General features: G+C 67.5%; 52 protein-coding genes, 1 tRNA gene, 1 other RNA gene and 2 pseudogenes. 29 read left to right on the top strand and 27 right to left on the bottom strand.

What is annotated here, in order from left to right; genetic code table 11:
• Positions 1-136 (top strand): annotated as a pseudogene (locus GS4_RS26100) (TetR/AcrR family transcriptional regulator); the annotation flags it as partial.
• Between the two features lie 125 nt (positions 137-261).
• On the opposite strand, the gene GS4_RS04755 reads toward GS4_RS26100, so the two are convergent.
• The 4 genes from GS4_RS04755 to GS4_RS04770 all read right to left on the bottom strand — a co-directional run bounded on the left by GS4_RS04755 (position 262) and on the right by GS4_RS04770 (position 3,463).
• Positions 262-1,182, bottom strand: a complete 921-nt coding sequence (locus GS4_RS04755; protein WP_169331474.1) for a DAPG hydrolase family protein — start codon at positions 1,180-1,182, stop codon at positions 262-264.
• 78 nt (positions 1,183-1,260) lie between these two features.
• The gene (locus tag GS4_RS04760; protein ID WP_007618059.1) at positions 1,261-2,352 is read right to left on the bottom strand and encodes an MAB_1171c family putative transporter; all 1,092 of its coding nucleotides are present in this window, start codon (positions 2,350-2,352) and stop codon (positions 1,261-1,263) included.
• A gap of 40 nt (positions 2,353-2,392) precedes the next feature.
• Entirely contained in the window at positions 2,393-2,911 is a 519-nt protein-coding gene (locus GS4_RS04765) for a hypothetical protein (RefSeq protein WP_007618060.1), read from the bottom strand.
• Between the two features lie 9 nt (positions 2,912-2,920).
• Entirely contained in the window at positions 2,921-3,463 is a 543-nt protein-coding gene (locus GS4_RS04770; RefSeq protein WP_007618062.1) for a helix-turn-helix domain-containing protein, read from the bottom strand.
• A gap of 271 nt (positions 3,464-3,734) precedes the next feature.
• On the opposite strand from GS4_RS04770, the gene GS4_RS24730 reads away from it, so the two are divergent.
• The 3 genes from GS4_RS24730 (at position 3,735) to GS4_RS04790 (ending at position 8,191) form a co-directional block, all read left to right on the top strand.
• Positions 3,735-4,949: a hypothetical protein gene (locus GS4_RS24730; protein ID WP_051989624.1), complete on the top strand. Its 1,215-nt coding sequence runs from the start codon at positions 3,735-3,737 to the stop codon at positions 4,947-4,949.
• A gap of 374 nt (positions 4,950-5,323) precedes the next feature.
• Positions 5,324-6,181 (top strand): PE-PPE domain-containing protein, encoded by an 858-nt coding sequence (locus GS4_RS04785; RefSeq protein WP_007618071.1) that lies wholly within the window; start codon positions 5,324-5,326, stop codon positions 6,179-6,181.
• Between the two features lie 42 nt (positions 6,182-6,223).
• Positions 6,224-8,191, top strand: coding sequence for a DUF6924 domain-containing protein (locus tag GS4_RS04790; RefSeq protein ID WP_245555570.1), 1,968 nt, complete (start codon positions 6,224-6,226; stop codon positions 8,189-8,191).
• 63 nt (positions 8,192-8,254) lie between these two features.
• Here the strand turns inward: GS4_RS04790 and GS4_RS04795 are convergent, their stop codons facing one another.
• Both GS4_RS04795 and GS4_RS04800 read right to left on the bottom strand, forming a co-directional pair.
• Positions 8,255-8,842 (bottom strand): hypothetical protein, encoded by a 588-nt coding sequence (locus GS4_RS04795; RefSeq protein ID WP_245555571.1) that lies wholly within the window; start codon positions 8,840-8,842, stop codon positions 8,255-8,257.
• Positions 8,843-8,954: 112 nt separating this feature from the next.
• Positions 8,955-9,461, bottom strand: a pseudogene (locus GS4_RS04800) (IS110 family transposase); the annotation flags it as partial.
• Between the two features lie 485 nt (positions 9,462-9,946).
• Here GS4_RS04800 and GS4_RS04805 point away from each other — a divergent pair.
• The 4 genes from GS4_RS04805 to GS4_RS04820 are packed head-to-tail and all read left to right on the top strand — an operon-like array spanning position 9,947 to position 13,685.
• The gene (locus tag GS4_RS04805; RefSeq protein WP_051989625.1) at positions 9,947-10,870 is read left to right on the top strand and encodes an amino acid ABC transporter permease; all 924 of its coding nucleotides are present in this window, start codon (positions 9,947-9,949) and stop codon (positions 10,868-10,870) included.
• On the top strand, positions 10,867-11,637 hold the full coding sequence (locus GS4_RS04810) for an amino acid ABC transporter ATP-binding protein (RefSeq protein WP_007618084.1): 771 nt from the start codon (positions 10,867-10,869) through the stop codon (positions 11,635-11,637). The genes GS4_RS04805 and GS4_RS04810 overlap by 4 nt, the downstream gene beginning before the upstream one ends.
• Before the next feature lie 47 nt (positions 11,638-11,684).
• The gene (locus GS4_RS04815; RefSeq protein ID WP_007618085.1) at positions 11,685-12,602 is read left to right on the top strand and encodes an ABC transporter substrate-binding protein; all 918 of its coding nucleotides are present in this window, start codon (positions 11,685-11,687) and stop codon (positions 12,600-12,602) included.
• Positions 12,603-12,605: 3 nt separating this feature from the next.
• Positions 12,606-13,685, top strand: a complete 1,080-nt coding sequence (locus tag GS4_RS04820; RefSeq protein WP_007618086.1) for an LLM class flavin-dependent oxidoreductase — start codon at positions 12,606-12,608, stop codon at positions 13,683-13,685.
• 196 nt (positions 13,686-13,881) lie between these two features.
• Here GS4_RS04820 and GS4_RS04825 read toward each other — a convergent pair.
• Positions 13,882-13,970: transfer RNA gene (locus GS4_RS04825), tRNA-Ser, on the bottom strand.
• A 323-nt stretch (positions 13,971-14,293) separates the two neighbouring features.
• Between GS4_RS04825 and ffs the strand changes: the two genes are divergently transcribed.
• From ffs to GS4_RS04840, 4 genes are all read left to right on the top strand, one after another.
• Positions 14,294-14,388: signal recognition particle sRNA small type (ffs, locus tag GS4_RS25095), an RNA gene on the top strand.
• 38 nt (positions 14,389-14,426) lie between these two features.
• Positions 14,427-15,707, top strand: a complete 1,281-nt coding sequence (locus GS4_RS04830) for an aspartate aminotransferase type Ic (protein WP_007618087.1) — start codon at positions 14,427-14,429, stop codon at positions 15,705-15,707.
• 39 nt (positions 15,708-15,746) lie between these two features.
• On the top strand, positions 15,747-17,096 hold the full coding sequence (locus GS4_RS04835) for a glycosyltransferase 87 family protein (RefSeq protein ID WP_007618088.1): 1,350 nt from the start codon (positions 15,747-15,749) through the stop codon (positions 17,094-17,096).
• A gap of 119 nt (positions 17,097-17,215) precedes the next feature.
• Positions 17,216-19,741, top strand: a complete 2,526-nt coding sequence (locus GS4_RS04840) for a DNA polymerase III subunit gamma and tau (protein ID WP_007618089.1) — start codon at positions 17,216-17,218, stop codon at positions 19,739-19,741.
• A gap of 500 nt (positions 19,742-20,241) precedes the next feature.
• Here the strand turns inward: GS4_RS04840 and GS4_RS04845 are convergent, their stop codons facing one another.
• Positions 20,242-21,567 (bottom strand): class I SAM-dependent methyltransferase, encoded by a 1,326-nt coding sequence (locus GS4_RS04845; RefSeq protein ID WP_007618091.1) that lies wholly within the window; start codon positions 21,565-21,567, stop codon positions 20,242-20,244.
• A complete protein-coding gene (locus tag GS4_RS04850; RefSeq protein ID WP_007618093.1) occupies positions 21,564-22,976 on the bottom strand; it encodes an FAD-binding oxidoreductase in 1,413 nt (470 codons plus the stop codon). The genes GS4_RS04845 and GS4_RS04850 overlap by 4 nt, the downstream gene beginning before the upstream one ends.
• Positions 22,977-23,058: 82 nt before the next feature.
• Here GS4_RS04850 and GS4_RS04855 point away from each other — a divergent pair, with 82 nt between their 5' ends.
• The 5 genes from GS4_RS04855 to recR all read left to right on the top strand — a co-directional run bounded on the left by GS4_RS04855 (position 23,059) and on the right by recR (position 25,946).
• Entirely contained in the window at positions 23,059-23,496 is a 438-nt protein-coding gene (locus tag GS4_RS04855) for an SRPBCC family protein (RefSeq protein ID WP_007618094.1), read from the top strand.
• Positions 23,497-23,561: 65 nt separating this feature from the next.
• Entirely contained in the window at positions 23,562-24,470 is a 909-nt protein-coding gene (locus tag GS4_RS04860; RefSeq protein WP_007618097.1) for a pseudouridine synthase, read from the top strand.
• Positions 24,471-24,524: 54 nt separating this feature from the next.
• Entirely contained in the window at positions 24,525-24,851 is a 327-nt protein-coding gene (locus GS4_RS04865; RefSeq protein WP_040509606.1) for a hypothetical protein, read from the top strand.
• Positions 24,829-25,245 carry a YbaB/EbfC family nucleoid-associated protein gene (locus GS4_RS04870; protein ID WP_439644601.1) on the top strand — a complete coding sequence of 139 codons (417 nt, stop codon included), beginning with the start codon at positions 24,829-24,831 and terminating at the stop codon, positions 25,243-25,245. Before GS4_RS04865 ends, GS4_RS04870 begins: the two co-directional genes overlap by 23 nt.
• Before the next feature lie 89 nt (positions 25,246-25,334).
• Positions 25,335-25,946, top strand: a complete 612-nt coding sequence (gene recR, locus GS4_RS04875) for a recombination mediator RecR (protein ID WP_007618101.1) — start codon at positions 25,335-25,337, stop codon at positions 25,944-25,946.
• Between the two features lie 37 nt (positions 25,947-25,983).
• On the opposite strand, the gene GS4_RS25540 is transcribed toward recR, so the two are convergent.
• Entirely contained in the window at positions 25,984-26,145 is a 162-nt protein-coding gene (locus tag GS4_RS25540) for a hypothetical protein (protein WP_157226505.1), read from the bottom strand.
• Positions 26,146-26,219: 74 nt separating this feature from the next.
• Between GS4_RS25540 and GS4_RS04885 the strand changes: the two genes are divergently transcribed.
• From GS4_RS04885 to GS4_RS04895, 3 genes are all read left to right on the top strand, one after another.
• Complete coding sequence (locus tag GS4_RS04885; RefSeq protein ID WP_007618102.1) at positions 26,220-27,809, top strand: alpha/beta fold hydrolase; 1,590 nt, start codon at positions 26,220-26,222, stop codon at positions 27,807-27,809.
• Positions 27,806-28,381, top strand: a complete 576-nt coding sequence (locus GS4_RS04890) for a uridine kinase family protein (RefSeq protein ID WP_007618103.1) — start codon at positions 27,806-27,808, stop codon at positions 28,379-28,381. Before GS4_RS04885 ends, GS4_RS04890 begins: the two co-directional genes overlap by 4 nt.
• Before the next feature lie 107 nt (positions 28,382-28,488).
• Positions 28,489-29,226: a uracil-DNA glycosylase gene (locus tag GS4_RS04895; RefSeq protein ID WP_007618105.1), complete on the top strand. Its 738-nt coding sequence runs from the start codon at positions 28,489-28,491 to the stop codon at positions 29,224-29,226.
• Positions 29,227-29,266: 40 nt separating this feature from the next.
• Here GS4_RS04895 and GS4_RS04900 read toward each other — a convergent pair whose 3' ends face one another.
• Together GS4_RS04900 and GS4_RS04905 are read right to left on the bottom strand one after the other, a co-directional pair.
• Complete coding sequence (locus GS4_RS04900; protein WP_007618107.1) at positions 29,267-29,983, bottom strand: type 1 glutamine amidotransferase; 717 nt, start codon at positions 29,981-29,983, stop codon at positions 29,267-29,269.
• Between the two features lie 20 nt (positions 29,984-30,003).
• On the bottom strand, positions 30,004-31,296 hold the full coding sequence (locus GS4_RS04905) for a Mur ligase family protein (protein WP_007618108.1): 1,293 nt from the start codon (positions 31,294-31,296) through the stop codon (positions 30,004-30,006).
• 108 nt (positions 31,297-31,404) lie between these two features.
• Here GS4_RS04905 and GS4_RS04910 point away from each other — a divergent pair, with 108 nt between their 5' ends.
• A complete protein-coding gene (locus GS4_RS04910; protein WP_040509608.1) occupies positions 31,405-32,463 on the top strand; it encodes an alpha/beta hydrolase in 1,059 nt (352 codons plus the stop codon).
• A gap of 11 nt (positions 32,464-32,474) precedes the next feature.
• Here the strand turns inward: GS4_RS04910 and GS4_RS04915 are convergent, their stop codons facing one another.
• Complete coding sequence (locus GS4_RS04915) at positions 32,475-33,455, bottom strand: EamA family transporter (RefSeq protein WP_007618111.1); 981 nt, start codon at positions 33,453-33,455, stop codon at positions 32,475-32,477.
• Between the two features lie 173 nt (positions 33,456-33,628).
• Between GS4_RS04915 and GS4_RS04920 the strand changes: the two genes are divergently transcribed.
• Both GS4_RS04920 and GS4_RS04925 read left to right on the top strand, forming a co-directional pair.
• On the top strand, positions 33,629-34,384 hold the full coding sequence (locus GS4_RS04920; RefSeq protein ID WP_007618114.1) for a helix-turn-helix transcriptional regulator: 756 nt from the start codon (positions 33,629-33,631) through the stop codon (positions 34,382-34,384).
• Between the two features lie 47 nt (positions 34,385-34,431).
• On the top strand, positions 34,432-35,367 hold the full coding sequence (locus GS4_RS04925; RefSeq protein WP_007618116.1) for a sterol desaturase family protein: 936 nt from the start codon (positions 34,432-34,434) through the stop codon (positions 35,365-35,367).
• Between the two features lie 95 nt (positions 35,368-35,462).
• Here GS4_RS04925 and GS4_RS04930 read toward each other — a convergent pair whose 3' ends face one another.
• The 3 genes from GS4_RS04930 to GS4_RS04940 all read right to left on the bottom strand — a co-directional run bounded on the left by GS4_RS04930 (position 35,463) and on the right by GS4_RS04940 (position 39,185).
• Positions 35,463-36,482, bottom strand: coding sequence for an LLM class flavin-dependent oxidoreductase (locus tag GS4_RS04930; protein ID WP_007618119.1), 1,020 nt, complete (start codon positions 36,480-36,482; stop codon positions 35,463-35,465).
• Between the two features lie 149 nt (positions 36,483-36,631).
• The gene (locus GS4_RS04935; protein WP_007618121.1) at positions 36,632-38,038 is read right to left on the bottom strand and encodes a 4-hydroxyphenylacetate 3-hydroxylase N-terminal domain-containing protein; all 1,407 of its coding nucleotides are present in this window, start codon (positions 38,036-38,038) and stop codon (positions 36,632-36,634) included.
• A gap of 241 nt (positions 38,039-38,279) precedes the next feature.
• Complete coding sequence (locus GS4_RS04940) at positions 38,280-39,185, bottom strand: TetR-type transcription factor C-terminal domain-containing protein (RefSeq protein WP_007618122.1); 906 nt, start codon at positions 39,183-39,185, stop codon at positions 38,280-38,282.
• Positions 39,186-39,431: 246 nt separating this feature from the next.
• Here GS4_RS04940 and GS4_RS04950 point away from each other — a divergent pair, with 246 nt between their 5' ends.
• The 3 genes from GS4_RS04950 to GS4_RS04960 all read left to right on the top strand — a co-directional run bounded on the left by GS4_RS04950 (position 39,432) and on the right by GS4_RS04960 (position 42,823).
• Entirely contained in the window at positions 39,432-40,277 is an 846-nt protein-coding gene (locus tag GS4_RS04950) for an SDR family oxidoreductase (protein WP_007618123.1), read from the top strand.
• Position 40,278: 1 nt separating this feature from the next.
• On the top strand, positions 40,279-41,916 hold the full coding sequence (locus GS4_RS04955) for a fatty acyl-CoA synthetase (RefSeq protein ID WP_007618124.1): 1,638 nt from the start codon (positions 40,279-40,281) through the stop codon (positions 41,914-41,916).
• A 115-nt stretch (positions 41,917-42,031) separates the two neighbouring features.
• Positions 42,032-42,823, top strand: coding sequence for a helix-turn-helix transcriptional regulator (locus GS4_RS04960; protein WP_007618125.1), 792 nt, complete (start codon positions 42,032-42,034; stop codon positions 42,821-42,823).
• Between the two features lie 108 nt (positions 42,824-42,931).
• Here the strand turns inward: GS4_RS04960 and GS4_RS04965 are convergent, their stop codons facing one another.
• The 4 genes from GS4_RS04965 to GS4_RS04980 form a co-directional block, all read right to left on the bottom strand.
• Entirely contained in the window at positions 42,932-43,282 is a 351-nt protein-coding gene (locus GS4_RS04965; protein WP_007618126.1) for a hypothetical protein, read from the bottom strand.
• Complete coding sequence (locus GS4_RS04970) at positions 43,279-43,815, bottom strand: flavin reductase family protein (protein WP_007618127.1); 537 nt, start codon at positions 43,813-43,815, stop codon at positions 43,279-43,281. The genes GS4_RS04965 and GS4_RS04970 overlap by 4 nt, the downstream gene beginning before the upstream one ends.
• Before the next feature lie 62 nt (positions 43,816-43,877).
• Positions 43,878-44,294: an SRPBCC family protein gene (locus tag GS4_RS04975; RefSeq protein WP_007618128.1), complete on the bottom strand. Its 417-nt coding sequence runs from the start codon at positions 44,292-44,294 to the stop codon at positions 43,878-43,880.
• Positions 44,291-45,466 carry an LLM class flavin-dependent oxidoreductase gene (locus tag GS4_RS04980; RefSeq protein WP_007618129.1) on the bottom strand — a complete coding sequence of 392 codons (1,176 nt, stop codon included), beginning with the start codon at positions 45,464-45,466 and terminating at the stop codon, positions 44,291-44,293. Before GS4_RS04980 ends, GS4_RS04975 begins: the two co-directional genes overlap by 4 nt.
• A 165-nt stretch (positions 45,467-45,631) precedes the next feature.
• On the opposite strand from GS4_RS04980, the gene GS4_RS04985 reads away from it, so the two are divergent.
• A complete protein-coding gene (locus GS4_RS04985) occupies positions 45,632-46,531 on the top strand; it encodes a LysR family transcriptional regulator (protein ID WP_007618131.1) in 900 nt (299 codons plus the stop codon).
• A 2-nt stretch (positions 46,532-46,533) separates the two neighbouring features.
• Here the strand turns inward: GS4_RS04985 and GS4_RS04990 are convergent, their stop codons facing one another.
• From GS4_RS04990 to GS4_RS05000, 3 genes are all read right to left on the bottom strand, one after another.
• A complete protein-coding gene (locus GS4_RS04990; RefSeq protein WP_007618133.1) occupies positions 46,534-47,157 on the bottom strand; it encodes a trimeric intracellular cation channel family protein in 624 nt (207 codons plus the stop codon).
• A gap of 6 nt (positions 47,158-47,163) precedes the next feature.
• Positions 47,164-47,985 (bottom strand): aminoglycoside 3-N-acetyltransferase, encoded by an 822-nt coding sequence (aac(3), locus tag GS4_RS04995; protein ID WP_007618134.1) that lies wholly within the window; start codon positions 47,983-47,985, stop codon positions 47,164-47,166.
• Positions 47,986-48,053: 68 nt separating this feature from the next.
• On the bottom strand, positions 48,054-49,001 hold the full coding sequence (locus tag GS4_RS05000) for an AraC family transcriptional regulator (protein ID WP_007618135.1): 948 nt from the start codon (positions 48,999-49,001) through the stop codon (positions 48,054-48,056).
• Between the two features lie 82 nt (positions 49,002-49,083).
• Here GS4_RS05000 and GS4_RS05005 point away from each other — a divergent pair, with 82 nt between their 5' ends.
• Complete coding sequence (locus GS4_RS05005; protein WP_007618136.1) at positions 49,084-49,944, top strand: NAD(P)H-binding protein; 861 nt, start codon at positions 49,084-49,086, stop codon at positions 49,942-49,944.
• A 428-nt stretch (positions 49,945-50,372) separates the two neighbouring features.
• A complete protein-coding gene (locus tag GS4_RS05015) occupies positions 50,373-51,125 on the top strand; it encodes a 1-acyl-sn-glycerol-3-phosphate acyltransferase (protein ID WP_007618137.1) in 753 nt (250 codons plus the stop codon).
• A gap of 36 nt (positions 51,126-51,161) precedes the next feature.
• On the opposite strand, the gene GS4_RS05020 is transcribed toward GS4_RS05015, so the two are convergent.
• The 4 genes from GS4_RS05020 to trmB all read right to left on the bottom strand — a co-directional run bounded on the left by GS4_RS05020 (position 51,162) and on the right by trmB (position 57,203).
• Complete coding sequence (locus GS4_RS05020; RefSeq protein ID WP_007618138.1) at positions 51,162-52,130, bottom strand: NAD(P)H-dependent flavin oxidoreductase; 969 nt, start codon at positions 52,128-52,130, stop codon at positions 51,162-51,164.
• 7 nt (positions 52,131-52,137) lie between these two features.
• Complete coding sequence (locus GS4_RS05025) at positions 52,138-55,578, bottom strand: MMPL family transporter (RefSeq protein WP_007618139.1); 3,441 nt, start codon at positions 55,576-55,578, stop codon at positions 52,138-52,140.
• Between the two features lie 108 nt (positions 55,579-55,686).
• On the bottom strand, positions 55,687-56,298 hold the full coding sequence (locus GS4_RS05030) for an NYN domain-containing protein (RefSeq protein ID WP_157226512.1): 612 nt from the start codon (positions 56,296-56,298) through the stop codon (positions 55,687-55,689).
• Positions 56,299-56,378: 80 nt separating this feature from the next.
• Positions 56,379-57,203 (bottom strand): tRNA (guanosine(46)-N7)-methyltransferase TrmB, encoded by an 825-nt coding sequence (gene trmB / locus GS4_RS05035; protein WP_040509619.1) that lies wholly within the window; start codon positions 57,201-57,203, stop codon positions 56,379-56,381.
• Positions 57,204-57,274 lie beyond the last annotated feature (71 nt).

Consider the following 57,274-nt stretch of genomic DNA (forward strand, 5'->3'; position numbering starts at 1 on the left):
GGTCGCGGAGATGATGGTGCGGATCTCCGCGTCGTTCCTGACCATTCCGACGCACATCATCGACCTCGACGACGACGCCGAACTCGCCTCCGTCGCGCGGCGATTCCTGGTGCCGATGTTGCATCCGACGAACTGAGCCGCTCGTCCGCTGCTCGTCTGCCGTTCCCCTGCTCGGTTCTCGCTCCGAACGTGCTCGTGCGCACCCGCCAGCCGGCGGAATGGCGAGTTCAGGGGCGGAGGAATCGGTGGGACCGACTGTAGTCAGGAGAATTCGGCGTGCAGGCGGGGGAGGAACCCGGCGAGATGGTTCATCTCCTGGCCGCAGTGCAGCATGAGATCACGACCGAGGTCGATGCCGAGTTCGAGGTCGCGGGGATCGACGGCCGCGCCGCGAGCCACCGCGCAGGCCGCCTGCCCGACATCGGGGGTGTGCAGTCCGCGGAGGTTGAGGTGGAATCGGCTGCGCATCTCCACTCCGCGCGCCGTGGGGCGCACCTGATGTGCCAACCAACCGAGGTCCACCGGCGCGATGCTGCTGCCGACGCGTCCGAAGACGACCGTGTGTCCGTCGGGAACCCGGAAGCCGTGCGCCACCGGATCGCGGAAGTTGATCGCGAGCTGCTGGAGCTTGGGGCCGACGTACTCGTCCACGAACGTCGTGTTCCCCACGTACTTGGCTCGATCGGAGATGTCGGCCTTCGTCAGATCCTTTGCGAGAGAAGCGTACCGATGAGCATCGGGATGCCACAGCTTGTACCGTGCGGAGTCGATGGAGTGCCAGCCGAACCACCAGTCCCACATGTCGGCGGTGACACCGGGCATGTCGATGCGGGTCGCGGCCCAGGTGACGCCGTCCCGACGCTGCCCATAGCCGGTCTCCACCTTCGACAGTCCGGTCGGGGCCAGATCGTCGGTCAGCCGTTCGAACGGTGGGATGTCGACTGCCGGGGTCGGTGGGCCGGCGTGGGCCCGCAGCACATGCGCCGGCGCAGGCCGGGTGTGGTCGGCCATGTACTTCGCGAAGGGCTGCCTCCGATCGCGATCGCGATATCCGGCGTACCGCTCGGTGCACCGTTGTGTCTCTCCGTGTGCATCCGGCACCCGAAGCGCACCCCACGCCGCGCCTGCGGCCGCCAACCCGGCGCCCACCAACAGTCCCCGTCGCGATATCCCCCTCGCCATGGGGCGAGGGTAATCGGCGACGACGGTGTAAGCGAGAGATTCCGTCGGTCGGGCGATGGTTTGCGAGCGTCGGGGAGGTCAGCGCGCTCTGACCAGCTGTCGTGAGACGCGGATCAACGGGGCCACGTCGCCCTCGAGGCCTCGCCCCTCGTCCGGCAGGATCTCCCGGACGGTACCCGACACCTGCCCCTCGTCGCTGTAGCGGCGGGCCGCGGCGCGCAGCATCTCGGCACGCTGAGCGCTGTCGGCATCATCGAATCGGTCTGGCAGATAGGGACTCAACTGCGTGAGCGCGTCCCGTGTCTCGACCACCCGCCGGTGCAGCCGGACCGTTGCCGACGGTCGGCTACCGCGGGGCAGGACGACCTCGGGGACGGCCTCGGTGACCAGCGACCACAACGGGAACAGCTCGTGGTCGGCGCGACGGTACCTGCGCCGCAATCTCATCGAGTGCCAACGCGAGTGCGCCATCGGGTAGCTGATGCCCACCAAGAAGAACACCACACCGGCGATCGACAGCACGGTGGATGCGCCCAACAGTGCCGGCGCCCGGAACGCGCCGATCATCGACCCCAGCACGAATGCGATCTGCACCAGGGCCCCGATGGCCAGCAACGCCAGACCTGCGCTGAGGACGGTCAGCGACGTACGCAGGTAGCCCTCGGCCATCGTCAGGAACTTGCGGATGCTGCGGACGCACTCGGTGAAGCCGTAGGCGAGGTAGCCGCTGGCGATCAGGAAGAAGAGCGCGAAACCGACGTTGCGGACCGTCCACTCCGACACCTGCTGGGTACGGAGGTCGACGGGCGTGAGCAACATCGTGACCTGTAGTCCGATCAGGGCGACGATCAGCGGGAGCGCTTCGACGCCGGCACGGCGGGCACGACCGGTGGCGGTCGAGTTGAAGAAGAAGACCACGATGAGCGCCGCGACGCCGACGGCCAACAACCCGTAGAACAGCACGCGGGTCGCCCCGGTGAAGCTGTGCGAGTCGATCGCCGCGGCGACACCTTCGCCGGACACCACGAACGCGAGAGTCAACGCGGCGATCGAGATGGTCATCGCGAGCGGCTGGAGTCCACCGCCACGTCGACGGATCTGGTCCAACCGCCAGCACAGTGCACAGGTGAACAGGATCAGTGCCAGCGTGTTGACGATTCCGACTACCACGTCCACCACCTCGACAACAGTTCTCGCCCGCGTATCCGCATCACAGCCATCCCCGATGACCGCCCAGAGTCCGTTGCAGGCCGCGGAGGCCATCGTGACTCGGAGTGGTCCCGATCGTCCCGTTCGCATCGCCCGCCCAGCTCAGGATCAGCGAGGCGAGCATCTCCGCCTCCCATTCTCGCTGGTCCGAGTAGCACGTGCGCCGAAGGGCGTCGTCGGACTGCTCGCCGGTCACGCCGGCGAGAGCACTTGCATCGAGCTGTCCGAGCATCTGGTGGCCCGCGATCAGATGGCCGAACTCGTGGATGATGATCTGATCACGATGCAGCCGCGAGGTGTTCGCCTGGTAGAAGAAGTAGTCGGCGTCGGTCGCAGCGAGCCAGACCCCGTTGGGCATGCCGACCGGTAGAGGATGGGCGAGCAGCGTGATGGGTCGGCCCCGGCGCGCGCCGTACCGATCGCACAATTGCTCGACATCGAGCGGCAGATCGAGATCGAGACCCTGTAGGGCGTCCCGGCAGAGCGCGCGGAGTCGGCGTTCGGTGGACGTGAACAGCATGGGCGGAGATCAGCCGTTCTGCGGTCCGTCGCCCGCGACACCGGCGGCTTCGTCGCCGCCGAACTCGTCGGGTAGGCCCTGCTGCTGACGCAACACCCGGATCAACTCGTTGACCACGGTCGCCGACTCGGTCGAGAGGCCGGCGAGTCGGAAAGCCGCGAGTTGGACGTCGGTGTCGGCCTGGAGGCGCATGAGATCGATGTCGCCGCGGGTGGACGTGGCCTCCCGATCCTCCAGGAAGTAGTGGACGTCGACGTTGAACGCGGCAGCGATGCCCTCGACCGTGCGGAAGGACGGCGACTTGGCCTTTCCCGACCGCAACTGGCTGAGATACGACTCGCCCAGTCGGTATCCGCGCTCGGTTGACCGTGCCGCGATGGACTTGGCGCTGTAGGCGCGCCCGTTGGGGCCCGGGACCGAGCGGAACAGTTCCTCGAGTCGGCGAGCGAACAAACCGGCGTCGGGAGTCGACGCCTCGGTTCCGCCGGCGGACGGTGAATCTGTGTGCTCGCCCGCGTCGGATGCGGGCGCATCGGGATCTCGTGTGGTCATACTTCAGCCCCCCGGCCGTCAAACATTTGCTTGCAACCATTAAACACCCCTTGCAAAAGGTTTCCGGAAAGCGCGGTAGCATCCGAAGTCATCCGCCTGCGTTGTTCGTGCGTATCACCGGTGCGGACGTTCGGCCGCTGGCTCGCGTCCCGGGGTGGGGATGCATCGATCGCGAGCTCCGCCGGTAAGTGACCACGCGTCGTCGACAGTCGGCGCGAGACAGACGAGTCGGACAGCATGCGCCGCACGAGTGGCGCCGACGGGGGGCCTGATGACACATCGCATCGAGCCACGGCAACGCCGCAGGCGCGGCCCGCTGGCCGCGCTGCTCCTGGCTGTCCTGACCGTCGGTGCGCTGCTGGTCAGCGCGGGTATCGGTGCCGCGACACCGTCGGGTGGTTCGGATTCCGGTGGGTCGTCCTCGGAGGGTTCGCAGTCGGGAGGATCGGACTCGGACGGGGCGTCATCTGATGGTTCCTCATCGGGTGGCTCGGAGTCCGGTGGTTCGCAGTCGGACGGGTCGTCATCGGGTGGCTCGCAATCGGGCGACTCGGAGTCCGACGGGTCGTCCTCGGGTGATTCCGGTGGGTCGACGTCTGGCGGCACATCGTGGGGCGGAACGTCCGGCGATGACTCTTCTCACACCGGCCACAGCTGGGGTGGTGGCCACGGCTGGGGCGGTGGACATCACGGCGGTCATCACGGACATGATCATGACTCTGACGATCACGACTCCGGCGACCAGGATGGCACCGGAGAGCCGACCGGGGGCGTGACCGATCCCGTCGAACCCACCGGTCCTGCCACCAGCGATCCGGAGACGACCGAGCCGGGCGACACCGGCGACACCACGAGCGAGCCCGCCACCAGCGAGCCCACCACTCCGGAGACGTCGACCGAGACCTCCACCGAGACGACGACGACCACGTCCGGTGGCAACGGAGGCGGCGTTCTGCCACACGTACCGACCCTGAGCCCCTCCACCACGACCACCCTGCCGAGTGGTGGGTCCGGCGGTGGTGGCGGTTCCGGTGGTGGCGGTACGTCGGGTAACTCATCCGGTGGCTCGTCGCCGGGAGCGACCGGTTCAGGCCCCGTCCCGACCGTCGGCGCACCCCTTGCACCTCCTGTTGCGGCAGCACCTCCTGTTGCAGCGGCGCCTCCCGCTGCCGTCGCGGCTCCCGGTGCCGGCCCGGCGGGTCCCGCCGGTGGCGATGCGCCGGCCGGACCTCGCAGTCGGGGCCCGGCGAACCACGCTGCGGCGCCTGCAGTCGTGGCCGCCGAACCGAGCGTCGATGCCCCGGCATCGACCACCGACGGCACTCACTCGGTGCTCGCCGCGCCGATCCCTGGCGCCGACGCCGAGCTGTCGGGCTTCATGAAGACACTGGTCGGTCTCGGGCCGGGCGCGTTGCTGATCCTGGGTGCCGTGGCGCTGCTCGGCAGCGGATCGTTCCTGGAGGCTCTGCGCTCGATGCGCTTCTGACAGGTGTCGACTCGCGCTGAGAAGATTGGGGCGCGGCGGTCCAGCCGCGGACCGGGGGGATCACCTGCCAGCCGGGGCGCTGGACTTACGGGGGCAGGGCCGCCGCGCCGGTGCTGACGGTACACGATAATGCATTTACAATGCTGAATAGTGAATACCGTCACTGACGGGCGATTGCTCGGCCTCGTGCGCCGATGGATCACCGCACCCGGACTCGAGTGTCGAGTGGGTGTCGGAGGCTCTCGCGCCGTTGTGCGACATCGATTGTGGCGGAGATGGAACTGATCGCCGCGTGGGCAGGTCGCGATGTCTGGGTATCGAGGATCGCGAAACGGCACGTGGGCGACCCTGGGTGCCTATGGTGGTGACCATCGATGACGAACTCCGAGAGGGGTGAAGCCATGAGGGGTCAAGCGGCTGTGCTCTGTGCTCTCGTGCTGACCCTCGGGGCGATCGCTGTGCCCCCGACGACGGCGCGTGCTGCGCCCGCGCCGGGTGGTGCGACGGTCCTGACAGTCGCGCCGGCCTTCCGAGATCTGCCGACCGACTGGCTCAGGGGCGAGCTGTTCGCCGCGCCTAACCAGGTCGTCAAGGTGCCCTACAACAACTTCCCCGGAGCGACCAACACCCATCGCGGGCGCGACAAGCTCAACGAGATGCTGCATGCGATCCCAGGACGCAAGATCGTCGTCGGACACAGCCAGGGCGCGCAGGTCCAAGACGACTGGCTGCGCACGTACGGACCCACCAGTGACATCGATCCGTCATCGGTGACCTTCGTGCTGACCGGCGACCTCGAAGGCAAGTACAACGGATGTGCGAACCAGGGTGGCTGCAGCGCGGACTACGGCGGTAACAATTTCCCGGATGACACCAGGTACACCGTGAAAGTCGTTTCACGACAGTATGATTACTGGGCAGATGCGCCGAACAAGGCTCGGATCAACGACACTGCGAGGCGGAACCGCAGCGCAGCCAACACTGTCGCGGGCAGAGGCGAGCTCAATCCGGTGCACAACGACTACAGCATGATCGGTCTCGACGATCCCGCCAACAAGACCTTTCGGGACGGCAACGCGACGTACATCCTCGGCGCACCGGCGACCTATTTCTTGCCGCTCGTCACTGCGCAGTGGACCTCGAACAGCCAGAAGATCATTGACGACGCACGCCTGCGCCCGGAGGTCGAAAGGGCATATGCGCGCCCCATGGGGACACTGGCTGCGCCGTAGGTCAAGTGTGAGAGCAACCAGGACCGACCTGCGGATCGCCGCTTGGCCGTTGCGCATCATCGACCACCGGATTACGGACACGGCGAAGCCATCGTTTCTCGTGGATCTCAATGCGGGAACGCAAGGCAACGACATGCGGCGACAGCGTTCGCTGACAAGCGATCAGCGTCGGCGGATAAGTTGGTGGGCATGACGTCGTGGCCGCAGATTCGGGGGTTGTCCTACAGCACGGCGGGTCGAACGGCCCGTGGCACCGTGTATTCCAGTGACGGAACTGCCAGCTTCGTGTGGTTCGGTCCGCCCACGTCATGGCGCATGGAGAACTCGGATGGTTCACCCGTCTACATTGAGAACGCCACTGACGAGTACCGATTCGGCGAGGACGGTGTCGCTGTACACACCGCGAAGTACCCGAACCGCCTTGTCGCAGTAGCGGGTGTGTCGCCGATGGTGTTGTTCACCGCTTACCGCATGTGGGCACCAGCGGAGCTGACGGGACAACCGCCGCGGTTCGGTGAACCGAAGCACCTGGCCGAGACCGAGGTCCGAGGCCGGCAGGGCTGGGAGGTGGAGTTCGACGACTCCTACGGCGGTCCAACGGTCAGTATCGTTCTCGACGCCGAGTTGGGGATGACGCTCTCATGGAGTCAGGGCGAGCAGTGGGTGCAGATGGAATCGCCGGTACTGGACGAGGATTTCGACCCTGCGCTGTTCTCGTGGGAGGGCGTGACCCTCGAGTTCGAGGACCATCTCCAGTCTCCCGAGCAGCTCGAGTATGAACAAAGAATGCAGGAACTGACGGAGATGCCGCCGACCCGCGTCACGTGGGTGCCGACAGAGGTCACCGTCTCGCCGACCGAAGGTGACCCGATGTCGGGTGCCCTGGGTGTGACGGTGTCGGCAACGTCAACACAGTTCGGTGTCCGCCGCTGGCTGACCGCGCTCGGAGAGCCCGAAGTGGGGTTCTCGATGGAGCTGTACTCACCCCGAGCACGCACCCCGAACGGCCCGTGGACAGTCGAACTGCGTTCCTACAACGAGATATCCACCGAGGAAGCCGAACGCGTCCTCGCTGGAGTGGTACTGCCCGATCCGCCCGGGAACATCGGCGACATTCGGGACGCAACCACCGCGCGTCAACAGGCCGCGGATGAGGCTGAGATCGTCGCAACCCTCGGCACAGGCCGCAACCTCGACGACTACCTACACCCGCGTGGTAGCGGTGGCGCGTCGCTTCTCGTGCGCACAGACTTCAGCAACGATCAACGCTGGCGCGAAGTCGCGCTGGCGGCTCTAAAGCCTGTACACAGCGATTTCGACGACGATTCCACCTTCCAGGCCGGGCTCACCTGCATCGACCATCCCGATAACGACGGCCTGACTGTCGACGACCTGCTCAACCGCATCGGCGAGGAGAACCCGCCCTACTACGCGTTCATCGCCGACACGACCACCATGAGCGACCCCGAGATGGCCATCCTGGTAGTCGACTGCGGACGTACTGTCTTCGATCACGAACCCGGCCGAACGTTCCGTGTCGTGCCCGCACAGATGCAGTCGGTCGAAAACAATCTTTCGATTGCCAACATGGACTTTCGTGACTTCGCCGACGCCGTCGACGACGACGGAGTCTTTCGCGGCTTTCCGCCCTCTCCACCACACGTCGCGATCCTGCAGCGCGACGAACTCATCGCCCTCAGTGCCACCAATCAGTCGACCCCTGCGCTGGCCCGTTTCGCCGAGGAACTATCTGACCTAGACAACCCATCCTTGGTCCTCTACGAGTCGCCACGGGCCACGCTGCACGAATTCACTGAAGCGCTCGACCCAACCCCCAACGAACTACGCGTCGGAGTCGAGGACTACCTCGCCGCAACTTCCCGTGAAGGACTGTGCCAGTACGGACACGTCCAAATCCTCGGCGGACACTGGAATCTGGTGATCGACCCCCAGACCGGAACCCTCGAAGCAGCCATGCTCCGGCAACACCAACCATCCACGCCGTCCTGACCGCCCCGAAGGGAACTCGGCCCCACACCTCTGAGGCGAGAAGCAGTTCTGTCACAGCGGTCGCTACGGCCGCAATCCGATTCCACGGGCCACTGCGAACGCGGCGCTGAGGATCAGGATGACGAGGCCGGTGACGACAACCCATGTCGAGGTGACAGTGGAAAAGCCCAACATCCAAGCTGTACCTACTCCGACAGCGGTCGCGATCAGCACACCCAACGGCAACACGAGGGCGACGGCTCGGGCGGTCGACCGGGCTGCGTGATCGCCGACCATCCGCAACGCCACGGACACCGCTGCGATCGCGAGGCCGTAGCCGACTGCACCACAGACCGCATACAACCCCAGTGGGTGAAGCCAGTCGGGGAGGTCCGATACCGTGGCCGCCGCAACCATGACGGGTAGCACTACCACCGCGCAACCGGCAAGACCGACTGCCACGGTGAGCCCGACACGACGCTGTGGCTGCACTTGTGCACCGGTCAGGTGCAGCATCCCTGCACCGAGTGCACCCATGGCCGTGCCCACGACAGCGATCACCGCATACCGCGTCAGCTCTGAAACAGTGGTATCCGCTCCATTGAACGACCCGATGACGAGGTACTCGCCATCGCCCGGTCCCGTCAGTCCCTCAAACAGTGCTGCTGCCAACAGCCCGATGACACAACCCAGGAACATCAACCACAGACACATGCGACCCATGCAGGCATAGTGCCGCATGTATTTCCCCGACAGCAGACCGCAACTGCTCTAGGGCCTTATGCGGCGGCGACCGCCCCAGCAGCACCGCCGATTCTCGGTTCGGGACCTCGGTGATCTGTTCGTCCAGCTCGGCGATCTGGCGAGTCAGCACCATCAGCGAGGCCGCTGCCTGCTGCAGCAGCCGAGCCGTGGTCGCCTCGCCCGGCAGGGTGACGGTCTGCGCGGCCGCGGCGGCACGCGCCTCGGCGATCATCTTCGGAATGGTCGGCCGGCGAACACCATGACCGCGCAGATGGTCGTAGATCTCTTCGTCGGAGGCCGCAGCGATCACCATCACGTCGCGAGCGTCGGTCGTGCCCTCGCCGGCGAACGCGCCGGTCATGTTGTGCACAACGCGACCAGGGACATAGCGAACGTGTTGGCCGCGGCTGAACAGTGCCCCTCGGAGCAGGGCCGATTCCGGTGCGGTCATGTCGATCGCCCACACCACAGTGTCGGTCCCGGACACTCGGTCCACGATCGCTTCGTCGACCGCGGCGGCGTGGTGTGCGTGACGACCGACATCGATTCCAACCCGGACCGTTTCGACCGCGTGAACCTCCCAGCTTGGACGCGGTCACCTCGTCAGGGGTTGTTTCGCCGGCACACCTTCACTCCGAGAAGCTCGCGAACACATCTCAATCAGCAGCCGAAACGACCCGTCACGGTCCGGAGTGGCCTTCCCGCGCCAGGCCACCAAGGGCAACAGGCGATTGTCGAGCCACGCCCCGAACCGAGGACGAGCACCCGAAGCATCCACTTCGGACGTGCTCCACGGTAAAGGTGACTGTGGTCCCGACTAGGCGCTGAGCCGACGCTTCGCCGACCGGAACGGCCCACGACGGCAAGGACGTACGCCGCCGCCGGCGAACGTGCAGGAATCCGATTCACGGCGCGTGAAAACCTTCACCGCACCGTGGCGCGGGCCTACCGTCGCGGAACGTGGCGTCAACGATCTCCTCACCGACACGCGATACCGCTGCCGGGACACCCAGTGCCGCAAGCGCGACGGCGGTGGGTCACGTGCGCCTCGTCGCGCGGCGGCGTCCCGGGCGATGGGTGGCCGCCGCAGTCATCGCGGTGCTCACGGCCATGCTGGTGAACACCGTGCTGACCAATGAGCGATTCGAGTGGCCCACTGTGGGGCACTACTTCACGCAGGCGGCCGTTCTCAAAGGGCTATGGCTCACGGTGTGGCTCACAGTTGCCACCTTCGTGGTCGGGTTCGTCTTCGGGATCGCATTGGCCGCCATGCGGTTGTGGGCTGGGTCGCTGCTCAAGGCCGTCTCGTTCGGTTTCGTGTGGATTGTCCGGTCGGTGCCGCCGCTGGTACTGCTGCTCTTCTGGTACCAGTTGGCGTCGCTGTATCCGCAACTGTCGCTGGGCGTCCCATTCGGGTCGTCGTTCGCCACCTTCGACACCACGCATCTCATCGGGCCGTTGGTCGCAGCATTCATCGCCCTGACGCTCGACGTGGCGGCCTTCGCCGCCGAGATCGTGCGCGGCGGGTTGGTCTCGGTGGACGCAGGCCAGTCCGAAGCTGCGCGTTCACTGGGGCTGAGTCCACGGCGCATCTTCCGGCGCATCGTGCTTCCACAAGCGATGCCCGCGATCATCCCGGCCACCGGCAATCTGGTGATCGGTCTGCTGAAGTCCACCTCTCTGGTCAGTGTGATCGCGGTGACCGACCTGCTGTACTCGGTGCAACTGGTCTACAACCAGAACTTCAAGGTGATGCCGCTGCTCCTGGTGGCGAGCATCTGGTACATCGTGATCACCACGGTGCTCGCGGTGGGGCAATTCTTCATCGAGCGCCGGTTCAGCCGCGGTCGTGGCGACGTGCGGCCCTTCGTCGACGTCCTGCGTGAGGCGGCTCGCCTGCGGCCGAGGCCATTCACCTCCGATCGTCCGAAGGCGCCTGTGGCGGTGGGGCAGTGACGGCGATCGAGGTCCGCGGGCTGACCAAGTCCTACGGCGGTCGAGAGGTGTTGAGCGGGGTCGACCTGGACGTCGACACCGGGGACGTCGCGATCATCCTCGGTCCATCAGGCTCTGGGAAGTCCACCCTCCTGCGATGCATCAACCACCTGGAACAACCCGATGCGGGTTATGTGCGGGTGAACGGTGATCTCATCGGCTACCGCGAATCCGGTCGCCGAGGGGGTGACACCCTGCTGCGCGAACTGCATCCGCGCGACGTGGCCCGCCAGCGTCGGAACATCGGGATGGTCTTTCAGCAGTTCAATCTGTTCCCGCACTTCACCGTGTTGGGGAACCTCACCGAAGGTCCGCTCGCGACGGGCGTACCGCGTGACGCCGCTGTCGTGCGCGCCCGAGAACTACTCGCGCGCGTCGGTCTGTCCGGCCGCGAGGACTCGTACCCGTCACAGCTGTCCGGTGGTCAGCAGCAACGAGTCGCCATAGCGCGCACCCTCGCGATGAGCCCCGAAGTGGTGCTGTTCGACGAACCGACCTCGGCGCTCGACCCCGAACTCGTCGGCGAGGTGCTGGCGGTCATCCGAGATCTCGCCGAGTCCGGGCTCACCCTTGTGGTCGTCACCCACGAGATCGGATTCGCCCGCGACATCGCCGACGTCGTCTTCTTCATCGATGGCGGTCACGTGTTGGAAAGCGGTCGGCCCGAACAGATCTTCGCCGACGCGCGGCACAACCGCACGCGAGAGTTCCTCGCGGCCGTGCGCTGACCCCTATCGCCCAGCCCGACCGATTCCCACCAGCACAAGGAGAACCGATGCGCAGCCGCGCCATGCTTGCCCTACCACTCGTCGCGGTCACGGCGCTTCTCGGCGCGTGTGGCGACTCGTCTGGCCCGGCGGCGGACACCTCGTCGTATCCGATCCCCACTCAGGACGTGGTCTCGTCGATCGCGGTCGACCCCGCGGCGAGGGCACTGCTGCCGCCGGGCACCACCGACTTGACCCTGGGGGCCGTGCGCAATCCCGGTATCAACAACCTGCCGCACGGTGGTGAGGTGCCCGAGGGCAACCCCGTCGGCCTGGATGTCGACCTGCGCAATGCCGTGGCAAAAGCGCTGGGCGTGAAGTGGAAGCAGGAAACGGGCACGTTCTCGACGATCATCCCGGGCGTGCAGAACGGCCGCTATCAGGTGGGGCAGGGCAACTTCGGCGTGACCAAACAGCGGCTGGACGTCGTCGACTTCGCCACCTACCTCAACGACGGGCAATCCTTCGTCGGCTCATCCAGGTCGGGTCTCACGAAAGTCACGACCCTAGAGGACCTGTGCGGAAAGAAGATCGTCACGGGATCGGGAACCACATTCCAGCAGATCCTCGAGAAGGGAGTGGCTCGCTGCACGTCACAGGGTAAGCCGCCCTACACCGTGCAGTACCTCGATGAGCAGGGAGCCATCATCCTGAGTCTGCAGAACAATCGGGTGGACGCCTACTTCGGCCCAACGCTGTCATTGCGATACCTGGTGGACAAGGTGCCGGGCACCACGTTCCTCGGCGAATATTCCACCACCGTGGTCGGTCTCGTGACCGCCAAGGGATCGCCGATCGCGAAGGCGATCAGCCAGGCGATCAACACCCTGATCGCGCGCGGCGAATATCAGAAGCTGTTCGAGAAGTGGAAGGTCTCTTCGTCCGCGCTGCCGAGATCGGAGATCAACCCGACGGCGAACTTCTGACCCGTGGCCATCGATTCGATCGCTTTCCTCACACCTGGCAACTATCCCGACGCCGATCCGTCGGCGGGGTTGGACGACACTCTCCGCCTGATCGAATTCGGTGAACGGCTGGGGTATCGGGGGGCGTGGGTGCGGCAGCGCCACCTGGAACACGGGATCTCGTCGGCAGCGGTGTTCCTGGGTGCGGCGTCCCAACGGACGTCGACGATCGAGTTGGGCACCGCTGTGATCCCGATCGGTTACGAGAACCCATTCCGTCTCGCCGAGGATCTCTCACTCGCCGATGCGCTGGCGCGTGGTCGCATCCAGGCCGGCTTCTCCACGGGCATGCCCCATGCGGATCTCCTCGCCGACCTGGTGTTCGACGGCGACTGGCGCACATATGACCTCGGTTACGAGCGGGTGGCGCGAACTGTTTCTCACCTGCGCGGCGACTATCTGGGTGACGTGGACACGACGATCGAGTCGCCGGGCAACATCCAGCGGCCACGACTGCAGCCACACACCCCGGGCCTCGCCGCGCGGTCGTGGTACGGAGTGACGAGTCTGCGTTCCGCGCAGTGGACAGGGTCGGCCGGTCTGCATCTGCTCACCGGCAACATCGTGTCCGCCGCCGGGCTCGGCGACGAACCGTCCGGCGATCGCGGCACAGAAGGCGGTGTCCCGAGTTTCTCCACCGTGCAGGCGGCACTCATCGACGCGTTCCGTGTCGCCGGTGGTGCGGACAAAAGGGCAGCCGTCGGTCGCGTCATCGTGCCGACCGACGGTGCCGACCGGGCGACCGTGAAGCGCTACCGCGCCTACGAGCGCTCGAGATATGAACGCACCCGCACTGTGCACGGCGAACGCCGCGTCCTGTTCGCCGAGGATCTCGTGGGGCCGATCGATGAGATCGCGGAGCGACTTGCTGCCGACCCGGCGTTCACCCCTCATTCCGGGCCGGTCACCGAACTCCGTCTGGAACTGCCCTACGAATTCGACGTCCGAGACTACGAGCAGATCCTCGCCGACGCGGTCCGGTTGGTCGGCAACGGAGGGCGAACCGCTGCAACCGTGTCATCCGTCGACAATCCGGTGGCGTGACGGACAGCTCGCGCGGGTGGCCTCGACTGATCGTGTGACGCCACCGGCGGCCGGAGACGTCGGACGACGACAACTGCCGACCGCAGGTGACGGCGTCGATGTCGGGTCGTGGCCTCTCCAAAATCAGGGCCGGGCGGGCACTGCGTTGTCCGAACCCGGCGCATCCAACGTGCGCCGGGTTCAAACAACGACCATCTGGCGGAGGATAGGGGATTCGAACCCCTGAGGGCTGTTAACCCAACCCGCGTTCCAGGCGAGCGCCATAGGCCACTAGGCGAATCCTCCGACGCGATGATAACCGTGGACCCCGGTCGCGCCCAAAATGCGGGTCGGTGCGCACGTCGCGACTCGGTCGTCGCCCTTGCCACGAGTCGTCGCCCCGCCGCGTGTCGCAGCCCTGCCGCGTGCGATCCCCGTTCCCCGCGTCGAAAAGCCGTGACCAAAATCTGTACACCCGAGGCCGACAGACGACCATATGTCGATGGCGGCACTCCCACGTACAGATTTTGTGTCCGCTGGCAGGCCCCAACCCGACATCTCCGACGTCGGTGTTTGCCGGACTGCAGGCCCGGTTTTCTCCCAGACCGGGGCTGACCGTTACACTCGACAACGGATCCCGCGCGGCGTGCATCCTGTGAACTCCCCCAGGGCCGGAAGGCAGCAAGGGTCAACGGGCTCTCTCGGGTGCGCGGGGTCCCCTACCAACACCGCATCTCCGGGGTCATTGCGAGAGGTCTCCAGTTGAATTTCCATTCGATGAGTGCTGACCAACTCCAGGCCACCCAGCAGGACCTGCGCAAGCTATACGACGAATTGCGTTCGGCCGGGCTGAGCCTCGATCTGACCCGCGGCAAGCCTGCGCCCGAGCAACTCGACCTCTCCAACGGTCTCCTGAGCCTGCCGGGCGCCGACGACTTCCGCGACGCCGCGGGCACCGACACCCGCAACTACGGCGGCATCACCGGCCTGCCGGAGATCCGCGCCATCTTCGGCGAACTCCTCGGGGTCGATCCGGCCAACCTCATCGCAGCCGGCAACTCGAGCCTCGAACTCATGCACGACCTCACCACGTTCGGTCTGCTCGCCGGCACGCCCGACTCCGCGCAGCCGTGGAGCGCCGGGCCGATCAAGTTCCTGTGTCCCGCGCCGGGCTACGACCGGCACTTCGCCATCACCGAGTCGTACGGCATCGAGATGATCCCGGTCCCGATGCTGCCCAACGGCCCCGACGTCGACGCCTGCGCCGCACTCACCGCGCGCGACCCGTCGATCAAGGGGCTGTGGGCCGTCCCGACCTACTCCAACCCCACCGGCGTGACCTTCTCCGAGGACGTCACCCGTGCGCTGCTGGAGATGCCCGCCGCCGACGACTTCCGGATCTATTGGGACAACGCCTACGCGGTGCACACCCTGGTCGACGCCGCGCCGACGCCGTTCCCGGTCATCGACTGGGCCGCCGAGGCGGGCAACCCGAACCGGGTTTACGTCCTCGGATCGACATCCAAGATCACCTTCGCGGGTGCCGGCGTCGCGTTCTTCGGATCCTCGGCGGAGAACATCGAGTGGTACACCAAGCGTGCGTCGGTGACCACGATCGGACCGGACAAGGTCAACCAACTCCGCCATGCGCGCTTCTTCGGTGACGCCGACGGCGTGCGCGCCCACATGGCCCGTCACCGCGAGATCCTGGCGCCCAAGTTCCGCCTCGTGCTCGACATCCTCGACGATCGACTCGCCGACTCCAAGGTCGCGGCGTGGTCGCAGCCCGAGGGCGGCTATTTCATCAACCTCGATGTCCTCGACGGTGCCGCGCGGCGCACCATCGAGCTGGCCAAGGAGGCCGGGATCGCGCTCACGGGCGCCGGATCGGCGTATCCGTACAAGAACGACCCGCTGGATCGCAACATCCGTCTGGCGCCGACCTTCCCGGCGACCGAGGATCTGCGCACCGCCATGGACGGGGTCGCCACCTGCGTGCTGTTGGCCGCGACGGAGACGTTGTCGGCTTCGCACGAGTCGTGAGCCGACTCCGCTCGTGCCGCATGTGACGTCCCGCGAACCGTGAAGCTGAGGAGACCGGGACTCACCGCTGCGGCGGCGGTGGTGGTGATGCTGCTGGCACTGTGGCTGCAGGACGTCATCGTGCCGTACACCACCCCGTTCTGGGGGCTCTTCGACAACCAGCTCGACCTGGACGTCTACCGCGAGGGTGCGCGTACCGTCCTCGACGGCGGCAACCTGTACGACGCCAAACTGCTCGGCCAGATGGACTACACGTACGCGCCGATCTCGATCATCCTGTTCACGCCGTTCACCTGGGTCTCCTTCGGTGCCGCCCGGATCATCTGGAGCGCAGGCATATTCGTCGCTCTGTACCTCGTGATCATAATCGGCTTCCGCAGCCTCGGACGCCAGGTCACCTGGCCGCTGCGCGCTGTCGGGCTCGCGCTCGTCGCGGTCGCGATGTTGATCGAGCCGGTGCGGACCACGATCTGGTACGGCCAGATCAACGTCTTCCTGATGTGGCTCATCTGCGCCGATCTCCTCCGGCCCGACGGCGCTCGCGGTCGCGGTGCGGGGGTCGGCATCGCCGCGGGGATCAAGTTGACGCCGTTGATCTTCGTCCTCTACCTGGCACTGTTGAAGCGCTGGCGCACCCTTGCGGGAGTCGCCGCCGGATTCGTCGCGACGATGACTGTCGGGGTCGTGCTGTTCCCGCGGGAATCGTGGTCGTACTGGACCGGGAAGCTGTTCGACTCGGATCGAGTGGGCGTCCCGCAGACGCCCGGGAACCAGTCGCTGCGTGGACTCCTGGCCAATCTGCTGCACAGTGACAGCCCCAACGTGTTCGCCTGGGGTGCGCTCGCGCTGCTGGGCATCGGACTCGGCATGTACGCCGCGATGCTGGCCCACCGACACGGGCAGGAGCTGCTGGCGATCACCCTGGTCGGCATGACGTCGTGCGTGGTGTCGCCGATGTCCTGGGGACACCATTGGGTCTGGTTCGTCCCGTTGATCGTGATCGCGGTCCACCTGTTGCTCGACCTCTCGCGGCCGGTCCGACAGCGGACGCTGGTCGGGGCCGGTCTGGTTGCGGGGATGCTGGTCACCCTCGCGTGGCGGACCTACTTCAACTACCCCTTCTGGTTCGTGACGCGTACCGTGCCCGACGCCTATCTCGTCGGGCTGTTCTTCAAGACCGGGATCGGGTGGCTGCGCTGGTTCACCTACTTTCCGTACAACTTCGTCTTCCTCGGGGTCGCGATCGCGACGATCGTCGTCTACCGGCGACGTCCGATCCCGGAGGTCGGCGCGGTCGCCGACGGCGGATCGGCCGATGCCGACAGGGTGGACGACTCGACACGCAGTCCGCTGACCTGGACAGATCGCGTCCGGTCCTGGCGCTCGTGACCAGCTGAACCCGGCAGGTCGACGACCGTCCACGGCCCGTCACGGACTCGTCTGCGCGCGCTGTTCGGGGGTGTGGGGGACGGCGATCGGATGTCCGCCCACGCCGGTACTCTCGACGCGTGGCTCTGTATCGCACCTATCGCCCGGCACGCTTCGCCGACGTCGTGGGTCAGGAGCACGTCACCGACCCGCTGAGTCGCGCACTCGACTCCGGCCGGATCAACCACGCCTATCTGTTCTCCGGACCCCGCGGATGTGGCAAGACGTCGTCGGCCCGCATCTTGGCGCGCTCTCTCAACTGTGAGAAGGGCCCGACGTCGACGCCCTGCGGCACGTGCTCGTCGTGTGTCGCACTGGCGCCCGGCGGCCCCGGCAACCTCGACGTCATCGAGCTCGACGCGGCCAGCCACGGTGGCGTCGACGATACCCGTGAACTCCGTGACCGGGCGTTCTATGCGCCGTCGGAATCGCGCTATCGCGTCTTCATCGTCGACGAAGCCCACATGGTCACGACGGCGGGTTTCAACGCGCTCCTCAAGATCGTCGAGGAGCCGCCGGAGCACCTCATCTTCGTGTTCGCGACGACCGAACCGGAGAAGGTCCTCCCGACCATCCGCTCCCGAACGCATCACTACCCGTTCCGGCTGCTGGCTCCTCCGGTCATGCGTGGACTGCTGGAGAAGATCTGCCAGCAGGAGGGGGTGACCGTCGCCGCAGATGTGTTCCCGCTGGTCATCCGGGCCGGAGGCGGTTCGCCCCGTGACTCGCTGAGCATCCTCGACCAGTTGCTGGCCGGAGCCGACGCGGCCGGGGTCACCTACGACCGCGCACTCTCGTTGCTGGGTGTCACCGACATCGCCCTCATCGACGACGCCATCGACGCGCTGGCCGCAGGCGACGGCGGGACCCTGTTCGGCACCGTCGAGCGCGTGGTCGATGCGGGTCACGATCCGCGGCGATTCGCCATCGACCTGCTCGAGCGGTTGCGCGACCTGATCCTGCTGCAGGCCGTGCCCGAGGCCGCCGACCGCGGTCTCGTGGAGGCGCCCGGCGATCAGCTCGCGCGGATGCAGGCGCAGATCGAGGCGCTCGGTCTCGCGTCGCTGACCCGGTTCGCCGAGATCGTGCACGCCGCGCTCGGGGAGATGCGCGGGACGACGTCGCCGCGGCTCCTGCTCGAGGTCATGTGCGCGCGGATGCTCCTGCCTGCCGCCAGCTCTGACGATGCTGCGCTGTTGCAGAGGGTCGAGCGCCTCGAATCAGGTGCACCGAGCGTTGCCGGTGGTGGCGGCGCGTCCGCGCGATCATCGACGACAGCGACGACGCCCGCCGAACCGGAGGCGGCGCCGAAGTTCGTCCGACCATCGCAGCGCAAGGCCGCTGAGGCGGCGCAGGCAGTTGCCGATGCCGAGAAGGCCGCGCCCGCACCGGATGTGGCACGGGTCGAGAATCCCGCACCGACTCCGGAACTCGAAGTCGAGGCTCCCGAACCGTCGGAGGGTTCTGAACCGTCGGCGCCCGGCAGCGTGACTCCGGAGGCTCCCGCGGAGCCGGTCGATGTGCCGTGGGATGACGAGCCGTCGGCGACCGCGGCCGACGTGTCGCAGGCGCCGCCGGAGCCTACGCCCGCGCCGCCGGCAGTTGTCGATGCGGTTCCGGAACCGGTGACCGAGGCTGCGGTGGCAGATCGGGAACCAGAGCCTCTGCCGGTCGTCGAGCCGGAGGTGGCGGAACCGACCGGTGCGGTGGGTGATTCGCGCCCGGATTCGGAGTCGTCGATGGCGGCGCCCGAGGCGCCCGCTGTAGAGGCCACGTCTCGCGCTGTGCCGGACGAGATCCCGGCCGAACGTCGGCCGATGCCGATCCGCGGGGGTGGGACGCCCACTGCGCCCGAGCCGCCTGCGCGTCGGACTGCACGGCCGGCGTCGACGACGGCGGACGACATCCCACTGCCCGACGACATCCCACTGCCCGACGAGCCCGCCGACGACTATGAGGCGCCGCCGGAGGACCACACCCCGGCTCCGCGATCCGAGCCCGAACCGGTTCCGGAACCTGCCTCTGCAACAAGCGGTCTCGACGTCGACACCCTGCGCACGCGTTTCCAGGAGGTGCGTGCCGCGGTCCGCGAGCGGTCGAAGAGTCTGGAGCCGATGTTGTCGGCCGCCGTCGTGTTCGACCTGCAGGACAACACGGTGGTGTTGTCGCACCCGGTCGAGGTGCTCGTCGGGCGACTGTCGTCCGATCACGCGGTCACCATCGTGCGTGATGCTCTGCGCGACGTGTTCGGTACCGACCTCGACGTACGAACCATCCATGCTGCCCCAGGGGCGACGCCGCCTCCGTCGGCGACCGGCGGTGGACCGTCGCAGCCCGCGCAGCGCCGGCCGACCTTCTCGCGACCGAGCCGTGCGAACGGTCAGGGCAACCGGGAGAACTCCCCGGTCGGGTCGGGCTCAGACGTGCCGCCCGAGCCCGAGGAGCCTGCTCCGGAACCCCCACGATCCGATGACGAGATCTCCGACGCCGAGCGCGACGAGATGATCGCCGATGCGCATTCCTCGCGGTCGGAGTCCCGGCTCGACCCGGACAAGCTCGCGATGGAGCTCCTGCAGAACGAGCTGGGAGCTCGTCCGCTCGAGTAGATGCTGGGATTCTGTCGGGTCGATGTCATGAGGGCGTCTCCGGCCGTCTGCGTGACCACAATCTGCTGTCCACCGGTGTGTCGTGTGCAATATCCACGCGGCTCTGCGCTCAGCAGCAGTTTTTGGTCGGGGGCCCGCCCGACGGTCTGGTGGCAAGGACTCCCGGCCGTCGGCGTGACCACAATCTGCTGTCCAGCGGTGTGTCGTGTGCAATATCCACGCGACTCCGCGCTGGGCGGCAGTTTTTGGTCAGGAACCCGCCTGGCGCCTGGTGGCAAGGACTCCCCGGCCACCAGCGTGACCACAATCTGCTGTCCACCGGTGAACCGTGTGCAATATCCACGTGACTCCGCGCTCAGCAGCAGTTTTTGGTCAAGAACGGGGCGCGAGGAACGGGGCGTCAGGAACGCGGCGCGAGAACCGGGCGCACAACCCGCCCCGACCCCGATCTCACGAGCACGAGGACGAGCCCGAGGCGGGGAAGAACAACAGTTGGTGGATCAGGCGTCCCACCAGGGGCGGAGGGGGAGATCGCTCCCGCCCTTGGGGTCGAGCTTCGTCGCCAGAACGTGATGCAGCTGGATGATGTTGCGCTCGAATCCGATTCGGCAGCCGGCCATGTAGAGACCCCACAAGCGCGCGGTGCCCTCACCGACTTCGTCGACCGCCTCGTCCCAGTGCTCGACAAGATTCTTGTTCCAGTCGCGCAGCGTCAGCGCGTAGTGGTCGCGGAAGTTCTCCTCGTGCACGACCTCCATGCCGCCGATGTCCTGCAGCTTGGAGATGATCTTGCCCGACCCGGTCAGCTCACCGTCGGGGAACACGTAGCGGTCGATGAACGAGCCGGCCTTGTTCTTGCGCGCATTGTCCGGCCGGGTGATGCAGTGGTTCAACAACATTCCGCCGACACGCAGTTTCTCGCGAGCGAACGTGAAGTACGCGGGGTAGTTGTGCACACCGATGTGTTCGGTGAGACCGATCGAGGAGACAGCGTCGAAGTTCGACTCCCGGACGTCGCGGTAGTCGCTGTGCCGCACCTCGGCGAGGTCGCTGAGCCCCTCTTCGGCGATCGCCTTCTGTGCCCACTCGGCCTGTTCGGCCGACAACGTCGCACCGATCACGTGCACGCCGCGACGCGCCGCGTAACGGACCATTCCGCCCCAGCCGCAACCGATGTCGAGCAGACGATCACCCGGCTTGAGTCGCAGCTTGTCGTAGATCAGGCGGTACTTGTTCTCCTGCGCGGCCTCGAGCGTCGCCTCCAGCTCGGGGTACACCGCACACGTGTAGGTCATCGACGGTCCGAGCACCCACTCGTAGAAGGTGTTCGACACGTCGTAGTGGTAGTGGATGGCTTCGGCATCGCGAGTCTTGCTGTGCCGCAGTCCCTCGGCGAACCGACGCCAGCGCGGGACCGCCTCCTGGGGCGGCGGTGCGATGGGCTTGAAGTGCTCGAGCCCGAGCGACCGCGCGACGTGCGCCAAAGTGAGCGGCGACGGTCGATGGAACTCGAGGTCACCTGCGAGCGCACGGAGCGCTTCATAGGGATCGCCCGGATGTGCGCCGACCAATTCGAGGTCGCCGGCCACGTAGGCGCGGGCCAGGCCGAGGTCGCCGGGCGCGGTCACCAGATAGGTGGTGCCGCGAGGGGTCTTGAGGTTCAGGCCATACGGTGCATCGACGGGTCCGGCGGCACTGCCATCGTACGCCGTGATGCGGATCGACAGATTCCCGCCGACCAGGGCCTCGAAGATCTCGGCCAGGTTCAACTTGTGTGAACTCGCCTCGCCGATGCCGGGGGCCGAACTGTCCTTGAACGTTGTCATTGACGCTTCACCGCCTTCGAATACAGGTCCAGCAGACGGCCCTTCGGGTCGTACCGCTTCTTGAGCAGCCGATAGGTCTCACCGCCGTACAGGTCGTCGAACTCCTCGGGCGTGTAGAACGACTCCGAGTAGAGGGATTTGTGTCCGTCGAGTTCGGCGACCCGCCGCTCGATGAGTTTGTTGGTGTGGCCCGGGTCTCCGGGGGTGACCGGCACCGCCGACCAGAAGCCGACGTTCACGTAGGTGCGATGCGGCTCCAGCGGATACAGCGGCCACGGGCGTCGCGCACTCGAGATGGTCGAGGTGCCGTCGGTGGCTGCCGGCTCGCGGAGACGCAACGGGCACAGCCAGATCGGCTCGATCGGCACGTTCTCGAGGAACCACTCGAGATAGGCCGTGGTGTTCTCGATCGGGACCTCGATGTCCTGGACGACACGCTCGTTCGCCGGGAGGCCCTTGCGCTTGTTCAGGCGATCGGCGATGTCGTACCGATGGTCGTAACCGATCAGCTTCCAGTAGAAACTGCTGCGCAGCAGTCGCTTCGGCCACCACCGTCGGATGCGGGGGTTCTGTGCGCCGAATGCGCGCGAGCACCAGAACCAGTCGGTGTCCCATCGCCACAGATAGTCGTGGATGGTGAGCCGATCGCGCTTGGGGCTCGACGCCGCATCGTGCTGGATCGACCGATAGAAGATGTCCATCCCGGTGTAGTCGCTGACCGGTCCGGTCTCGTCGGTCTGGCGGCCCAACGTCAGGTACGACTCGTTCGCGGTGAACACGACCCCGTCGAGGTAGTCGACCCGTTCGCCGTCGTAGGTGGCGTCCTCCGCGATCCGTGCCATCGTCGACTGCAGCGTCGCGAGGTCGTCGAAACGGATGTGCCGCAACGCGACAAACGGTGGCACCGCCTCCAGGGCGATCTTCAAGCGGACCGAATAGCCGAGCGTCCCATACGAATTGGGGAAGCCGAAGAACAGGTCGGCATATTCGTTGGTCGGAGTCGCGGTGACGATCTCGCCGTCGCCGGTCAGGATGTCGATCTCGAGAACCGCCTCGTGGGGCAGACCGGCTCGGAACGAGGTGCTCTCGATGCCGAGTCCGGTCACCGCACCACCGAGGGTGATCGTCTTCAACTGCGGGACGACGGTCGGGGCCAGGCCGTAGGGAAGGGTCGCGGCGACCAGGTTCTCGTAAGTGCACATGCCGGCCACGTCGGCGGTCTTCGCCTCGGGGTCCACGGAGATGACGCGGCCCAGACCCGAGACGTCGAGTCCGGGGTGAGGGTTGGCTGCCCGCTTGCGGAACAGATTCGAGGTTTTCTTCGCCAAACGGACAGTGGCATGTGGCGGGATGGCGCGGTAGCTGCTCAACAGCCGCTCGACACCCTGCTCGAATGCCCGCGTACCCATCTCCGACCCTGCGGAACTCACTTGGCTAGCCTAGGTCCTGAGCAGGGCACCCGCCAATTGCGTTGTTGAAGGAGAGGCACCCGTGGGCCAGGTTTCCGCAACCCAGACGATCGAGATCGCCGCGACACCCGATGCCGTGGTGGCCGCACTCGCCGACTACGAGCAGGTGCGCCCGGCGATCCTGCCGGAGCAGTACCGCGACTACCGCGTGGAGAGCGGCGGCAACGGCGACGGCACGGTCGTGCACTGGATCCTGCAGGCGACGTCCAAGCGTCAGCGCGACATCCGGGCGACCGTCAGCGTGGTGCCCGACACCATCACCGAGAAGGACCAGAACTCCACCCTGGTGACCACGTACACGGTGGCGTCGGCCGGAGCGGGAAGCCGCGTCACCACCACCACGACCTGGGCCGGTGCCGGTGGCATCGGCGGGTTCTTCGAACGGACCTTCGCGCCGAAGGGCCTCAACCGGATTCAGGCCGAGCTGCTCGGCAACCTCAAGAAGCGTCTCGAGAACTGACCCGACGGGCGCGCCGGCGCCGCGCTTCACCACTACCGATCCGGGACGGCATCGACGCCACGCGAGTGGTGCTCCGTGCCGGACCGGAGTCGACCATCGGCGAGTGCCTGCGTGCGACGGCGTCGCTTGCGGATCTGTCCGACCGCGACCTGCGTGACCGCGCCGACCGTGGCGAACTCGTCGATGCCGACGGGCGGCCGGTCCACATCGACGACCCGGCCCGGCTGAACTCGTCGGTCTACCTGTATCGGGACGTGCCGGACGAGGTACCCATCCCGTTCGACCTGCCGATCCTGTACCGGGACGACGACATCGTCGTGGTCGACAAGCCGCATTTCCTCGCCACGATGCCGCGGGGGCGACACGTCGCCGAGAGCGCTCTCGTGCGGCTCCGACGGTCGCTGGGCAGCACCACCGTCTCGCCCGCCCACCGACTCGACCGACTCACCGCCGGGGTGCTGCTGTGCACCCTGCGCCCGGAGGTCCGGTCCGCCTACCAGCAGCTCTTCGCCGACCGTCGGGTGCACAAGGAGTACCGGGCACTCGCGCCGGCGCCGACCGGACCCGACACCTCGACGATGACCGTGCGCAACCGGATCGTGAAGACCGCGGGTGACCTGCGTGCTCGGGTCGTCGACGGAGAGGTCAATGCGATCAGCGAGATCACCCCGCTCGACGCGACCGACGACGGAACCGAGTACCGCCTCACGCCACACACTGGTCGCACCCACCAGCTGCGGATGCACATGGCCGGGCTCGGGGTAGGCATCGTCGGTGACCCGCTCTATCCGGACATCAGACCCGACCTGGCCGAGCGTCCCGATCACGGCGATTTCTCCGCCCCGCTCCGACTCGTCGCACACACCCTCGCCTTTGTCGACCCGCTGTCGGGCCAGGACCGTCGGTTCGTCAGCAGCCGGTCGGTCCGCGACGTCGTCGGCGCACCGGACGCTGCTGGTGGACGCAGCCGATAGCCTGTGGGCCATGACCGCTACCCGACGGCCGACCCCCGACCGGCGGTGCCCGACATGATCCTGGCGTCCTATGAACGGCATCCCGACCTCGGATGCGAGGCGATCGTGTTCATCGACGACGAATCGTCGGCCTGCTTCCAGATCCAGCGCGACCTCGTGGGCGGACCGCGCGCGGACGAGTACTGCGTCACCACCGGCGCCAGCGCTCCCGTCTACGGGGGCATCACCCAGTGGCGTCGGCGGGACGGGGTGTTCGAGTTCGCGCTCACCCGGCGGGCCGCGCGACTCTTCGGCGACGAGGTGCTGTCCTTCGAGGTCACCCCGACCTCGGACGTCACCGTCGAGGAGATCGCCGAGCATGTCGATCGCCTGCTGCGATGATGCGCCGACTACCCTGGTCATCGTGACCCAACCTTTCGATCCCAGTGCTCTCTTCGGTGGGGGCGGCGACGGCGAGAACCCGATGGCCGGGCTGCTCGCACAGGCGCAGCAGATGCAGGAGAAGCTGCTCAGCGCGCAGAACGAGATCGCGGCAGCCGAGGTGACCGGTACCGCGGGCAACGGCCTCGTGACGGTGACCGGCAACGGCACGGGCGAGGTCACCGCGGTCACCATCGATCCCAAGGTGGTCGACCCCGACGACATCGAGACGCTGCAGGACCTGGTCTTGGGCGCACTGTCGGATCTCTCGACCAAGCGGGAGGCGCTCGCGCAGGAGAAGATGGGACCGCTCGCCGGAGGTCTCGGCGGAGGACTGCCCGGACTGGGCGGCTAGCGACACCTGTCACCAGGCACCGACGACGGGTGTCAGGGTGACGACGATTGCGATGCCGGACACGACCGCACCACGAGGAACGACCGCCGATGTACGAGGGACCGATCCAGGACCTGATCGACGAGCTGGCCAAACAGCCCGGTCTCGGTCCCAAGGGTGCGCAGCGCATCGCGTTCCACCTGCTCGGCGTCGAGAACGTCGAGATCGACCGGTTGATCGCGGCCCTCGGACGGGTGCGCGACGACGTCACCTTCTGCGCCGAGTGCGGCAACGTGTCGGCGAACCGTCTGTGTCGGATCTGCGCGGATGCGCGTCGCGACGCCACGATCATCTGCGTCGTCGAGGAACCCAAGGATGTGCACGCCATCGAGCGCACCAAGGAGTTCAACGGGCGATATCACGTGCTCGGCGGGGCGCTCGATCCGCTGTCCGGGATCGGACCCGACCAGCTCCGAATCCGCGAACTCCTCCGCAGACTCGCCAATCAGGCCGACGGTGTCGACGTCGTCGAGGTCATCGTCGCAACGGACCCGAACACCGAGGGCGAGGCCACGGCCACCTACCTGTTCCGGATGCTCAAGGACTTCCCCGGACTGTCGGTCACCAGACTCGCGTCGGGGCTCCCGATGGGCGGGGACCTCGAGTTCGCCGACGAACTCACCTTGGGCCGGGCTCTCTCCGGACGGCGCATCCTGGCTTGAGCCGCGGAGTCCGACGGGTGTCGACCCACGCGGCGCATCACCGCATCGGTACCGACGACACGACCACGAGCAGCACGACCACGAGCAGCACGACCACGAGTGACACGAGCACGATCGACACGACATCGACGAGAAGTACGTCACGAAGAACGTACGGCAGGGGGAACGGGCATGTGGGGGAGTCGGGTCGTCCGGACATCGGCGACGAATCGCGGCACAGACGTGGCAGCTGACCTGTCACGATCGAGTCGAGCGCGACATCCTCGGCGTCGGATGGTCGGGACCGGCGTCGGCGTCGTGGCACTGGTCGCCGGTCTGGTGTCGGTGACCGGACCGGCCGCGAGCGCCGCGCCGACCGGTCCAGGACTGGCCTGGGGCGCATGCCCGTCCGGTCACGGGGTGTCGCCGTCGACGCATTGCGCCACCGTGCGGGTGCCACTCGATCACGCGCGACCGACCGGCCCGACCATCGCGCTCACCGTGGCAAAGATCCCGGCCCGGGACCAGTCGCGGAAGCGTGGTGTGCTCGTGGGCAACCCGGGCGGTCCCGGCGGAGACGGCATCTCGATGTTCTCGTCGGTGCAGCCGCCTGAGGCCGTTCGCGACGAGTGGGATCTCGTGACCGTCCAACCTCGCGGACTGCCGGGTGGCACGCCGGTTCGCTGTGATCCCTTGTCGCCGAACGACCAGCGGATCTACACCGACTTCGGCGGGTTGGCGCGCGAGTCGTGTGAGAAGAACACCCCCGGCTACACGCGCACCATCACCACCGAGAACACCGCTCGCGACATCGAGTCCGTCCGCGGTCTCCTGGGCGCGGATCGCATCAGCCTGTACGGCATCTCGTACGGAACGCTGTTGATGTCGACGTATGCGACGCTGTTCCCGCAACACGTCGACCGTCTCGTGCTCGACTCCGGCGTCGACCCGGGATGGATCTGGAACGACGTGCTCGCCGAGCAGACCCCGCACTACCGCGCGCGGGTGTCGGTGATGATGGAGTGGATCGCGCAGCGCGACAATGTCTATCACCTGGGTAAGACGCCACTTCAGGTCTATCGTGCCTGGAGTGCGAAGGTGGCCGCGGAGGCGGGTGTGCCGCCGTCGGTGGCCGCGCCGCCCGCACGTGTCGGCGACGTCCCGCCTGCCCTGCGTGCCATCGCACAGCCCTACCTCGACGGTGTGAACGCCACTGCCGATGTCCGCGCGCGGGTGGAGAACCTCGTCGCGACCCTGACCACCCCGGGCAAGGTGCAGACGACGTCCCCGTTGCTGGCCCTGACCCGCGCCGGGGCGCCGGACCGCAACCTGTGGCCCACCATCGCCGGACGGATCAACGGATCGCTGAAGCCGCCACCACAGCTGCCCCGGAAGGTGCTCGAGTCCATCGTGGTCTCGCAGAACATGCAGCAGCTCATCCTGTGCAACGAGAACGCGGTTCCCGCTCGGCCGCAGGACATCCCGGCATCGTGGTACGCCAACTACATCGTCGGCGACGTCTTCGACTCGCCGGGACTGATCTATCGGTCGGGTATGGCGTGCGCGGGTGCGCCGCCGGTCACCCGTCCGATCACCCTCGCCAACAAGGGATTGCGGGTGACCCCGCTGCAGCTGCAGAGCATCGGTGACCCGCAGACCCCGTACGGCGGGTCGCTGTCGATGCGGCGGATGATGCGCAGTCATCTGATCACCGTCGGCGGTGGCGACCACGGTCAGCTGGGCAGGTCCAATCGTCCGCTCGACGCTGCGATCACCGAGTACCTGCGCACCGGAGGCACGTCGGTGACCTCGGTGCCGCAGGCGCCGGTGACCGCGAATCCCAACGGTGTGGCGGGTAACTCGTTCATCGGCACGCAGGGGTGACTTCTGCGGCCGAACTCCTCACGCCCGATGTCCGGGCGAGACTCGACGGGTTGGCTGCTGAACTCCACTCGGGCATCGTCGCCATCGACGGGCCGTCGGGTGCCGGGAAGTCGACGGTCGCGGACGCACTCGTCGGCCGACTGCGCCGGCGCGGCGTCGGCGTGGTGCTCATCCGCACCGACGACTACGCCACCTGGGACGACCCGGTCGCGTGGTGGCCAGAACTCGAGACCGACATCCTCCATTCGTTCGTGCGTCGCCGCGACATCCGGCATCGACCGCGGGTGTGGCGGGACGGTGTTCCCGAGGTGGGCAGACCGGTCTGGATTCGCTGGGAACCGCTGCTGATCATCGAAGGGGTGTCGTCGGCGCGTCGGCGGATCGCCGACCGGCTGGACCACGCGTTGTGGCTGGATGGTGACACTGCGCCAGATCGTCTGGAGCGGACGGTCGCCCGTGACGGTGAGGACTCACGGGCCGATCTGCAGCGATGGCAGCGGTTCGAGCAGGGGTGGTTCGCCGTCGACGAGACGCGGGCCCGGTGCCGGGTCCTGGACGAATCCTCGAGCTGAGTCGGCGGCGCGGTGGGGCGGTGAGTCGGCGGGGCGGTGAGTCAGGGTGACCCCGCAGTCGGAGAGATCCCGGCGTCCGCGGATCCGATCGGCCTAGCCTGGATGTGATGGCCCGACGAACCCGACCTCCGCGCAGCATCGCCGAGCTCGATGCTCGGCTGGTGGACTGCCGTGCCTGCCCGCGACTGGTGGCGTGGCGCGAGCAGGTCGCGCGCGAGAAGCGTGCCGCGTTCCGTGACCAGGACTACTGGGGTCGCCCCGTGCCAGGCATCGGGCCGCACGATGCTCGACTCCTGGTCGTCGGGCTGGCTCCGGCCGCGCACGGAGCCAATCGCACCGGGCGGATGTTCACCGGCGATCGCAGTGGGGACGTGCTGTTCGCCGCGATGTACGAGGCCGGGCTCACCAATCAGCCGACCTCGGTGTCGGCCGACGACGGTCTCGAGCTGTACGGCACCCGGATCACCGCGCCGGTCCACTGCGCGCCGCCGCAGAATAAGCCGACCCCCGACGAGCGGGATCGATGCTCACACTGGTTGTACAGCGAGATCGAACTGCTCACCCCTACCGTGAGATCGGTGATCGCGCTCGGCGGTTTCGGGTGGCAGGTCGCGTTGCGGACCTTCGCCGGACTCGGCTGGGACGTCGGGCGGCCGTTGCCGAAGTTCGGGCACGGGGCACAGGCAGCGATTCGGCGTGGCGACGACGAGCTCACGCTGTTCGGTTGCTATCACGTCAGTCAGCAGAACACCTTCACCGGGCGGTTGACGCCGGCGATGGTGGTCGACGTGTTCGGGGCCGCAGCTGATCACGCCGGAATCGACCGGGTCAGGGCCGGGCGCTGACGGCGGCTGGGCCCCCGGGCGGCCCGGCAGACAGTTCGGCTCAGCGGCGTCCGGCCGACAACCGTTCCGCGCGAAGGCGATCCACCTCGGGAAGGTCGAGCGGGTCGAGGTCGGTGCCGACAGCGGCCGCGAGCAGATGGTCGGCGAGCTGCGGATTGCGGGCGAGTGCCGGACCGTGCATGTAGGTACCCAGCACTGACCCCTGCACGACGCCCTCGCCGCCGTCGCCGATCCCGTTGCCGACACCGTGACGTACGCGACCCAACGGTCGGGCATCGGAACCGAGAGTTGTTCCGCCGCGATGGTTCTCGAATCCGGTCAGTTGTTCGGTGAGGCCCTCGACTGTCGGATCCGTGATGAGTTCGCCGATGCTGCGCTGCTCCTGAGGGGCCGTCGTCAGATCGAACAAGGAGATGCCCTCGACGCGTTCGCCCGCCGACGTCTCGTACCAATGGCCCAGCACCTGGATGGCCGCGCAGATCGCCAGCACCGGTCGTCCGGCCGCCGCGGCACGCTGGAGCCCGGGGTAGCGGGTCAGGTGGCGGGTGGCGAGTCGCTGCGCGTAATCCTCTGCGCCACCGAGGGTGTAGACGTCGAGCGACTCAGGGACCTCGTCGTCGAGGGTGATGGAGACGATCTCGGCGTCGATGCCGCGCATCCGCGCGCGCTGTCGGAGGATGAGGGCATTGCCGCCGTCGCCATAGGTGCCCATGACGTCGGGGAGCACCAGACCGATGCGCAATGTGGACTCGCTCATGCTGCGACCTCCCGCTTCACTCATCCGCCGACCTTCCGGGCACGCTCGGCGCGCTCCAGCGCGGTGCCGAGGTCGCGGAAGGCGGTGTAGTTCGCCAGCACCTCCACCCGCCCCGGCGGGCAGGATGCGATGGCCTGCAACGGGTCCGGCACGGTGGTGTGGGTCGCGCCGGCATAGAGCAGGCGGACGCTGAGGTCTGCTGCCCGCTCGCCCGCCGCGACCACCTGCATGGTCTCGAAGGCCTCGAATCGGACGTCCCACAACCAGGAGAGGTCCTCGCCGTCGGGTACCTGTCCGTTGACCGCGATCACCAGGCCGTCGGCATCCTGGTCGATCATCGACAACGCCTCCTGCCATCCGGCCGGGTTCTTGGCCAGCAGCGTGCGGACCGAGTGGTTGCCGATCTGATGGACGCCGTACCGGCCGGCCACCTCGCCGACCGTCCCGACGGCTGCGACCGCCTTCGCCGGATCGGCGCCCATCGCGACCGCACCGGCGACAGCCTGGGCAGCGTTGCCGCGGTTTGCCCGCCCAGGCACCGACAGTGTCATCGGAGCCTGGAAGCCGTTGGGGCCGTAGATGTTCTCGTCGTCGACCCACCAATCGGGGGTCGGGCGCCGGAAGTTCTCGTCGCCGGTGCTGCGCCAGTCGACGCCGTCCCGGACGATCGGTTCTCCGGTGCGCGGGCAGCTGACGGAGTCGCCGACCCAGGCCGCGCCGGCCGCCACCCACACGACCCGAGGGGCGTCGTACGCGGCCGAGGTGATCAACACGTCGTCGCAATTGGCGATGACGGTGGTCTCCCGGTGACGGGCGATGCCTTCGCGCAACCGGCGCTCGATGATGTTGATCTCGCCCACGCGGTCGAGCTGATCACGCGAAAGGTTCAGCAGCACCAACACTTCCGGATCGACCGCATCGCTGACATGGGGTACGTGGAGTTCGTCGACCTCCAGTGCGCACACCGGCGCCGACCGCTGGAGGCTCAGCGTCGCGATGATGCCCGCATCCATGTTGGCGCCGTCGGCCTGGGTGGCGACCTCGCCGAATTCTGCCAGTGCCGCCGCGGTCATGCGGGTGGTGGTCGACTTGCCGTTGGTGCCGGTGATCACCGCGGTACGCCGGCCTGCCGCCAGGCGGGACATGATCGACGGATCGATCTTCGCCGCGACGAGTCCGCCGATCATCGAGCCCTTGCCGCGTCCGGCGGTCCGAGACGCCCACCGTGCGGCGGACGATGCGGCCAGGGCCAGCGTGGTTCGGGCCGGGAGGCGGCCGGAACCGGCCGTCGGAGTTCGGGCGGGGTCGGGCATGACGACGAGTCTGTCACACGCGCGGAAGCGTCGTCGGAGCGCTGACCACGGCATCGATCGGCATCGGCGACGGACAGTGTGCGGACCAGGTGCAGTACGCTCGCGAACGTGAGTCGGGCCACATCGGTGTCGTTACCCCTGTCGATCCGCGCCCAGCGCGCCTTCGGTCGAGTGGCCGGTCGCCTGCCTGACTCAGTGCTGGCAGCGGTCGGCACCCGCACGCGGGTCAATCGCGATGGCGATCGCTTGGCGCCGGAGATGGCCCTCGTCGGTCGGATCTCCCAGTACGTGCCGTACTACGACGTCAGCCGCGGCACCCTGGAGAACAGCCGTCGACGGATCGACCTCTCCGCAGCATCGTTCGGACCGAGGTTCGAGCCCTTCGCCGTAGAAGAGGACCTGGTGATCCCCGGTCCGGCCGGTCCCATCCCGGCGACCCGCTATCGCGCGAAGGTCGCATCGCGTGGTCTGGTGCTCTTCTTCCACGGTGGTGGATGGACGGTCGGGAGCCGGGCGAGCCACGACAGTCTCGTGCGGACGCTGGCGATCCGCACCGGTGCCGACGTGCTGTCGGTCGACTACCGGTTGGCGCCGGCGGCGCCGTTCCCGGCCGCCGCCGACGATGCGCTCGCAGCTTGGGACTTCGCGGTGCGCACCGCACCGCAGTGGGGGCTCGACCCCCATCGCATCGTCGTGGCAGGCGACAGTGCCGGCGGCAACCTCGCGACCGTCATCAGCCAACAGGTGCGCGACCGTGAGGTGACCCCTCGTCTGCAGGTGCTGATCTATCCCGTCGTCGACCTGTCCACCAAGCGGCCGTCGTACCACGAGTTCGCGAGCGGCTACTACCTCGACGCCCGGTCGATGGACTTCTACACCGACAGCTACGTCCCCGACCATTCGTTGCGCACCGACCCCCGGGCGTCGCCGATGCTGGCGGATTCGCTGGCGGGTCTCGCGCCGACATACATCGTCGTCGCCGGATTCGACCCGCTCCGCGACGAGGGCATCGAGTACGCACGCCGTCTCGAGGAGGCGGGCAACGATGTCGTCCTCGATCGGGCGGGCACGCTGATCCACGGCTTCGCGAACCTCACGCTCATCAGTCCGGGTGCGCGCGTGGCGGTGGATCGCATCGGTGAGGCCATCGCCGACAGCCTGGCCTGACACGAGTGGAGTCAGCGAGCCGACGCGACCATCGGCTCGTCGCGGACATCTCGCCGCTCGCCGCCGTCGGCGTCGTGCTCAGCTCCGCTGTTCGACGGCGTGGCACTCGTCGACGGTCGCGCGAGAACTCCAGCGGCGCAACCGGTGATGACGATCGCGGCGCCGGCCAGCTCCACCATCGACGGTGCTTCGCGGAGGATGAGCCACGACGCCGTGATGCCGACGATGGGCACGAGCAGGGACAGCGGAGCCACTCGACTCGCCTCGTAGCGGGCCAGCAGGTGCGTCCACAGGCCAGAACCGGCGATGGTGCCCAGCAGGACGACGTACACCAGCCCACCGATCGCCAGCAGACCGTCGGCAGATCCCAGTGTGGTCAGCGATTCGACGCCGGCGGTGGGGCCTTCGAGCGCAAGACTCATCGCGAGGAACGGCAGCGGCGGGACCACCGACATCCACAGCGTCATCCGCAGCGCGTTGTCGGGGCGGGCTAGTCGACTGCCGATGTTGCCGAATGCCCATCCGAGCCCCGCGGCCACGGTGAGCAGGACCGGGACGATGGCCCCGACGCCGAGTGCGCTGTGCGTCATCCGATCGGCTCCGATCACCACCATGCCCGCGACGGCGACCCCGATACCGCCGATCTGCAACGGTGACATGCGTTCCCGGAGGAAGAGCACGCCGAGGAGCACGGTGAACGGCGCAGAGGACTGCAGCACCAGCGAGGCCAGTCCGGTCGGCATCCCAGTGTCCATCGCCAGGAACAGGAACGCGAACTGGGCGAATCCGAACCCGACCGCGTAGAGGAGGAACCACCGCTTGCGGACCTGGGGGAAGGGCACGAACAGGATGACCGGGACAGCCATGACCGCGAACCGCAGGGCGGCGAAGAAGAACGGCGGGAAGTGGTCGAGGCCGAAGCGGATGGCGATGAAGTTGAGTCCCCACAACACCACGACCGTCAGCCCCAGCATTCTGTCGCGGGTGCTCATCTGTCCATCGTGGGTTGAGTCTGAGTGAAGGACAATCGAAATTAATCACCGTGACGATGTAGAAGATCTGAACTGAGGAGACGGCGTGGTCCCGCTCACGCTGTTCATTCGCGCTCATCCGATCGGACGCGCCGGAGCGGATTCGGTGAGCGTCTCGGGCGTACCGTCGAGCCGTGGACTGGGAGGGGCAGGCATTCCTCGGCGTCGGGGCACTGGTCTATGTCGGGACGGTCGGGCACACCACAACGCACCTGCACGCCGCGCACCAGATCCTGTCCGTCTCCGATGGCGGACGCGTGACCGTCGACCTCGATGACGAGACCATCGGCCCGACGTCGTCGATGGTCATCCCCGGAGGCGTCGCACACGCCCTCCGTCCAGTGGACCCGCGTGTGACGGCGGTGTCGGTCTATGTCGACGTCGACACCGTGCGGGGGCATCTCATCGGCGACGCCATCGCGGACACGTCACCGTGGGAGTGGTCCGACCTGCCGTCGTCGGTCGTCGGGGAGTGGCATCGCGGATCGGTCCGCGATGCCGACGACGCTGGTCGGCGCATCGTCGACTTCCTCGGTGCGCCGGAGGTTCATCCGGATGCGATGGGTGTGCATCCGTTCGTGACAGCCGCAGTCGATGCGGTGTCGCGGCGGCTCCCTGACCGTGTGACGCTCGCCGAAGTCGCTGCGCAGGTGAATGTCTCGGTGCCGCATCTGAGTCGTCTGTGGCGCGACGACCTGCGTATCTCGTTCCCGGCATGGGTGCGGTGGGCGCGTCTGCGTTCCGCCGCGACACTGATCGGGGGCGGTGCCACGATCACCGACGCCGCCCACGGAGCGGGATTCGCCGACGGCGCCCATGCGAGTCGGGTCTGCCGGGAGATGTTCGGACTCTCGCCACTGGAGTTGTCCACCGGGGTCGTCGTCATCTGATCGATCCGTTCAAGCCGCGAGCGCATTTCGTCGGCGAAGGTCGATTCATGACCACATCCATCGTCCGATACGGCTACGCACCGTTCATGCTTCTCGGGATCAACGGCACGGCAATCACACTTGCCGCGGTGAGCGCCCCCAAGATCCTCCTCCTCGGAGTGCTCGGCGTCGCGGTTGTCGCATCGTTTGCCGCCGAGAGACTCGCGCCCTACGAACGATCGTGGAACGAGTCGCAGCACGACTCGGTGCGTGATGCTGTCCATGTCTTCGTGAACGAGACCCTGATCTTGGTCAGTGTCGCGATCATCCCTATCCTTGCCGCCCTCCGTGGCGGTCACGTCTGGTGGCCGACGTCCTGGCCGCTCTGGGCGCAGGTTCTCATCTCGATCGTGGTGGCGGACTTCGGGATAACGATCGTCCACATGCTCAGCCACCGGTACGGGTGGATGTGGCGACTGCATGCGGTGCACCACAGTGTGACGCGGTGCTACGGACTGAACGGCCTCATGAAGCATCCGGTCCACCAGACGCTCGAGATGGTGGGCGGCGTGGCGCCGCTGATCGTCCTGGGCATCCCCACGCCCGTCGCATCGGCGCTCGCGGTGTGTGTGGCCGTACAGCTGCTGATGCAGCACTCGAACGCCGACTACCGGGTCGGGCGCCTACGGTATGTGTTGGCACTCAACGAAGGACACCGATTCCATCATCTGCGAGATGCCGGTGCGGGTGACGTCAACTTCGGTCTCTTCACGCTGCTCTGGGACCATCTGGCCGGCACCTTCTCCTACGATCCGACCCGCCGGTTCACGACCGCAGATCTCGGGATGGCGGCCAAACCCGACTATCCGACGCGCTACGTCGAGCAGCTCACCACACCGTTCCGGGCAGCCGGCGCATGCGGCCCCATGGGGCCGCTCCCGAGGAAGCCGTGGCGGGCGAGGTTCTCCGCGACGACACCGCCGGCACGTGCGGATGGCGCCTGACCGGATCGCACTCCCGCTCACGCAAGTCGTTCCCGCTCATCGGAGTCGGATGAGCGGGAACGAGATCGATGAGCCGGAGCTCGTCGACGCAGACCTCAGCGCCAGCCGAGTGCCGGGGCCACGTGGGTCAGGATCGACTCGATCACATGCGCGTTGTACTCGACCCCGAGCTGATTCGGGACGGTCAGCAGCAGGGTGTCGGCGGCGGCGATCGCCTCGTCCTCGGCCAACTGCTCGATCAGCTTGTCCGGTTCGTCGGCGTAGCTCCGACCGAAGCGGGCGACGGTGTTGTCGATGACGCCGACCTGGTCGCCCTCGCGTCCGCCCCGACCGAAGTATGCGCGGTCGCGGTCGTCGGTGAGTGCGAAGATGCTGCGACTCACCGACACCCGTGGCTCACGGGGATGGCCGGCGTCGGTCCACGCCTTGCGGAAGCGCTCGATCTGCTCGGCCTGCAGCTGGTGGAACGGCACGCCGGTGTCCTCGGTGAGCAGCGTCGAACTCATCAGGTTCATCCCCTGCTCGGCGGTCCACTCGGCAGTCGCCCGACTGCCGGCGCCCCACCAGATGCGATCCCGCAGTCCTGGGGATTGCGGCTCGATGCCCAGCGGACCCGGCGGATTCGGGAACATCGGCGACGGATTCGGCTGTGCGAAGCGGGCGCCGGTGATGGCGGTCAGGAAGACGTCGGTGTGCTGACGCGCCATGTCGGCATCGGTCGAGTCGTCGGCCGGCACGTATCCGAAGTAGCGGTAGCCGTCGATGACCTGCTCGGGTGATCCCCGACTGATGCCCAGCTGCAGTCGGCCCTCGGAGATCAGGTCCGCGGCGCCGGCATCCTCCGCCATGTACAGCGGGTTCTCGTACCGCATGTCGATCACGCCGGTGCCGATCTCGATACGACTCGTCTTGGCGCCGACCGCCGCCAGCAGCGGGAAGGGCGAAGCGAGTTGTCGGGCGAAATGGTGCACGCGGAAGTAGGCGCCGTCGGCGCCCAACTCCTCGGCGGCCACCGCCAGGTCGATGGACTGCAACAAGGTGTCGGCGGCTGACTGTGTCTGCGACCCCGGGGACTCAGACCAGTGCCCGAAGGACAGGAACCCGATCTTCTTCATGATCGGTAAATGATACCGCGGTCCGTTTAATTCCCGCGGGCGATCGGCCCGGCCCCTCCGCGTTCTTCCGCCCCGAACTCACTCGTCCGCCGGCTGCAGGTGGCGGAAGACGAAGTTCGGGGCGGAAGAACGAAGCGGGGCCCGTCTGCTCAGCCGCGCGAGGCCGCGAGCACCTCATCGACGGCGCCGCGAGCGCGGGTGCTGTCGTAGGCGCGCGCGATCTGCATCTTCTCCGCCTCGAGCGAGCCCTCGGCGTGCGTCGCCAACACCGACTGGTAGCCACCCCACGGGCCGGTGGCCAGATCGCCGATGAGGTGGATCAGCCGCAGACGCTCCTCGGCGGGGGCGGCAGCCGCGAAGTACTTCTCCAGCACGGCGCGCGTCGCGGGATCGTCCCAGTCCTCGCCGCCCGGACCCGTCGCGACGAGGCCGCCGGCCAGGTCGAGCACGGTGGCGGTCGCGGCGTGGAAACCGTGCGCGAAGTGGAACTTCGCCATATTCACCGCGAGCGGATCGGGGAGCGCCACGTCGTTGCCGCCGCTGCGCGCACGCAAGGCGGCCAGTTCGGCACAACCCCGGACTGTCTCGGCGTAGGTGACGAGTTCGGTGATCTTGGTCTTCACGTGACCCGCGCGTGCGATGCCGTTCGCCTCGGCCACCTTGATCGCCGAACCGACCAGGAGATCGAGGATGGGCAGCTTGTAGTTGACCGCGGTGAAGCGGTGGTAGTCGACGAAGGCCAGGGCCAGCGGACCGGCGAGCTCGGGCTCACGGTTGAGGAAGACCCGCTCCTTGGGTACGCGGACGTTGTCGAAGACCGTGAGGCTCTCGAGGAGCTTGTGCCGCGAGGAGATCGGGTGCTCGAACCCGTTGCGGGTGCCGTGGAGATATGGCGAGACGTACAGGCTCAGCCCCTCGGTTGCGACCGGGATCGCGAAGCTCACCGCCCAGTCTGCGTCGGCGGCCGACATCGCCCGGGTCGGCAGCACGATGATCTCGTCGGCGTTCGCACTGAACGACGTATGGACCTTGGCGCCGGACACCGTGATCGAGTCAGCGTCCTCGTCGACGATCCGAAGGTAGTGATCGGGATTCGGCTGCTGGTGCGGAGCCAGTGAGCGGTCACCCTTGACGTCGGTCTGCGCCACCGCGAGCGCGACATCGTTTGCGCAGCACTGCTCGTAGAACGCCTCGGCCTTCTCGAGAGCCGCACCCGACAGTGCCCGACGCAGCGCGAACAGCGCGTCGGAGCCGACCTCCTTGAGCACGATGGTGCCGGCGCCCATCCGCGAGAGGGTCTCGATCAGCCGACCGCGGTCGGTGATGTCGGAGGAAGTTCGGGGCAATCGGTAGAACGCCGTGTACGGACCGTCGCCGTCATCGGCGACCGCGAGGTCGGGGTGGACCTCCGAGATCGAATACGCGAGAGACGAATGTGCGATCGCCTCGTCGAACTCGCCGAAGGCGGTGACGTCGTCGACTTGTTTGCCGCGGTACCAGACGGTACGGCCGTCTCGGAGGCCCTCTCGGTATTCGGCAGCCGTGCGCAGGGCCATGAGGCCTGTCCTTCCGTCTCGAGGAATACGACCGAGCGATCGATCGGTCATGGACGATCGTCGAGGAGTCGGCGCGAATAGTCAAGCGGCGGGCAGTCGCAACGGGTGTTCTATAAGCAGTCTGAATGCGGCATTAGCGAACTTCCGCGCCCCGGCCGGCCCTGCGCGGCCTGGCGGAGGAGAAGAAAGCGACCGTCCATACATGTTCAGCAATGCTGAACAGCCCGTGGTCTGCGATCGGCTAGGACTCGTGGCCCATCAGGCGTAGCGCGAAGCCGACGTACTCCTGGGCGACCGCATCAGGGCCGAGCCGTCCGTGCGGCTGCCACCAACTCGGGATCGCCGTGCACATGGTGACGACGACGCGCGAGGCGTCGTCGGGCTCGTCGACCCGGAACTCGCCGGCATCCACAGCATCACGGACGCACTGATCGACGATCCGCTGCTGGTGGTTGCGACGCGTGGCCACTGCGGCCCGGTTGGTGGGTTCGAGCGCTCGGACCTCGCTGGTCCCGATGAAGCCGAGTTCGCGCCTGTGAATGTGATAGAGCGCCAGGTTCTCCACTGCGAGAGAGAATCTCGCGACCGGGTCACCGCCCTCGGCGATCGCGGCATCGGCTCGCCACTCCAGGTCGGCCATGGTCGCGTCCAGGATGCTCATCAGCAGTTCCTGCTTGCTCTCGTACCGGGTGTAGATCCCGGGCACCGAGATGCCGCACCGCGCGGAGATCCGCCTCATGCTCGTGCCGTGATAGCCGACCTCGAGGAACTCTGCGAGCGCGGCCGCGGGGATGGGCGGCAACTCGAGCGGCCCGTAGTCACGCCAGCCGGCGGATCGACGGACGTCGGCGGTCCGCTCCGATGGGTGCTCGGGCGCCCGGAAGACGAGGGGCCGGTCGGCGGCCGGCTGGGGTGCTCGTCGGTCCGCGTCTGGTGAGCCGAGGATTCGTGCAGCGGTGGTGCCCAGCGCGTCGGCGACCGATTCCAGTCGTTCCACGGTCAGACCCGACTTGCCGTTCTCGATCTGACTGAGCGTCGCCGCACTGACGCCGAGCTCCGCGGCCAGACCCCGGAGCGAGCGGCCGTGCTCGACGCGAGCTTGCCGCAGGCGCGCCCCGACCGGCGGTCGATGTGGGTCCGATGTCACCGCTCTTGTTTAGCATGATCAAACGGCACCTGACCGCAGGCGGGCGCCGAACGATGCTTCCGATCTGCATCGATTGACATTCTGGATGAGCTCGGTCACGATTGCGCGGACCGAGTGATCGTTCGCTCTGGTCGCTTCGATGGAGTGCCGACCCGACACCGGTCGGCGCCCCGAGACATCGGTTCGGGTGATCAACTGCCGCATCGCGGCGGTGACAGGCCGGAGCCGCACGAAAGGACGCACGCGATGACCGCGCAATCCCGGCCGCTCGAGGGCCGCACCCTGATCATGTCCGGCGGTAGTCGGGGTATCGGAGAGGCGATCGCCGTCGCGGCCGCACGCGCGGGAGCCAACGTCGCGTTGATCGCGAAGACCGCCGATCCGCATCCCAAGCTGCCGGGGACCATCTACTCCGCTGCCGAGGCCATCGAAGCCGCCGGAGGTGTAGCCCTCCCAATCGTCGGCGACGTCCGTGACGACGAGTCCGTCGTGTCTGCCGTCGCGCAGACGGTCGAGAAATTCGGCGGGATCGACATCGTCGTCAACAACGCGAGTGCGCTCGACCTCACTCGCTCCGCCGACATCGGGCTCAAGAAGTACGACCTCATGCAGGACATCAACGCCCGCGGGGCATTCGCTCTGTCGCAGGCCGCGATCCCTCATCTGCGGAAATCGGAGAACGCACACATCCTGACGCTGTCTCCGCCGATCACCTTGGACCCCAAGTGGTTCGCGGAGATCGGTACCGCGTACACGATCTCCAAGTTCTCGATGTCGTTGGTCACCATCGGCCTGGCGGCCGAGCTGCGGGAAGACGGGATCGCGGTCAATTCGCTGTGGCCCCGGACCACCATCGACACCGCCGCCGTGCGCAACATCCTCAGTGAGGAGTTGGTGGCGCGCAGTCGGACCGTCGCGATCGTCGCCGACGCCGCGTTGAGCATCCTCACCCGCCCGGCGTCGTCGGTGACGGGCGAGTGCCTCATCGATGACGAAGTCCTCACCGCGGACGGTGTCGACGACCTGAGTCGATACCAGGTCGACCCTGCCGCAACCGATCTCGAGCTCGACTTCTGGATGGAGTGGAACTGAGATGACGGTCGGTAGCCCCGACGGCCGGGGAGTCGCGGGTTCGGTCGCGGCCGGCTCTGACATCGCCGTGGCGCGATCGCAGACGGTCGGCGACATCCCTCGTCGGTCCGCGGCGCGGACGCCGGACAAGCTGGCCGTGATCCACCGGGACACCCGACTGACTTTCCGCGAGTTCGACATCGCGGTGGACCGGGTCGCGGCTGCACTGTACGACGAGGGCATCCGACGCGGCGACACGGTCGCGCTGCTCTCCCACAACTGCTGGCAGTACCCGGTGGTGATCTTCGCGGCGGCACGGATCGCCGCGGTCGCGGTGCCGATCAACTTCATGCTCACCGCGCCCGAGGTCGCCTACATCCTCGACGACTGTTCCGCCGCCTGTCTGGTCGTCGAGGACGCATTGATCGAGGTCGCCGAGTCCGCCATCGCCGCATCGGCCGGTGACGTCCGGGTGCGAGCGGTCATCGACCTCGACGGCGCGATCGACACCGGCTGGCCGAGTATCGCGGAGTGGACCGACGGCGATCGGGGGCCGGCGCCGCACGTCGAGGTGTCCGACGACGACGTCGTGCGGATCATGTACACCTCCGGCACGGAATCGCGGCCCAAGGGCGCGATGCACACCAGTCGCTCCCTGATGTGGCAGTACATGAGCTGCATCGTCACCGGTGGCATGAGTGGTGACGATGTGGAGGTGCACTCGCTGCCGCTGTACCACTGCGCACAGCTGGACAACTTCTTCACGACCGATCTGTACCTGGGCGCCACCAGCATCATCCTGGACCGTCCCGATCCGTCGAACTTGTTGCGCACCATCGCGAGCGAGGGGGCGACCAAGCTGTTCTGCCCGCCGACGGTGTGGATCGCCCTGCTGCGATCGCCCGACTTCGACCCCTCGGCCCTCTCGACCCTGCGCAAGGGGTATTACGGCGCATCGGCGCTGCCCACGGAGATCCTGCGCGAGATGACCGCACGTCTGCCCGGCCTCCGGCTGTGGAACTTCTACGGGCAGACCGAGATGGCGTCGTTGGCAACGGCACTCGGGCCGGACGACCAGGAGACCCGCAGCGGCTCGGCGGGACGGCCGGCGCTCAACGTGCAGACGCAGATAGTCGACGAGGCCGATCGTCCGGTGGGGAACGGGACCGTCGGCGAGATCGTCCACCGTAGCCCGCAGGCCACCGTCGGGTACTTGAACCAGCCCGAGAAGACGGCGGAATCGTTCCGCAGCGGATGGTTTCACAGCGGCGACCTCGGATACTTCGACGAGGAGGGCTACCTCTGGGTCGTCGATCGTCAGAAGGACATGATCAAGACCGGCGGTGAGAACGTGTCGAGCCGCGAGGTCGAGGAGGTGCTGTTCGAGATCCCCGGCGTGCGCGAGGCGGCCGTGTTCGGCGTGCCACACCCGCGCTGGATCGAGGCGATCGCGGTCGTCGTCGTCACCGATCCCGATGCCGCCGACACGGTCACGGTGGACGAGGAGACGGTCCTGCGATTCTGTCGGGAGAGGTTGGCCGGCTACAAGGTGCCCAAGTATGTGATCGTCGCCGACGCGCTGCCGAAGAACCCCAGCGGCAAGATTCTCAAGCGGACCCTGCGCGACACCTACGGCACCATCGCCGATCGCGAACGGTGAGCCGACGGCGGCGAGCGTGATCAGTGGATCGCTTCGTCGCGGTGTGACGTGGAGTACACTCGATGGGCATGTGCGGCAGTGAGATTCCAGGCGGCGACGACGGGGTGATGCGCTGATGGCCGTCGCTCGATCGTGGCGTTCGGAGCTGTCCCGCGACCAGTTGCTCGGCATCGTCGGCGTGCTCGAGGACTGTGAGAACGCCGACGGGGGAGCGGGTTTCACCGAGGTCCTGGTCGACTCCATCGGACGCAACCTCGGGGTCCGCGACGTCACGTTCTTCCAAGGCGGGTCGTTCCCGGAGATCTTCGACGATCCTGCTCCGCTGCTGACCGGCGCCGCGGCTCCCCTGCTCTCGGTCTATCGCGAGCGGTGGCGGGACAAGGACGTGTTCGCGATGCCACAGGCCCGGCGGGTGCTGACCACCGACGGATTCGCGTCGCTTCAGGACCTCTCCCGACTGCCGGGCCCGCAGCGATCGTATGTCGTCGACTACCTCAACCCGAACGACATGCAGACCGCATCTGCACTGCACCTGCCGTTCGCCGACGGTGAGGCGCTCGTGGGCATGTTCGAGACGGTCCGATCGTGGGACCGCTCCGACCTCCTCGCGGTCCGCATGCTCGCCCGCCAGCTCCGGTCCCGGACGGCGACGATCACCCTCGGCGCCACCGCGGCGAGAGACCCACTCGACGACCTCACGCCGCGGCAGACCGAGGTGGCCGAACTGGTGAGCGACGGATTGAGCAACGGCGAGATCGCCACCGCTCTGTCGCTGTCGGAGTTGTCGATCAAGAAGTACATCAGCCGGATCTTCGACGTCACCGGACATCGCAATCGATCCGAGCTGGCGACGGCGGTGCTGCGCCGCGAGCACGGGCGGCGACATCAAGGGAGACACCAGGGCTGACAACGCCCCGCGCCCGACGACTCGGCGGACCGATGCCGCACACTCGCGTGCGGTGCGGGTCACCTCGCTGTCGGCGCAACGGGCTTGCCGCTCTCGTGCCGGCGGGCCTCAGGATCGCCGTGCGTATGCGATGACCGCGAGTCCGCTCGGTCCCCGCAGTGGGAGACGCGTCTCGTGGCCGCCGTCCTCCTGCTCGCCGACGGTCCATCCGAGCGTCTCGGCGCGGGTGGCGACCGCATCGAGGTCGCTGGTTCGGGCCAGCAGTGACCATGTCGGACCGTCGGTCTCGTCGGACAGACTCAGGGTTTCCCATGCGGCCCAGGCATTGTCGTCGGAGAACTTCGGTGTACCGAGGGTCGCGATGAGATCCTCGGCCAGATCGGCCCACCGATCGGTGGCGTGCATGACGGTCACCCGCTCGAAGAGATCGGCGAGGCCGGCGGTGGCATCCCCGCTCATGACAGCGGTCCGAGTGTGCGGAACATCGATCGGTGGAAGACCAGCGGATCGGTGGGGGCGGGCACGATGAGCGCCGACACCCGGCCGACCACCAGTTCGTGGTCGCCGATCACCCGATGATCGTCGATGTCGCAATCGATCCAGGCGTGTGCACCGTCGAGACGAGGAGCGCCGTTGGCGGATCGGGTCCATGAGACGCCGGCGAATTTGTCGGTGCCACTGCGCGCGAACGACCGCGCCAGGAGGTCCTGCCCCTCCGCCAGGACGTTGACGCTGAACCGCCCGGTCGCGAGCACGCGCGGGAGTGTGGTCGACGAACTGCCGGCGAAGAAGCCGACGAGCGGCGGGTCCAGCGAGATCGAGGTGAACGAGCCGACCGTCATACCGGTCGGTTCGCCGTCGGCATCCTCCGCGGTGATGACGACGACGCCGGAGCAGAAGTGGGAGAGAGCTTCTCGGAAACTCCCGGCGATGCCCACGGCGTCGGTGGCGTCGATCGGATGGCGCGTGTCGACGAGGTCGTCGGTGGTCATGAGTGCGTGTCCTTTTCCTCGAGAGGCGGTGCGGGCCGAGTGGGCCCGCACCGCAGGGGTGCCTACGCGGCGCCGATCTGGTTCTCCAGTTCGGCGAGCGCGTCGGAATAGATACCCGAGATGGCCGTGGCCAGTTCTGCTTCGACCTCGGCCGACTCGGCGCCGAACGATGCCGCCCAGCGAACGTCGGCGCCGCCATCGGTCGACTCGGTGACCGAGATCGTCGACTCGTAGTGCTTCAGAGGCAGTGGGCCGTCGATGTAGGTGTACGTGTAAGTCCGAGCGTCGTCGGCGAACGCGGTGATGCGCTCCCGTGCCGGCTCACCGTCGGCGAACACGACATGTCGAACGTTGTCCTCGTCGACGCGAGACGTGGTGATGGCAGGGATCCACGACGCGATGTCGCCCGTCCGGCCGATCCACGACCAGACGGTGTCGGCCGACGCCGGGAAGGTGTGCTGGATCTCGATGTCGGTCACTTCGCCACCCGCCCCAACTCGGCCTCGTACTTCTTGGTCATGTGCTCGACCGCCTTGACGTGCTCGGCGGCCTGCCCCGCCCGTACGGATTGGGCACGCTCGGCGGCGTCGATCATCGGTTGTGCCTGACCCTGGAAGTACGGGATCACGTCCTGTGCGAACAACTCGTACGAGCGTCGGGTCGCCTGCGGGTTGGCCCAATCGTGGCCCTGGACCAGCAAGGTGCCGAATCCACCGGACTGATCGACCAGGCGTTGCACTTGGGCGCGTGCTTCGTCGGCGGTGCCGATCACACCGATCCCGGACGTGTTGATGAAGTCGATCATCTCGTGCTTGTTGGTGCCGCGGACGTCCATCTGCGGGAATGCCGCGACGTGCTGGAGGTAGTTGAACCAGTACTCGATGCCGTGCTCGACATCGGCGTACGCCTGCTCCTTGGTCTCCGCGATGTGGAACGGGCCGACGAGGCGCCAGGTGGAGCGGTCCACCTCGTCGCTGCGACCGGCCTGCGCGGCGAACTCCTCCAACATGCCCCAGTGATGTTGCAGCGCACTGAAACCGTCGGCGGTGAGGGTGGCCGCGATGGACAGCAGCCCGATGCCGTACTTGCCCGCCAGGCGGGCGCCGGTCGGCGACGCGATGGCGGCGACGACGACGTCGAACAGGGGATCGGAGTACGGCGCCATCTGGATCTTCGCGTCGAAGAGCTCGTGGGTGCGGGTCTTTGCCGACACCGTCTCGCCCCGCAGCAGCCGCATGATGATGTCGGTGTTCTCGGCGAGCAGCTCACGGGTGTCGATCTGCGAGAGTCCGAGCATCGCGGCGTCGGTGGGCAGTGATCCGGGACCCAATCCGAAGAGGGCGCGGCCGCGGGTCAGATGGTCGAGCATGACCATCCGCTCCGCTGCCCACAGCGGATTGTGGTACGACACCGAGGTCACACCGGTACCGAGCTTGATCCGGCTGGTGCGCTCGCCGGCGGCGGCGATCATGATCTCCGGCGATGCGTAGATCTCGGCGCCGGCCGAATGGTGTTCGCCGAACCATGCCTCGTCGTAGCCCAGCTGTTCGAGGTACTGGACCAACTCCAGATCGCGCTGCAGCAGCAGCGTGGGGTTCTGGCCGGGCTCGTGGATGGGGGCGAGGAATGTTCCGAACTTCAACCTGCTCATGTGAGGCTCCCTGCGGTGTGACGTGGGTAATACACAGCTGAACGCTATGAGCGGGGACACCCTGCGCGTAAGTCCGCAGAGGTAGACATTCACGCGGGTATGGCATCCACACGTGTCGGCCCCCGATGCGCCGGGCGGCGGGCTGATGCGGCCTAAGGTCGGTCCATGGACATCAAGCGGCTCCGGCTCCTGCGCGAGTTCGCCGACCGCGGGTCGGTCGGGGCGGTTGCCACCGCGATGCACATGACGCCGTCGGCGGTGTCCCAGCAGTTCAAGGTGCTCGCCCGCGAGGCGGGCGTCGAGATCCTGGAACACGACGGTCGCGGTGTACGCTTGACCGCCGCCGGGCAGGCACTGGTGCTACGTGCAGACGAGGTGATCACCGCGGTGGACCGTGCCCACGACGAGATGACCACGTATCGCTCGGGGACGTCGACGGTCCGGCTCGCCATGTTCCCGTCCGGGGCCACGCTGTTGCTCCCTCGTCTCCTCGATCGCACGACGGGGACGGACATCGCGGTGTCCGCATTCCACCTCGAGGTCGGTTATCCCGATGCCGCACCGGCGCTGGCCGATTTCGACACCGTGGTCACCCATCGCGACGAGCGAACCGCGAGCCTCACGGTCCCGCGAGTCGCCGTGACCGAGCTGATGCGTGAGCCGGTGGACGTGATCGTCTCGCGCACTTCACCTCTGGCAGAGCGCGACGCAGTCGAGGTCGGTGAGCTCGCCGACCACGACTGGATCAGCGTGGAGGGTGGATTCCCCGTCGACGACGTCTTGCTGTCGATCTCGGCCGCGACAGGTGTCGCACCCCGAGTGACCCAACGCATGCTCGATTTCGCCACGATCGAGGCCCTGGTGGCCGCCGATCACGGGATCGCCCTGATGCCGCGCTTCGCCGTCAAACACCCGGGGGTGCATCCGCTGGTGCTGAAAGGTGTTCGCGCCGCGCGCGTCTACGAGACGCTCACCCGGCCGGGGCCGCGACGATCGGTGCGATCGGTGGTCGAGATGCTGGAAGCCGTGGCCGCGGAGATCGCCGGCTCGTCGGGCGAACGCTGAGCTCAGGCGGACCGCGTCCGTCGAGGTGCCGGCGGGAGTTTCCATCCGGCGGCGAGTCCGGCGAGTCGCAGCCCCGTGGCCGACACCGCACCCACGATCAGCCACACCGGTTCGGCGATGTCGGTGTACGTGGAGCCCACGGCGACGATGGTCGATCCGATGAGGGCCGGAACGGCGTAGAGATCACTGGGCTGCAACAGCAACGGGATCTCACGGACGAGTACGTCACGGAGCAGGCCGCCTCCGACCGCGGTGAGGAGACCGACGACCGCGGCCGCGAATGCGCTGCTGTGGACCGCGACCGCGATGCTCGCGCCGGTGGCCGCGAACAGCCCCATGCCGATGGCGTCGAGGATGAGGATGGTGCGGCGCAGCGCGGTGAACGCGGGGTGGAAGAAGAAGACCACCAGCGCCACCACGGAGGTGATGGTCACCGGCACCCAGTTCTGCACCGCAGCAGGCGGCGTCGATCCCAGCAGGACGTCGCGCAGGATTCCGCCGCCGACGCCGGTCAGCGCGGCGACGGTGACGATGCCCCAGAGGTCGAGGTCCTTGCGGACGCCCACGAGCGCTCCCGAGGCCGCGAACACCGCGACGCCGATGTAGTTCAGGCTATTCAGCAGCATCGTGGATCAGTACCGGTGCTCGAGCCAGTCGACGGCGAAGGCGCAGATCGCGGCCGCGTCGACAACCAGTGTCCGTGCGGCACCGACGGTTCCGAGTCGATGTGGTTCGCTCGCCACGAACTCGGTGACGATGTCGGCGAAGTAGTCCTCGGCGGGGCCCTCCACGATCGGGTCGCCGGTGTCGAACTCCTCGAACATGTGCCAGGTGACCCCGCCGTCTCCTTCACGCATGTCACCGTCGCGCAGGGGTGCCTCGTACCGGATGACACGCTTGTTCTCGATGTCGGCGAGATGTTCGGCGTGATGGAGCAGGGTCATCGTATCCCACGGAGCCCCGAGCATCACCACCTTGCCGCCCCGGTCGACCAGGCGGGCGAGTGGGGAGCCGTCGCCGTAGCCGTAGTCCAACGGATGGTCCGCCGTCATCGCTTCTGCGGCATCGCCGACCGCGGCCACCGACGCGCCGGGATTCCCGCTTCGTCGGCTCCCTGGCCAGGTGCGCAGGAACTCCGGTAGCGCGCCGTTGTCGCGAATCGCGCGGGAGCGCAGCGGGTCGAAGGGCGCGACGCGGTCTCGCCAGCGGTCGGGCAGTCGTCCGGAATCATCGAGCAGTTCATGGTGATTCGATGACCAGTCCGTGTAACCGAGGACGGTCCCGCCGGGAGCCACGGCGTCGACGAGACCACCCACGACGTCGTCGGGACCATTGAGGAGAGGACCGATCGCGCGGAGCGCGCCGTGTGCCATCACGATGTCGCCGGGCGCGAGGCCGAGCGCCTGGAGGTCGGCACTGATCCGGTCGCGGGTCACGAATGCAGGTGTGCTCATGAACGATCCTCCTGGCGGCACGCGGGCCGCTGTGCCGCGGCGCGGCCCTTCTCACCATCGCGCATCGGTCAAGCAGTTTTCTCGGGACCGGTCGTCGGCACACGACGACTGCTCGGATTGACTCCGGTGGTCCGCTTGAACGCGGTGCTGAAGGTGAACGCGTCGGCATATCCGACTTCGCGGGCCACCTCGGCGATGGTGAGATCCGGACGGTCGGCGAGTCGATCGGCCGCCACCGTCATCCGCCAGCGGGTGAGATAGGTCAGCGGCGGCTCACCGACCAAGTCGGTGAATCGTTTGGCGAGTGTTGCGCGTGAGACGCCGACACGTCGGGCGAGGGTCGACACCGTCCACGGTGTGTCGAGTTCGCTGTGCATGACGTTCAGCGCGTCACCGACGATCGGATCGTGCAGAGCCGAATACCACTGTGGTGCAGCGTCGTCCTGGAAATCGAACCAGTCGCGGAGCGCGCACACCAACAACCAGTCGAGCAGACGGTCGAGCACGGCCTGCTGCCCGGGCCGGTCGGTGGAGACCTCCGCAGCGATGAGCCGCGCGATCGGATCGGCGTTGCCGTGCCCGGGAATCCGAATGACCGGTGGCAGGGCGCCGAGGAGGCGGTCACCGATCTCACCGCGGACGGGATAGGCGCCGACGATCATCGACGTGGTGTCGGCCGAGGCCTCGCCGCACGCTCCCCAACCCCGGTGGTGCAGCGCTCCGCCGACCGCGGGAGCCGAGCAGTGCTCTCCGCATGCCTCCGGGATGGCGGTGGTTCCGGGCTCGTCGACGAAGCCGAACGTCTCCGGCCCGCGGATGACGACGGTGGTGCCGGCGGTGACGCGCAATGGCTCCCGGCCATCCTGGACGATCCATCCGGCTCCGTCGAGGATCACGCCGAGGGTCAACGGTGGACCGTCGACGAAGTCGAGAGACCACGGCGCCGAGAGAGTCGGGTAGCCGAACACGGAGCCGTGCGCACGCACGCCGCGCAGCAGGTCCCCGAATGCATCCATGCCGATCACCGTAGACGAATGCGCATGCGAACTGGCGTCACGACCATGGATCAGTCCACGGCGGCCGTGATGGTGTTGCTCCATGAGCAACGACACCGTCCTCGTCCTCGGCGCCTCCGGAAAGACCGGGCGCCGCGTCGCCGCCCGGCTGCGCGTCATGGGCTGCCCGGTCCGCACCGCCTCGCGATCCAGCGCCCACCGCTTCGACTGGTCGGACCCCGACACCTGGGATCCGGTGCTGGCCGGCGTCGGCTCGGTGTACCTGGTGCCACCGACCTTCGTCGGACCGGTCGCCGACTTCGTCGCGCGAGCCGAGGCCGCCGGCGTGCAGCGGCTGGTGGTGCTCTCGGGACGCAACGCCGATCAGTGGGGCAGCGACGACTTCGGTGCCGAGATGCTGGCCGCCGAGGCGGCGGTCCGCGATTCGGCCCTCGACTGGACGATCCTGCGCGCATCCAACTTTCAACAGAACTTCACCGAAGACGTCTTCGCGGACGGAGTCATCGCCGGAGTGGTCGCGCTACCTGTCGGCGAGGTGCCCGAGCCGTTCATCGACGTCGAGGACATCGCCGAGGTCGCAGTCACGGTGTTGACGTCGACCGGCCACACCGGCCGGATCTACGAGTTGTCCGGACCACGCGCGCTGACCTTCGCCGAGGCGGTCGGCCAGATATCGGCGGCCACCGACCGGCCCATCGAGTTCCGGCAGCTGACCTTCGGCGAGCACATCGAGAGTCGGATCGCGGAGGGATGGCCGCGTACCGACGCCGAGAGTCTGACCGCGATGTTCGAGATCATGTCCACCGGCGTGATCTCGACGACCAGCGACGATGTGCGGCAGTTGCTCGGCAGGGAGGCGGCGCCGTTCGAGGACTACGTGGTGCGGACCGCGGCGTCGGGTGCGTGGGACATCGACGACCGGGAGGCCGGGCCCGCCATCTGATCTCGTCGATCGTGCGCTCTGGATCGTCGACTGTGCACCCGCCGGGGGATGTTCGTCGTGCAGACCGCGTCGACGACCGAGTTCACGTGCACGGTCGACGTTTTCGAGCGCACGGTCGGCGGCAGGGACTGTCGGCCGGGCTCGGGTGTCGGATCGGAATCCGTTTCGGGGTCGAGAGCGTGCCGGCCGGATTTCATCGGAGAGTTCCTCTTCGTGGCTCGCTTGCCGCGAGGACCGGCCGGTACGGGAGATCACCCTGCTGGCTCAGATGTCGTCGTCGTCGTTCCGTCGGGGCGCGGCGGCGTCTGGTCGCGGCGCGGTGTCGTCTCGGGGGGGGGGCAGCAGACGACACTCGGTCGACGGTTTTAAGCACACGACCACTGCGAAAGGGCTACCTACGGGACCGTAACCTACGCTATCGTAGGTTCATGGACGTCGAGCTCAGCCGTGTGGACGAGGTGTACGCGCACTACCGGCAGCACCAGCAATCTGTGCGGCGGGCGCAGTCGATGTACGGCATCCTGGCGATGCGTCACCGCCCCCGTGTGCGCTACATCGACGATGCCCGGCACGAGTTGCGGCGCGTGGCTCGACGGTCGGGTCCGCCGCTGCTGATCGCCGTCAACCACATCCGCGAGACCGACCCGTTGGTGCTCGCCGCGGCGGGCTTCCTCTCGCCATTGCGGGCGCGGATCGGTCACATGCGGGTGCTGGCGAAGGACGAGTTGTTCGTGGAGTCCGTCCAGCGCGACAAGATCGACGCCCTCGGCGGCATCCCGGTGTTCCGCCCCAAGGACCACGAGATCAGGGCCGCGGTCGCCGCAGCCCAGCAGATGTTCGAGGTGTGCGCCGACCGCATGGTGCGCGGCGATTCGATCGCCATCTTCCCGGAGGGCACCTGCAACACCGAAGAGCCTGCGACAGTACAGAAATTGAGCAGCGGCGTCGGCCACATCGCGGTGCAGGCGCGAAACGCGGGCGCCGACGCGCCGCAGCTCGTGGCGATCGGGCTCGCGTACCCGCCGGAGCGTGGTGGCCGAGCGGGCCGACCCGTCGTCGTGATGTCGAGCCCGGCGGAACTGACCGCCGCGGTCGCATCGACACCTGCGGCGGTCACACGCCTCGTCGCCGACCGTCTTCAGGAGTCGGTCAGCCGCGCGTACGAGCTCGCAGAACGGTAACGCCGGGCGGGTGAACCGGCCATGCGGGGCGGTCGGTCACCTGTCCGGAGACGCGTCCCGGAGCAGTTGCATCGCACCGACACCGAGGCGCGCCAGGATGGCGGCCACCGGTTCGACGGAATCGATCCGGCCGACGCCGACCCCGGCGTCGACAGCCGGGGGAGCGGCGGCCGCGGCATCGGCGCGCAGCGCGTCGTCGGCCTCCAGGGCGTCGACTCCATCGGTCCAGCGATCGGTGAACCCGTTGCGCACCACCCGATTCAGGAAGCGGGCAGGCCACGGCCACCCCTCGATGACGTCATAGGCGCGAGTCAGCACGGTCTCGTCCGCCCGCGCGGCGACCAGTGTGTCCTTGGCTTCCGCCGGTGCCAGCGACTCGACCGTCGCCGACAACGCGGTGCCGATCCATGCACCTGCCGCCCCCGCGGCGAGGACGGCGGCCAACGATCGTGGCGATGCGACACCGCCCGCCGCGAGCACCGGAAGGTCGACGACCTCCAGCACCGCGTCGAGCAGTGGGAGCAGCGCGCCAGTGGGATCGCCGTGGCCACCTCCGTCGGCGCCGCGGGCGACCAGAACGTCGACGCCGGCATCGCCCGCCACGCGGGCCTGCTCCGGCGCGTACACCTGTGTCGCGGTGCGGATGCCGGCATCCCTGGCCCGGTCCACCCAGTCGAACCGATCCCCGAAACTCACCGACAGCAGGGTCGGCCGGGTGTCGACGGCCAGGTCGAGGAGGTCGGGGTGCTCACGGATCTTCCAGTCGACCACGCCGATCCCGAACGGCAGCGCTGCGTCGAAGCCGGGGGCCGCGCGGTGTGCGTCGAGCTGAGCACGCAGGGCGGCAGTCGACCCCGAACTGCCCATGCCGATCATCCCGAGTCCGCCGGCCGCCGACACGGCGGCGGCCAGTCGGCCACCGGCGACGCCGCCCATCGGGGCGTTGACGATGGGCAGGCCGAGCCGAAGGCTCGATGACCAGGCGGTGGCGAGCCGATCGGTCACCGGCGGGTCAGCTCTCGGACCGACTGCGACGCAGCAACTCCTGAACGCTGATCTGCGATCCCTCGTCATCGGAGCGGGCGTGGCGGTCGCTGCGCGAGGACGAATCGGACGACCGGTCGGGACGACCGCCCTCCGGCCCGCTGCCGCCGCTTCCGGAGGGCGCGCCGTTCTGGGGTGCAGCGTTGTGGGGGCCGTTGCCGGCCGCGCCGTCTCCGTTGCGTCCCTCGACTGCTCGCGCCGTCGACGGGGACATCCCGCGATCGAGCGCCGATCCGTTGGCGCCGGTGCCCGCCGGACGTCGGCGTCCGGCAGGTCCCTGTGCCTCCGGCGCCAGCGATGCCGCGAGCGGTCGCTTGCCGGTCTCGTCGAGCGCCGGGCGTCGGCGCAATGGCGAATCGGGCGGCCGTGCAGCCGGATTCACGACCCGGTTGGCGCCGCTGGGCGGTGACGACGGGCGCGCCGGTGACGGCGGCCGCACGGGTACCGACGACGACCGCGGAGAACCGTTGGTCGAGCCGAGGACCGGGTGATCACCGCTGCGATCGGCCCGCTCCGGACGAACCGGACGGTCGGCGTTGGCCGGTGGACGCGATGTGTCACTTCCGCCCAGACGGATGCCGCCTTCGCCGAGGCTCCACCCACCCGTGTCGGGTTTGTTGGCACGGGCGCTCTCCCGACTCGGCCGGGCGGCCAACGATGGCGACGGCCGCGAACCGGTTGCGGTCGGCGCGAGTGTCTGCCCGGTCGGGGGCGGTGCCGATCGAGTCGGGGTCGGACCGGACGGCGGAGCCGACACCCCGACGCGTGCCACGGGCGCGGCGTCGGGAACCGGCGGGCGAGCGGCACGACGACTCGGTGGTGCGGTGCGCTCGGCACCGCCCAGGTCGGCGGGACGCCCCTGCGGAGCGAGGGTCGGCCGGTCTGCCCCCGGCTGGGGGCGGTCCGGTTGCGGACGTCGATCCGGCGGTGCGGGCCGGGCGGCCGGCGATGCCACCGTCCGCGGGCCGGCCCCCGGGGTGGGTGCACCCGGTCCCGGACGGCGTCGATCTGCCTGTGCCGGTTGGGCATCGGGCTGCGGTCGCCGGCGGGAATCCGGTCCGGCCTCACCCCGACTGCGGGCCGAGGTCATCTTCGACGTCGGGGCCTCGGCGACCAACGTGCCCGCACTGCGAGCGCGCTTCGCGCTGTCCCGCTGCTCGTCGGGCTCATCGTCGAGGACGGTCTCGCCGAGACCGATCTTCTGCTGGACGACGGCCAGCCACCGTGGCGCCCACCAGCAGTCGTCGCCGAGCAGCTTCATCACCGCGGGCACCAGCAGCATGCGGATGACGGTGGCGTCCAGGATGAGTGCCGCGATCATGCCGTACGCGATGTACTTCATCATCACGATCTCGGACAGCCCGAAGGCGCCGGTGACGACCACCAGGATGGCCGCGGCCGCAGTGATGATGCGGCCGGTGTGCGCGGTGCCGATGCGCACTGCCTCGGTGGTCGATGCGCCCTTCTGTCTGGCCTCGACCATGCGGGACAACAGGAATATCTCGTAGTCCGTGGACAAGCCGAACACGATGGCGATGATCAACACGAGGACCGCCGCGAACAGTGGTCCCGGAGTGAAGTTCGCGATCGACGCTCCGTGACCGTCGACGAAGATCCAGGTCAAGATGCCCAGCGTGGAAGCTAGTCCCAACGCGGACATCAACGCCGCCTTGATCGGCAGCACCACCGAACCGAACGCGAGGAACATCAGGAAGCCGGTCACCAGCACCAGCAGCGTCGCCATGATCGGGAGTCGCGACAGCAGTGCGTCGATCGAATCCTGGGTCAGCGCAGGGGTTCCCGCCACATACATGGACAGGCCCTGCGTGTCGATGGCCCGCAGTTCCTTGATCGCCTCGCCGGCTGTGTTGCGGTCGACCAGCCCGGCCGACATCTGGAAGATGGCCGGGCCGTTCTCGCCGTAGTTGCCGGTCTGGACGGAGTCGTCGGAGGTGCTGAACTGCTTGGTGAAGCCAGGGATCTTGTTGGCCTCGGCCGCGATCTCGTCCAGCTTCGCCGCGTCGTCGCCGTTCGGGTCGTAGGCGATGACCAGTTTGATCTCTTCGGTGCGTTCACTCGGGAACCACTGGTCGAAGTTCTCCTGCGCGACGCGATTCGGGTTGTCCGGCGGCAGGTACTCCTCGCTGATACCGCCGAACTTGATCCCGCTGAACGGCAGGATGAGCAACAGCAGCAGGATGACGGTCGGGACCGCGGTCTTGATCGGATGCCGCATCACCCAGCCGGCGAGCTTGCCCCAGAAGCCTTCTTCGATCTCCTTGCGCGTCTTGGTACGTCGCAGGAAGGGCAGACCGAGGGCGTCGATCCGCTTGCCGAGGATCGCGAGGACAGCCGGCAGCACGGTGATCGACAGGATCGCGGCCAACGCGACCGACGAGATGGCACCGTAGGCGACCGATTTGAGGAAGCCCTGCGGGAAGATCAGCAGACAGGCCAGAGCGGCGACGATGATGGTCGCCGAGAACACCACCGTCTGCCCGGCGGTCATCACGGTTCTTCGTACGGCGGCCTTCGTCGAATAGCCCTCGGCCAGTTCTTCTCGGAACCGACTCACGATGAAGAGGCCGTAGTCGATGGCGATGCCCAGGCCGATCAGTGTGACCACCGACTGGGCGAAGATGTTGAGTTCGGTGACCTGGGCCAGCACCTTCATGATGCCCAGCGAGCCGGCGATGGTGAGACCGCCGATCAACACCGGAAGACATGCCGAGACCACGCCGCCGAAGATGAAGAACAGCATGATCGCGACCACCGGCAGCGCGATCACCTCGGCGCGGTGGATGTCCTTGTCCATACCGTCGCTCATCGCGCCTGCAACGGGCTGCAGACCGGCCAGCTCGAACTTCGTGCCCTGGAGATCGAACCTGTTGTCGATGTCGTGGAAGAACGGCTCGATCGTCTTGTAGTTCTTCAGGATCGTCGTGTCGTCGTCACCCTTGACGCCGATGCTGACGAAGGCGTGCGTCTTGTCCTCGGAGAAGGTGCGCGAGCGGATGGTCTCCTGCGCCGCCTTGTTCGCGGGGCTGTTGTCGACGGCCCGGAACGGGTCGACGATCCCGGGGTCCTGTCGGTTGACGATGTCCGGGTGGGCTGCGATGAGGTCGTCGACGAAGTTCTCGACCTTCGCGCCGAACTCCGGGTTGTCGACCTTCGTCCCCTCGGGAGGGGTGATCACCAGGATGACGTCGGACTTGTGGTCGCGGCCGAACGCGGTGTCGGCGATGCGCGAGCCCTGGTCGGATTCGGACGTCGGATCGAACCACCCGCTCTGGCTCAGGTGCTTGCCGAGGTCCATACCGTAGAGTCCTAGACCGGCCATCAGAGCGATCAGTACGCCGATGACAGCGAAGCGCATCCGGAAGACGAATGTTCCGATGGCTGCGAACACGCCGGGTTCCTTTCGCAGAGTGACGGTTGATTCTTACAGCTGGTCCTGAGTGATCGCTGAGTCCGCGACCTGCATCGGTGGACGCAGTGAGTCCCCGAGCAGACCAGCTCAGCGCAGCAGTGCGCTGAGCGGACGGAACGGAGTGAGCCAGGCCCCGTCATCGGGCAGTGAGTCGAGCCCGATACGTGGGAGCGGCTCCCGGAACACGCCCGGGATGTCTTCCAGGTCGACGAACTCCAGTTCTTCCGACGTCAGTGCCCAGCTCGCATGCTCGCGGAACCCGATCACGGTGACCGGGACCCCCTCCGCGGCGATCTCGACCAGCGGTTCGCGGAATGCCTGCCCGTCGGCAGACGCCACGACCACGCCAGCTAACCCCACAGTGTGCCTGCGAAGCTCGATGTGGTCGAGCATGTCGGAGTCGACGTCGGTGTCATCGGCCAGCTTGGGCTTCGCGAAGACCGCGTAGCCGACGTTGCGCAGTGCGTCGACCCACGGCCGGACGACCTCGGCGCTACCAGGGACGATGTTGGTGAAGACGGTCGCCTCGGGCTCGATCGGACCGTCCGAGGCCGGCGTGGTCCCGGACACATCCGCGGTGCGGCTGAGAAGCCACCGACCCAGGGCGTCGAAGCGTGGTCGATGCGCGGCGGTCGGCCGTCCGCCCAGGATGGCGCCCAATCCCATGTCCATGTTGGGGGCGTCCCAGACCAGCAACATCCGTCGGGACCCGGTCTGGCCGCCGACGGTCTCGCCGAAGCGCGTGCTCGGCTGGTCCGCGGCCGCCGACTCCGGCGCGGTCACTGCCGGCCCTCCTCGGGGCGACCCGAGTCGAGGGTGCGGGCGGGTTCCGATCCGCCGGAGCCGGCCCGGGCCTCTTTCGGTTGTGGTCGCGTGTAGACGAACTCGCTCACCCAGCGCCCCTCTCGTTCGGCCCTGCCCTCGAATTTCGTCGTCGGTCGGGTCAACGAGATCGGCGACGGTCGGGTCAGCGGCACGACGTGTGGTCCGTCCGCGGGCTGCGTGGCCAGGATCTCCGCGATCCATTCCGCGTAGTCCGCGTGGTCGGTGGCGATGTGCAGCACCCCGCCGGGTACCAGGCGCTCCGCCATCAGCTCGATCGTGCCGGATTGCAGCAGCCTGCGCTTGTGATGGCGCGACTTCGGCCACGGATCGGGGAAGTAGACGCGGATACCGGTGAGGCTGCTCGGCGGGATCAGCTCGGTGAGGACGACCATCGCGTCACCGCGGATCATCCGGATGTTGGTGAGGTCGTTGCGGTCGATCAGGCCGACCAGCTGCGCGAGGCCGGGTTTGTAGACCTCGACCGCCAGTACGTCGACGTCGGGCTCCTCGGCAGCCATCGCAGCTGTGGAGACGCCGGTCCCGCTGCCGATCTCCAGGACCGTGGGTGCGATGCGTCCGAACAGCGCGGGGAAGTCGATCGGCGGCTCGGGGGTCTGCTCCGGGTCCGTGGCCAGGTCACGCCCGAGGGTCGGCCACAGCGTCTCCCAGTTCTTCTGCTGACCGGCCGTCAGCGTCCCCCGGCGGAACCGGAAACTGGTCACGCGGGGATACAGACGGGACGAGTCGACACTGTTGTTCACCCCACCATGGTCCCGCATCGCGGTGAGCGGCACGCCGTCGACACAGGCAGAGGGCTCGTCGAGACCACCTCGGGGGCGCCGGACAACGG

The sequence above is a fragment of the Gordonia soli NBRC 108243 genome (genome assembly GCF_000334455.1).
Lineage (GTDB): Bacteria > Actinomycetota > Actinomycetes > Mycobacteriales > Mycobacteriaceae > Gordonia > Gordonia soli.

Excerpts from the sequence above, each read along its gene's own strand:
- GS4_RS04755 (WP_169331474.1), bottom strand. The coding sequence starts at position 1,182 with ATGGCGAGGGGGATATCGCGACGGGGACTGTTGGTGGGCGCCGGGTTG.
- GS4_RS04765 (WP_007618060.1), bottom strand. The coding sequence starts at position 2,911 with ATGCTGTTCACGTCCACCGAACGCCGACTCCGCGCGCTCTGCCGGGAC.
- GS4_RS04770 (WP_007618062.1), bottom strand. The coding sequence starts at position 3,463 with ATGACCACACGAGATCCCGATGCGCCCGCATCCGACGCGGGCGAGCAC.
- GS4_RS24730 (WP_051989624.1), top strand. The coding sequence starts at position 3,735 with ATGACACATCGCATCGAGCCACGGCAACGCCGCAGGCGCGGCCCGCTG.
- GS4_RS04785 (WP_007618071.1), top strand. The coding sequence starts at position 5,324 with ATGACGAACTCCGAGAGGGGTGAAGCCATGAGGGGTCAAGCGGCTGTG.
- GS4_RS04815 (WP_007618085.1), top strand. The coding sequence starts at position 11,685 with ATGCGCAGCCGCGCCATGCTTGCCCTACCACTCGTCGCGGTCACGGCG.
- GS4_RS04845 (WP_007618091.1), bottom strand. The coding sequence starts at position 21,567 with ATGACAACGTTCAAGGACAGTTCGGCCCCCGGCATCGGCGAGGCGAGT.
- GS4_RS04850 (WP_007618093.1), bottom strand. The coding sequence starts at position 22,976 with ATGGGTACGCGGGCATTCGAGCAGGGTGTCGAGCGGCTGTTGAGCAGC.
- GS4_RS04865 (WP_040509606.1), top strand. The coding sequence starts at position 24,525 with ATGATCCTGGCGTCCTATGAACGGCATCCCGACCTCGGATGCGAGGCG.
- GS4_RS04870 (WP_439644601.1), top strand. The coding sequence starts at position 24,829 with ATGTCGATCGCCTGCTGCGATGATGCGCCGACTACCCTGGTCATCGTG.
- recR (WP_007618101.1), top strand. The coding sequence starts at position 25,335 with ATGTACGAGGGACCGATCCAGGACCTGATCGACGAGCTGGCCAAACAG.
- GS4_RS25540 (WP_157226505.1), bottom strand. The coding sequence starts at position 26,145 with ATGTCCGGACGACCCGACTCCCCCACATGCCCGTTCCCCCTGCCGTAC.
- GS4_RS04885 (WP_007618102.1), top strand. The coding sequence starts at position 26,220 with ATGGTCGGGACCGGCGTCGGCGTCGTGGCACTGGTCGCCGGTCTGGTG.
- GS4_RS04895 (WP_007618105.1), top strand. The coding sequence starts at position 28,489 with ATGGCCCGACGAACCCGACCTCCGCGCAGCATCGCCGAGCTCGATGCT.
- GS4_RS04900 (WP_007618107.1), bottom strand. The coding sequence starts at position 29,983 with ATGAGCGAGTCCACATTGCGCATCGGTCTGGTGCTCCCCGACGTCATG.
- GS4_RS04905 (WP_007618108.1), bottom strand. The coding sequence starts at position 31,296 with ATGCCCGACCCCGCCCGAACTCCGACGGCCGGTTCCGGCCGCCTCCCG.
- GS4_RS04915 (WP_007618111.1), bottom strand. The coding sequence starts at position 33,455 with ATGAGCACCCGCGACAGAATGCTGGGGCTGACGGTCGTGGTGTTGTGG.
- GS4_RS04925 (WP_007618116.1), top strand. The coding sequence starts at position 34,432 with ATGACCACATCCATCGTCCGATACGGCTACGCACCGTTCATGCTTCTC.
- GS4_RS04930 (WP_007618119.1), bottom strand. The coding sequence starts at position 36,482 with ATGAAGAAGATCGGGTTCCTGTCCTTCGGGCACTGGTCTGAGTCCCCG.
- GS4_RS04935 (WP_007618121.1), bottom strand. The coding sequence starts at position 38,038 with ATGGCCCTGCGCACGGCTGCCGAATACCGAGAGGGCCTCCGAGACGGC.
- GS4_RS04950 (WP_007618123.1), top strand. The coding sequence starts at position 39,432 with ATGACCGCGCAATCCCGGCCGCTCGAGGGCCGCACCCTGATCATGTCC.
- GS4_RS04955 (WP_007618124.1), top strand. The coding sequence starts at position 40,279 with ATGACGGTCGGTAGCCCCGACGGCCGGGGAGTCGCGGGTTCGGTCGCG.
- GS4_RS04960 (WP_007618125.1), top strand. The coding sequence starts at position 42,032 with ATGGCCGTCGCTCGATCGTGGCGTTCGGAGCTGTCCCGCGACCAGTTG.
- GS4_RS04965 (WP_007618126.1), bottom strand. The coding sequence starts at position 43,282 with ATGAGCGGGGATGCCACCGCCGGCCTCGCCGATCTCTTCGAGCGGGTG.
- GS4_RS04970 (WP_007618127.1), bottom strand. The coding sequence starts at position 43,815 with ATGACCACCGACGACCTCGTCGACACGCGCCATCCGATCGACGCCACC.
- GS4_RS04980 (WP_007618129.1), bottom strand. The coding sequence starts at position 45,466 with ATGAGCAGGTTGAAGTTCGGAACATTCCTCGCCCCCATCCACGAGCCC.
- GS4_RS04985 (WP_007618131.1), top strand. The coding sequence starts at position 45,632 with ATGGACATCAAGCGGCTCCGGCTCCTGCGCGAGTTCGCCGACCGCGGG.
- GS4_RS04990 (WP_007618133.1), bottom strand. The coding sequence starts at position 47,157 with ATGCTGCTGAATAGCCTGAACTACATCGGCGTCGCGGTGTTCGCGGCC.
- GS4_RS05000 (WP_007618135.1), bottom strand. The coding sequence starts at position 49,001 with ATGGATGCATTCGGGGACCTGCTGCGCGGCGTGCGTGCGCACGGCTCC.
- GS4_RS05005 (WP_007618136.1), top strand. The coding sequence starts at position 49,084 with ATGAGCAACGACACCGTCCTCGTCCTCGGCGCCTCCGGAAAGACCGGG.
- GS4_RS05015 (WP_007618137.1), top strand. The coding sequence starts at position 50,373 with ATGGACGTCGAGCTCAGCCGTGTGGACGAGGTGTACGCGCACTACCGG.
- GS4_RS05030 (WP_157226512.1), bottom strand. The coding sequence starts at position 56,298 with ATGTTGCTGGTCTGGGACGCCCCCAACATGGACATGGGATTGGGCGCC.
- trmB (WP_040509619.1), bottom strand. The coding sequence starts at position 57,203 with ATGCGGGACCATGGTGGGGTGAACAACAGTGTCGACTCGTCCCGTCTG.